A 56648-nucleotide genomic window follows, 5' to 3' on the forward strand; every position below is an offset into this window, starting at 1 on the left:
GGGCCGGGCCGTCGCGGCGGCTCAGAGGGAGGCGGCCAGTTCGGTGCCCTGCTTGATGGCCCGCTTGGCGTCCAGTTCGGCGGCCACGTCGGCGCCGCCGATCAGGTGCGCCGACAGGCCGCGCTCGCGCAGCGCCTCGTACAGGTCGCGGCGCGGCTCCTGGCCGGTGCAGAGCACCACGGTGTCGACGGGCAGCAGTCGGCGCTCGCCGTCCACGGTGATGTGCAGGCCGGCGTCGTCGATCAGGTCGTAGCTGACGCCGGGGACCATCACCACGCCACGGTGCTTGAGTTCGGTGCGGTGGATCCAGCCGGTGGTCTTGCCGAGGCCGGCGCCGACCTTGCCGGTCTTGCGCTGGAGCAGGTGGACGCTGCGCGGGGACTTCGGCCGTTCGGGGGCGCGCAGTCCGCCGCGCTCGCGGTACTCCGGGTCGATGCCCCACTTCGCCTGGAACACCGGCGGGTTGAGACTCGCCGCGTCGCCCTGGTCGGTGAGGAACCCGGCCACGTCGAAGCCGATGCCGCCCGAGCCGAGGATGGCGACCCGCTCGCCGACGGCCGCGCCGTCGCGCAGCACGTCGAGGTAGCCGAGCACACTGGGGTGGTCGATTCCCGGGATGTCGGCGGGAGTTCGCGGGGTGACGCCGGTGGCGAGGACGATCTCGTCGTGGCCCTCCTCGGCGAGCCGCTCGGCCGTGACGGTCGCGCCCAGCCGCAGCGTGACGGCCAACTCGCCCAGCCGGGTGCGGAAGTAGCGCAGCGCCTCGTCGAACTCCTCCTTGCCGGGGATGCGCCGGGCGATGTCCAGCTGCCCGCCGATCGTCTCGGCGGCGTCGTACAGGGTGACGTCGTGGCCGCGTTCGGCGGCGGAGACGGCGAAGGCGAGGCCGGCCGGGCCGGCGCCGACGACGCCGATCCGCTTGCGCGACCGGGTGGGGCCGAGGACGAGTTCGGTCTCGTGGCAGGCGCGCGGGTTGACCAGGCAGGAGGTGATCTTGAGGTTGAAGGTGTGGTCCAGGCAGGCCTGGTTGCAGCCGATGCAGGTGTTGATGGCCTCGGCGCGCCCCGCCCGGGCCTTGGCGACGAAGTCGGCGTCGGCCAGCAGTGGGCGGGCCATCGAGACCAGGTCGGCGCTGCCCTCGGCGAGCAGCCGCTCGGCGATCTCCGGGGTGTTGATGCGGTTGGTGGTGACCAGCGGGATGCCGACCTTCCCCATCACCTCCTTCGTCACCCAGGCGAAGGCGCCGCGCGGCACCGAGGTGGCGATGGTGGGGATGCGGGCCTCGTGCCAGCCGATGCCGCTGTTGATGATGGTCGCCCCGGCGGCCTCGACGGCCTGGGCGAGGCGCACCACCTCGTCCAGGGTGGAGCCGCCGGGCACCAGGTCGAGCATGGAGAGGCGGTAGACGATGACGAAGTCCTCGCCGACCCGCTCGCGGACCCGGCGGACGATCTCCACCGGGAAGCGCATCCGGCGCTCGTACGGGCCGCCCCACTCGTCCTGGCGGTGGTTGGTCGCGGCGACGATGAACTCGTTGATCAGATAGCCCTCGGAGCCCATGATCTCGACGCCGTCGTACCCGGCGCGGCGGGCGAGTTCGGCGCATCGGGCGAAGTCCTCGATGGTCCGCTCGACCTGTTCGGCGGTGAGCTCGTTGGGCACGAAGGGGCTGATCGGGGCCTGGATCGCGCTGGGGGCGACCAGGTCGCGGTGGTAGGCGTAGCGGCCGAAGTGCAGGATCTGGAGGGCGATCTTCCCTCCGGCGGCGTGCACCGCGTCGGTGACCACCCGGTGCTTGTCGGCCTCCTCCTCGGTGGTCAGCATCGCGCCGCCCTCCCAGGGGCGCCCGGCCTCGTTGGGGGCGATGCCGCCGGTGACGATCAGGCCGACGCCGCCGCGGGCCCGCTCGGCGTAGAAGGCGGCCATCCGCTCGTAGCCGCCGGGGGCCTCCTCCAGGCCGACGTGCATCGAGCCCATGATCACGCGGTTGGGCAGGGTGGTGAAGCCGAGGTCGAGCGGGCTGAGCAGGTGCGGGTAGCGGCTGCTGCCGGGGTGGGCGCTCATCGACGTCTCCTGGGGCGCGGGCTGGGGGTCGTTGTTACCGCAGAGTAGGGGACGGGCGGCGCGGTATGCAACAAGTTGCATAGGGGTCGCACCCGGACCGACGCCGGGCCCTACCGGCCCGCTCCCCCGGCCCACACCCCCGGGCCGTACCCCCTTCGGCGGCGAACCCGGGACCGGAGCCGGGCGGGCCGCGTATCGTCGTGTCCCGGACATCACGGGGGCATCGCGAGCCCGGGAGAGGGGCGACTGTGCGGGGTGGATCGGTGGCCGTGGTCGGCAGCAGCATCGCCGGGAGCGCCTTCGCCGGCGCCGCCGCGCGGCTCGGCGCGCGGCGGGTGGTGGTGCTGGAGCGCAGTCCCGGCCGACTGGAGGACCGGGGCGTGGGGCTGTGCACCCACAACGACCGCTTCGACGAACTGGTCCGCGCCGGGCACCTCGACGCGGACACCCGCCGCCACCGCCTCACCGTCCGCCGCTGGATCACCCGGGGCGGCGGCGGCCGGGGCGACGGACCGGACGGCTGCGGCCGGCCGCTCTGGGACCAGCCGTTCCCGTTCCACTCCCACCACTGGGGCGTCCTCTGGCAGGCCCTGCGCGAACGGACGCCCGAGCAGGTCGAGTTCCGGCTGGGCACCACGGTGAAGGCGGTCGGCACCGAACCGGACGGCGCCTGGGTCGAGACGGACGGCGGCCGCGAGGGCCACGACCTGGTGATCGGCGCGGACGGCTACCGCTCGGTGGTCCGCGCCGCCGTCTGCCCGAAGGCCGAGCCGGAGTTCGCCGGGTACGTGTGCTGGCGCGGCAGCTACGACTCCGCCCTGCTGGCCGACCTGCCCGGCGGCGCGGCGCCCTGGCCGCAGGAGCAGTGCGTCACCGTCTGCTACCCCGGCGGCCAGCTGGTGATCTACCGCATCCCCGGCCTGGAGCCCGGCAGCACCCAGGCGAACTGGGTGCTCTACGCCCCCACCCCCGCCTGGCTGCGACTGGACGGCCCTACCAGCATCCCGGCGGGCAGCCTCACCGACGGACAACTGGACGGACTGCGACAGCTCGCCGACCGGCACCTGCCGCCGTACTGGGCCGGCCTGGTCACGCTGACCCCGCGCGAACGGACCTTCCTGCAGCCGATCTACGACCTGGCGACCCCGCACCGCACGGCCGGCCGGCTGCTGATCGGCGGGGACGCGGCGACCGTGGTGCGCCCGCACAACACCAGCGGCGTGGTGAAGGCCCTGCAGGACGCGGACGCCTTCGAACGGGCCGGCCGGGAGGCCGGCTCCCGGGCCGCCCTGCTGGCCGCCTACGACCGCGAACGGACTTCCGCCGGGCGGGAGTTGGTGCGACTGGGCCGCGCCCTCGGCCGCGCCCAGGTGACGGCGGCACCGGACTGGTCACGGATGGACGAGCCGGCCATGACCGCCTGGTGGCAGCGCCAACTCACCGGCGACGACAAGGGGTTCGGCGGCCACGCGCTCGGCCGCACGGGCTGAGCAGGCGTCCGCCGAACCCCGGCCGGCTCGCCGCGGACCGTCAGACGTTGACGCCGTAGTCGGTCGCGATGCCGCGCAGGCCGGAGGCGTAGCCCTGGCCGATGGCGCGGAACTTCCACTCGACACCGTTGCGGTACAGCTCGCCGAAGACCATCGCGGTCTCGGTCGAGGCGTCCTCGGTCAGGTCGTAGCGCGCGATCTCCTGGCCGTTGGCCTGGTTGACGATCCGGATGAACGCGTTGCGCACCTGGCCGAAGTTCTGGAGCCGGGCGTCGGCGTCGTAGATCGACACCGGGAAGACCACCTTGGCCACGTCCACCGGGACGCGGTCCAGGTCGACCTTGATCTGCTCGTCGTCCCCGTCACCGCCACCGGTCAGGTTGTCGCCGCTGTGCTCGACCGAACCCTCGGGGCTGCGAAGGTTGTTGAAGAACACGAAGTGCTGGTCGGAGACCACCTTGCCCAGCGCGTTGCACAGCAGCGCGCTGGCGTCCAGGTCGTAGTCGGCCCCGGTGGTGGTCCGCACGTCCCAGCCGAGTCCGACGATCACGGCGCTCAGACCGGGCGCCTCCTTGCTGAGCGAGACGTTGCCGCCCTTGGCCAGCGAAACTCCCACAATGCCCTCCTCGGATCTCTCCCTGTGGACGAATCTACAACACTGTAGAGATCACGAGAATCCATCCGGAGGCGGGCCCCGCCCCGGGGATTTCTCGGGGTCCCCGGTTCCCGGTCACCGGCCGGCGTCGATCTCGATCCGCAGCGCGCCGTTCTCGGCCGGCGCCCGGCGGGCCCAGCCGAGCAGCAGCTCCAGCACCTCGCGCTCGGCGGCCGGGAGCCGGGCCCGGTCCGCCCGCTCGATCTCCCGGACCAGCGCCGCCATCGACGGCTGCCCGATCCGGCTGCTGAAGTCGAGGTCCGGCTCGTGGTGGGCCAGGGTGGGCAGGGCCCGCTCCCCCAGGCGGCGCAGCACGGCCCGCAGCGCGCCGCCGTCCACGTGGGCCGCCAGCAGTCCGGTGCGCGGGGCCGGACCGGCCGTACGCCCCGTCCTCGCCTTCACGGACACCCGGTACAGCCCGAGGACGTACTCGCCCTCCGCCACCTCGTCGTCCGGCCCGTACGGCCGCGGGCCACCACCCGTCGCGCTCCGCATACCGAGCACCCTAGCGGCCGGTCGACCTAGACTTGCGGGAGATTCCCCACCGGATCCCGCCGGACATCCCCACACGTCACAGGCCCTGTCGTCGGAGGTCCCGATGCGCCAGCGGTACAGCTTCCACCTCGACCAGGGCGGGCACTCGGTGACCGTCAACGTCCGCTCCGGCTGGATCACCGAGACCGAGCTGCTGGTCGACGGCAAGGAGTGCGCCTTCCACCGCGTCCACGGGCACGGCGTCTACCCGCTGACCCTGGCCGCCCAGGTCGCCGAGGAGCCGCCGAAGCCGGTCGCGGTGCGGCTGGACCGCACCGGCGTGGCCGAGCGCCCGCTCTCCTGCGTCCTGGAGCTGGCCGGCGCCGAACACCCGATGCCCGAGCGCACCGCGCGCTGAGGGCGGAGGACGCCGAGCGCTTCGGCCACCGCCACCACGTCCGGCTCACCTGGCTCGCCGTGCGCCGCCACGGCACCGCCGCCGCCCTCGACCTGGCCGGCGAGGGCGTCCCGCGCACCCGCCACCACCGCCCGCGGACGCTCGCGGACGCCTGCGGACGCTCGCGAGCGAGCAGGCCCGGACCGCCTGGGTGGAGCCGGATCTCGCCCCGTTGCCCCGGGCCACGGCCTGACGCCCCCCGGGCCGCGGTCTGACGCGCCGGCCCGCCCCGCTCCGGCGCTACCGCCGTTCCGCGACGATCTCCTCGACCGCCTTCCGGGCCCGCTCGGCGTCCGCCGCGACCAGCCCGATCCGGGTCCGCCGGTCCAGCACGTCGGCCGCGTCCAGCGCGCCCTCGTGGCTGACGGCGTAGGCGACCTCGGCCCGGGTGACGTCCAGGCCCTCCGCGATCGGCGCCGGCTCCCCCGCCGCCAGGACCTCGTGGGCCGCGCCGCCGTACCGGGCGAGCAGCGAGGCGGGCACCTCCCCGGCCGGGCGCGGCCGGCTGTCCCGGTGGCCGGGCGCGCCGACCAGCGGCAGCCGGGCCGTCCAGCAGGCGCGGGCGGGCAGCCCGCGCAGCCGGACGGCGGCGTCCACCGCGTCCTCGGCCATCCGGCGGTAGGTGGTGAGCTTGCCGCCGACCACGGTGACCACCCCGGACGGGGACTCCAGCACCGCGTGCTCGCGGGAGATGTCGGCGGTGCTGCCGTCCCCGGTGTCGATCAGCGGACGCAGCCCGGCGTGCGCGCCACGCACGTCCGACCTGGTCAGGGCGGTGGCGAGGGCCGCGTTGACGGTGTCGAGGAGGAAGGAGACCTCGGCCTCGGCGGGCCGCGGTTCGTCCGGGATCGGGCCCGGGGCGTCCTCGTCGGTCAGCCCGATCGCCACCCGGCCGAGTTGCTGCGGCAGCGCGAAGACGAAACGGCTGGTGGAGCCGGGCACCGGCACGGTGAGGGCGGCGGTCGGGTGGCCGAGCAGGCCGGCGTCCACCAGCAGGTGGGTGCCCCGGCTGGGCCGGAGCCTGATCGAGGCGTCCACCTCGCCCGCCCAGACGCCGGTGGCGTTGACCACCGCGCCGGCCCGGACGGTGATCTCCCGGCCGGTCAGGGTGTCGACCAGCCGGGCCGAGGTGCCGGTGACCTCCTCGGCGCGCACCCTGGTCAGCACGCTCGCCCCGTACTGCGCGGCGGTCCGGGCGAGCGCGACCACCAGCCGGGCGTCGTCGACGAGTTGGCCGTCATGGGCGACCAGGGCGCCGCGCAGACCCGCCGTCCGAACGGCCGGCACCAGCCGGCGGGTCCGCTCGGCGTCGATCCGGCGCACCCGGGGCAGCAGCGCGCCCGGGGTGCCGGCGCTCAGCCGCAGCGCGTCCCCGGCGTGGAAGCCGGTGCGGATCAGCGCGGCCTGGCCGGGGCGCAGCAAGTCCGGGAGCAGCGGCACCAGTTGGGGCAAGGCGCGGATCAGGTGCGGGGCGGTGCGGGTCATCAGCACGCCGCGCTCGACGGCGCTCTCCCGGGCCACCTTGATCCGCCCGGAGGCGAGGTAGCGCAGGCCGCCGTGCACCAGCTTGGAGCTCCAGCGGCTCGTCCCGAAGGCCAGGTCGCGGGCCTCGACCAGCACCGTGCGCAGGCCGCGCGAGGCGGCGTCCAGGGCCACGCCGGCGCCGGTGACGCCGCCGCCGATCACCAGGAGGTCGATCCGGGGGGCGTCGCCGAGCGCCTGGAGCTCCCGCGCCCTTCGGGTGGCGTCGAGTCGGGCGGTACCGGCGTACGGGCCTGCGGTGGGGGTCATGGCGCGAGGTATCCGTTCAGCGCTCTGGCCAGTTCGCGCCGCCAGGCCGCCTCGGGCAGCAGGGAGGCGACCATGCGGTGCGACTGGACGGTGGACTGGGCGATCAGCAGGACCATGGCGGCCAGTTCGAGCGGTTCGCCGGCCCGGATCGAGCCGTGCGCCTGACCCTGCTCGATGCCGGTGCGCAGCGCCTCCAGCAGTCCGCGCTGGCTGGCGCCGAGCCGCTCGACGACGTACTGGAGCAGCAGGTCGGAGTCGTCGGAGCGGAGCAGCGCGCCGATCACCGGGTGCTCGCGCAGCCGGACGGCGATCTCCACCGTCCGCTCGACGAAGGCCTCCCGGTCCGGGCCGGCCTGCGGGGCGCCCTCCAGGGTGGCCAGGATCTCCCGGGTGAGCAGCGCGCCGATCAGCGCCCGGACGTCCGGCCAGCGGCGGTAGACGGTCGGGCGGCTGACCCCGGCGCGGCGGGCGATCTCGGCCAGCTGGGTGCGGCGCACGCCGAGGTGGACGATCAGGTCGGCGGCGGCGTCCAGGATCGCGTCGTCGGTGCCGCGCTCCGCGGCGGTCCGCGCCTGGGGCCGGGGCTGGGTCCGGTTCTGGGACTGGGACTGGGGCTCGACGTTACTACTTGACATGATGTGTGAAACTGTAACGCATGGCACCTGAGACGCAAGCGGAACCGGCCGGCGCCGCGCTTCCGCTCCCCCCGATGAAGTGGGACGCCTGGGGCGACCCGGCCCTCGCCAAGGAACTGTCCGCCGACATCAAGGGACTGCTCGCCGCCGCCCTCGGCATCACCGACGACGCCGTCCCCGGGCCGGACGCCGACGAGGTCGTGCTGCGTGCCTCCCGGATCTCCGCCGCGGACCTCCAGGCGCTGGCCGGCGCCGTCGGCGAGACGCACGTCAGCGCCGCCGACGCCGACCGGCTGCCGCGCGCCGGCGGCAAGTCCACCCCCGACCTGCTGCGCCGCCGCAGCCGCGAACCCCAGGACGCGCCCGACGCGGTCGTGCTGCCCGGCACCGAGCAGGAGGTCGCCGCCGTCCTCGCGGTGTGCGCCGAACGCCGCATCGCCGTCGTCCCGTTCGGCGGCGGCACCAGCGTGGTCGGCGGCCTCGACCCCGAGCGCGGGGCCTTCGACGCCGTCGTCTCGCTCGACCTGCGCCGCTTCGACCGCCTCCACGACCTCGACGAGACCTCCGGCGAGGCCGTCCTCGGCGCGGGCCTCACCGGCCCGGCGGCGGAGGCGCTGCTCGCCGAACACGGCTGGGAGCTCGGCCACTACCCGCAGAGCTTCCGCTACGCCACCATCGGCGGCTTCGCGGCCACCCGCTCCTCCGGTCAGGACTCCGCCGGGTACGGGCGCTTCGACGAGATGGTGCGCGGACTGCGCGTCGTCACCCCCGCCGGAGTGCTCGACCTCGGCCGCGCCCCCGCCTCCGCCGCCGGCCCCGACCTGCGCCAGCTGTTCCTCGGCTCCGAGGGCACCCTGGGCGTGATCACCGCCGTCCGCCTGCGCGTTCACCGGCTGCCCGCCGTCAAGGCGTACGAGGCGTGGAGCTTCCCCGACTTCGCCACCGGCACGGCCGCGCTGCGCGCCGTCGAGCAGCAGGGCACCGGCCCGACGGTGATCCGGCTCTCCGACGAGGCCGAGACCATGGTCAACCTGGCCATGACCGAGCAGATCGGCGGCGCCCCGGCGGTCAGCGGCTGCCTGGCCGTCACCGTCTTCGAGGGCGGCGCCGCCCAGGTCGCCGCCCGGCACCAGCTCACCCGCGACGCGCTGCTCGCCGCCGGCGGCACCTCGCTCGGCGAGGGCCCCGCCCGGGCCTGGGAGCACGGCCGGTTCAGCGCCCCCTACCTGCGCGACTCGCTGCTCGGCGCGGGCGCGCTCTGCGAAACCCTGGAGACCGCCGCCGACTGGGCGCGGCTCGCCCACCTGCGCACCGCCGTCACCGAGGCGCTCACCGGGGCCCTGCCCGGCGCCCTGGTGCTCTGCCACATCTCGCACGTCTACCCGACCGGCGCCTCGCTCTACTTCACCGTCGTCGCCGCCCTCGGCGAGGACCCGCTCACCCGCTGGGCCACCGCCAAGCGCGCCGCCGGGGACGCCATCCTCCGCGCCGGCGGCACCATCACCCACCACCACGCCGTCGGCGCCGACCACCGGCCGTGGATGACCGAGGAGATCGGCGACCTGGGCGTGCGCGTCCTGCGCGCCGTCAAGGCCGAGCTCGACCCGGCGGGCATCCTCAACCCCGGCAAGCTGATCCCATGAACCGTGCCCGTGGGGGGTCGATGTGAGAACCGTCCGCAGGGTCGCCGTTCTCACCAACCCGGCGGCGGGCATCGGCCACGCCGAACCCGCCGCCCACCGGGCCACCGCCCGGCTGCGGGCCCTCGGCGTCCAGGCCGAACCGCACGCCGGGCGCTCCCCCGAGGACGCCGTGCGCCTCGCCCGCGAGGCGGCGGCGGACGGCGTGGACGCGGTGGCCGTGGTCGGCGGCGACGGCATGGTCAACCTCGCCCTCCAAGCCCTGGCCGGCAGCCCCGTCCCGCTCGGCCTGATACCGGCCGGCACCGGCAACGACCACGCCCGCGAGTACGGCCTGCCGCTCGGCGCCCCCGAGGCCGCCGCCGACGTCATCGCCGCCGGGCGCACCCGGGGCGTCGACCTCGGCCGGATCACCGGCCCGGACGGGGCGGTGCGCTGGTACGGCTCCGTCCTCGCCACCGGCTTCGACTCGCTGGTCAGCGACCGCGCCAACCGGCTGCGCTGGCCGCGCGGCCGGACGCGCTACAACCTCGCCATCCTCGCCGAGTTCGCCCACCTGCGCCCGCTGCCGTTCCGGATCACCCTGGCCGACGGCACCGTCATCGAACGCGACCTGACCCTGGCCGCCGTCGGCAACACCCGCAGCTACGGCGGCGGCATGCTGATGTGCCCCGCCGCCTTACCGGACGACGGGCTGCTGGACGTCACCCTGGTCGACGCCATGCCCCGGCTGCGCATCGCCCGCTTCTTCCCCACCCTCCTCAAGGGCACCCACACCACCCACCCGGAGGTCACCACCCTGCGCACGCAGTCGCTGCGGATCGAGTCCCCGGGCATCACCGCCTACGCCGACGGGGAGTTCATCGCCCCGCTGCCGGTGGACGTCGCGGTGGTGAAGGACGCCCTGCGGCTCCTGGTGCCGTGAGGCCGTGAGGCCATGACGCAGTGACACCGGACGCCGTGACGCCGCCCCGGTCCGACCGGCCCGGACCGCGGGGGCGGGGAGACGGCGTCCGGCGTCACACCAGGCGGCGGCGCCAGAGCAGCGGGCGTATCTCGATCGCGTGGGACGGGTCGCCGTTCCAGAGCGCCGGCAGGCCCACGGCGGCCAGGGCCGCGACGACCTCCTCGCCGACCGCGGCGGTGGTCTCCGGGGAGCCGTCGAAGCCGCCGTACAGCAGGCTCAGGCCGCGGCCGAGGGCGGCGGCCTCGGTGCACTGCTGGTGGAAGTAGACGAAGCCCCTGGCCCCGGGATCGCCGGCGTCCCAGATCTCGCCCTGGCCGCAGGAGCGGCAGCACGTGAAGTGCTCCCGCGCGGTGATGCCGGCCGCCTCCAGGGCGGTGAACGCCCGGGTGAGGCGCTCCGGCTCGGTCTCGCCGATCCAGCCGCTCTGCTCTCCGACGCGCTCCAGCCAGAGCCGGTCGGCGAGCTGCCAGGCCTGGGCGCGGGAGACCGGTCGGCGCTCGCCCGAGACCAGGTGGTCCGCGGCCTCCTCGGCGAGCCGGGACCGGTCGGTGTAGCCGCAGGCGAGGGTCAGCCGCAGCCGGTCCTCCAACTGCCGCCGCTCGTCCGCGTCCATCTCCAGCGGCGGCACCGGCTCCGGCGCCGGGCCCAGGTCGAGCGGCCGCCAGTCCAGGCCGTCGTCCCAGCCCGCCGCGCCGCGCGCCCAGCCCGTCATCGCCTCGACGACCGGCTCGGGCCCGTCCAGCTCCACCGCGAAGTGCCGCGCCGCGGAGCCGTCCCGGTACTCCAGCTCGTAGAACCCGCCCTCCTCGTGCAGCACCTGGACGAACACGTCCGGCAGGTCCGGTATCCGGGTCACGACGACGATGCGGTCGTCCGGCGCGCCGATGCGCCGGACCATCCCCGCCAGTTCGTCCGCCGTCACCCTCAGGTGCCGGGTCCGGTTCGTCTGCACCGCGATCGCCAACATGGGCGCCACCCTGGCACACCGCACTGACAGTCCCGCGGTCCGGCCCCCGCTCCGGGTCAGCGGCGGGCGTCCGCGCCGCCGGGGCGGGCGGAAAACCGGGTGCTCCCGGGGCGGGCGACCGGTAGCCTGCGACCCATGTCGAGCCCCGAGGCATCCAGGGTGGGGGCTTTCGGTCACGCGCCGTCAGCTCCCTGAACACCCGGACCACCGAGTTCCGAGCGAGCGCCGCAGCCGCGCCGCCCGGGGGCTGAGCGTGCGGTGACGAGACGTCCCTCCCTCGTTCCCACCGCCTTCCTCGGAGTTCCTCGATGCCCCTCCCCCTCTATCTGCTCGCCCTGGCCGTGTTCGCCATGGGCACCTCGGAGTTCATGCTGGCCGGGCTGCTGCCCGGCCTCGCCGCCGACCTCGGCGTCAGCGTCGGCGCGGCCGGCGGGCTCACCTCGGCCTTCGCGGTCGGGATGGCCGTCGGCGCGCCGCTGATGGCCGCGCTCGCCCGTGGCCGCAGCGGGCGCGGCAGCCTGCTCGGATTCGTCCTGGCCTTCACGGCGGCGCACGCCGTCGGGGCCGTCACCACGAGCTTCCCGGTGCTGCTCGTCACCCGGGTGGCGGCCGCGCTCGCCGACGCGGGGTTCCTCGCCGTCGCCCTGACCACCGCCGCCGCGCTGGCGCCGGCGGACCGCAAGGGGCGGGCGCTCGCCGTGCTGCTGTCCGGGACGACGATCGCCACGGTGGCCGGCGTGCCCGGCGGGGCGGTGCTGGGCGCGCTGTTCGGGTGGCGCTCGGCGTTCTGGGCCGTCGCGCTGCTCTGCCTGCCCGCCGCCGTGGGCCTCGTCAAGGGCCTTCCGCCGCAGGCCGCTTCGGCCGATCGGACCGCCGCCCCGGCCCCGGCGCTGCGCGCGGAGCTCGCCGCACTGCGCCGCCCGGGGCTGGCGCGCGCGATGGTGCTCGCCGCGCTGGTGAACGCGGCGACCTTCGGCGGCTTCACCTTCCTCGCCCCCGTGGTGACCGGCCCCGCCGGCCTGGGCGAGCCGTGGGTCCCGGTCGCGCTGGCGCTGTTCGGGGCCGGGTCGTTCGCCGGTGTCAGCGTCGCCGGGCGGCTGGCGGACCGCCGGCCCGGCCCGCTCCTCGCCGTGACCGGCCCGCTGCTGCTGCTCGGCTGGCCCGCGCTGGCCGTGTCGACGGACGAACCGGGCGCCCTGCTCCCCTTGGTGTTCCTGCTGGGCGCGCTGTCCTTCGCCATGGGCGGCACGCTGATCACCCGGGTCCTGTACGAGGCCGCCGGTGCGCCCACGATGGCCGGCGCCTACACGACCGCCGCGCTCAACGCGGGTGCCACGACGGGCCCGTTGCTCGCCGCGACCGCGCTCGGCGCCGAGGGCGGCGGACCCGGTCCGTTCTACGTCTCCGGGCTGCTGGTCGCGGCCGCCCTGCCGATCGTCGCGGTCCGTCCGCTGCGGGCGCGCGGCCGGTGACCTGCCGCGCCTCCCGCGGATGTGCCCTGACCCGCCGCGCCGGATGGCCGGATCGCCGGATCACCGGATGGCCGGCCGCGGCCGACGCTCCGGCAGGCCCTCGATCCGGCGGCCCCCGCTACCCGCCGGGCGAGGCCGGGCCCGAGGCGAAGAGCAGCAGGACCCAGCCGACGACGGAGAGAACGGCCACCGAGCGGCCGACCACGGCCGCCCGGAGGCCCCGGTGCGGGCCCTCGGCCCGCTGGAAGGCACCGACCAGCGAGGCGGTCGTCGCGACCGGCAGGGCGAGCCCGACCAGGGCCCCGCCCAGGCGCCCCGGTCCCGCTCCGGCCCAGAGGAGGAACAGCGCGGCGAACACCGCCACCGGCACCATCGCCAGCCCGGCGGCGACGGTGGCGACCCGGAAGCCACCCGGTCCGGGCCACAGGAGCGCCCCCGTGCACGGGACGAAGCAGACCGCCACGACGACGTGCACGACCGAGGCGTGGAATCCGTCCCGCACCCCGACGAGCACCAGAGGTACGGCGAACACCCCCATCGCCAGCGCGACGAGCCCCGGCGCGCTCGCAGGAACCGTCCTCACGGCTCCCCCCCTCCACGGCAGCATTTGAACACGTTCAACATAGCAGGCTCCCCCCGGTGGCGACCGCCACCACCACCCCGGGAAGGGGCGCCCTCAAGCCGCTCCCGAGGGCACCCCTTCCCGACCTGCCGCGGCCCGCTACTGCCGCACCGCGCCCAGCGCCGCCGGCCTGGTCCGCAGCAGCGCGCGGACCGGCAGCCCGGTCGCGCCGAGGCAGAGCAGCACCGCCCCGGCGGCCAGCGGCAGGGCGAGCGTCGGCGGGACGTACGGGGCGGAGTCGGCCACGCCCCGGGCGACCGGCACCAGGGTGATCCCGGCGATCGCCGCGCCGACCGCGAGTCCGGTCGCGGCCACCAGCAGCGCCTCCCAGCGCATCATGCCGCGCACCTGGCTCCGGGTGGTGCCGGCCAGCCGCAGCAGCGCGACCTCACGACGCCGGTCCAGCACGGTCATCACCAGGGTGTTGGCGGCGCTGACGGCGGCGAACCCGCCGAGCACCCCGGCCATCACGGTGTTGGCCCAGCCGCTGAGCTCCAGGTCCTTGTCGGACTGGGCGACGAACCCGGCCCGGTCGGTCACGGCGGCCCCGGCCGGCGCGCCCAGCCCGGCGGCCACCGCCGCGCGGTCGGCGCCGGGCGCGTCGGCGACCAGCACCTGGCTGTCGTACCCGGCGGTGACGTGCCCGGCCACCGCGGCCCGCGGCAGCACCGCCTGGCCGACGCCGAGCCCGCGCCCGTACACCGCGACCACGGTGGGGCGTACGGCGGTGCCGTCGCCGAGCCATAGCGGGACCCGGTCGCCGACCTTCGCGCCGAAGGCGTCGGCCATGGTGGTGCTCAGCGCGATGGTGTCGGGGGCGCGGCCGAGGTCGGCGAGCGAGCCGCTGCGCACCCCCAGATCGAGCACCTTCGGCAACCGGGCCGGGTCGCCGTCGATGCCCAGCACGGGGGCGGAGCCCAGCCGGCCCGCGTTCTCGTAGACGACTCCGGTGCGCAGCACGCCGACTGCGGTGTCCACGCCGGGCACCCCGGCGGCCCGCTCGGCGGTCCCGGCGGGCAGGCCGGGACCGGTGGTGCCGACGACGTGGTCGGCGGTGACGCCGGCCCGGACGTTCTCGCCGGTGGTGTGGCGCACGGTGCTCTGGAGGACCAGCAGGGTGCCGCAGAAGGCGGTGACCAGGACGATCGGGGTGATCGCGGAGGCCAGCCGGCGGGCGTTGGCGCGGGTGTTGTCGGCGGCCAGCGAGCCGGCCGCGCCGCCGGCCCGCAGCGGGGCGCCGAGCACCACGGCGGCGCCCCGGGCCAGCCAGGGGCCGAGCAGGGCGACGGCCAGCATGAAGCACATCACCACGCCGAGCGCGGTCTGGGCGGCCGCGGCGCCGTCCAGGGCGGTGGCGACGACGGCGGCCGCGGCGCCGCCGGCGGTGAGGAGCAGCCCGAGGGCGGTGCGCACCCGGCCCGGGCGGGGCGGTTCGACGGCGGCCTCGCCGAGCGCCTGGGCGGCGCGCATCCGGGACGGCCGGCGGGCGGCCAGGAAGCCGGCGGTCAGCGCGGCGAGGGTGCAGGCGAGGACTGCGGCGAGCATCGGCAGCGGGCCGACGGACAGCCGGACGCCCCCGGGGACGGCGCCGCGCTCGACCAGCTGGCCGAACCACCAGCGGGCGAGGGCGAGTCCGGGCAGGATGCCGAGCGCGGCGGCGAGCGGCGCGACCAGCATCGCCTCGGTGGCGATGGTGCGGCGGATCTGGCGCGGGGTGGCGCCGATCGCGCGCAGCAGGGCGAACTCGCGGGCGCGCTGGCCGGTGGCGAGGGCGACGGTGCTCATCACCACGAAGACCGCGGTCATGGTGGCGTAGCCGCCGAAGGTGCCGCCGAGGGCCATCAGCATGGTGCGGGCGCCGCCGAGGGCGGGGTGCTCGACGGCGCCCCGGCCGTCCCCGGTGAAGGTCCCGGCCGTGCCACCGACGGCCTGGCGGACCTGGGCGGCGAGCGCGGCGGTGGGCACGCCCTCGCGGGGCTGCACGGCGATGGCGTCGATCCGGCCGGGGTGGCCGGCGAGGCGGTCGGCGGTGGCGTCGGCGAACCAGGCGGTGGGGCCGGCCTGCTGGGCGGCGGCCAGGCCGGAGACCCGGTAGCTCGCGGTGCCGCCGGGCGCGGTGAGCGTGAGGCTCGCGCCGGGCGCGAGGTGGGCGGCGCGCGCCGTGTCGGCGTCCAGCACCACCTCGTTCGCGCCGGGCGCGCGGCCCTCGACCAAGGTGTCGGCCGGCCCGGCGATGCCGAGCGCGCCGAAGCCGCGGCCGGTCAGCGCCGGGGCCCGGCCGGTGGCGGGCAGCGGGAAGGCGGTGTCCGGGCGGGCCGCCGCGACCCCGGGCAGCGCGGCGATCCGGCCGACCAGCGCGGCATCGGTGCGAGCCCGCTCCGGGGTGGCCTGCTCGACGGTCTCGGTGTCCTCACCGACCTTCCGGTGGATCTTCACCGACTGCTCGGCCGCGACCACCACCGGGGCGGCCGCGTAGCGGTCGGCCGCCAGGCTCGCGGTCAGGCCGGTCTGCAACAGCGTGCCGCAGGCCACCACCACGGCGGCGCCCAGCAGCAGGGCGACCAGGGTGCCCACGAAGGACGCGGGCCGGAAGCGCACCGAGGAGCGCGCGAGTCCGTTCGTCATGCCGCCACTCCCACCGGGCGGACGGTCAGCGCGACCATCCGGTCCGCGACGGCCTGCGGGCTCGGGTGCGGCAGGTCGTCCACGAGGGCACCGCCGGCCAGGAACAGCACCCGGTCGGCGAAGGAGGCCGCCACCGGGTCGTGGGTCACCATCACCACGGTCGCGCCGAGCGAGTCCACCGCCTGCCGCAGCAGGGTCAGCACCTCGTGCGCGGTCCGGGTGTCCAGCGCGCCGGTCGGCTCGTCCGCGAACAGCACGTCCGGGCGGGTGATCAGCGCGCGGGCGATCGCCACCCGCTGCTGCTGGCCGCCGGAGAGCTGGCCGGGCCGCCTCCGGGCGTGCTCGCCGAGGCCCACCCGCTCCAGCAACTCCCGCGCCCGGGAGCGGTCCTGGCGCTCCCCGGCGAGGCGCTGCGGCAGCAGGACGTTCTGCTCGACGGACAGCGAGGGCAGCAGGTTGAAGGACTGGAAGACGAAGCCGATCCGGCTGCGGCGCAGCTCGGTGAGCCGGTTCTCGCTCAGCGCGGTGATGTCCTCGCCGCCGAGCCGGACCTGCCCCGAGTCCGGGCGGTCCAGGCCCGCCGCGCACTGGAGGAAGGTGGACTTGCCGGAGCCGGAGGGGCCCATCACCGCGGTGAAGCTGCCGTGGGCGAGCGCCAGGTCGAGCCCGCGCAGCGCCCGCACCCGCGCCTCGCCGCGCCCGTAGTCACGGCACACCCCGCGCAGTTCGATCGCGGGGGCCGTCCGCGCCGCCGATCCGTACGGCACGGACCCGTACGACGCCGATCCGTACGGGTCGGTGCCGTACGGGTCGGTGCCGTGCTGCTCGGTCCTGCGGCGGTCTTGGCGGCGTGCCATGGGTGGGCCTTCCTTCGGTGCTGCGTCGCTCGTCGTCAACGCGTTCCAACCTAGGAAGGACGGGCGGCGGCGACCATGTGGGCCACCGGCGGACCGGGGGTGGGGCTATCCCCCCACCGGTTCTGCGGGAACCCCCAGGTAGACGGCTCGCAGCTCGGCCAGCACCGGGTGGGCGGGGTCGAAGGCGGTGCCGTCCACGGCCGCCAGCGGGCGCACCCCGACGCCCGCGTTCACCGCGAAGGCCGCGGTGAAGCGGTCCAGCCCGGCGGCGGGCAGCGGCTCGCGCGACTGCGGCCCCCGGTACGCGCCGGACAGCAGCGCCTCGGTGACGCCGGGCAGGCTCGGGCCCTGCGGCCAGACCAGTTTGCCCTCGGCCAGGAAGCCCACGTTCCAGGTCGCGCCCTCGACCACCAGGCCCTCCTCGTCGACCAGCAACACGTCGTCGTAGCCGTCGAGTTGGGCCTGCCGGCGGTGATGGACCAGACCGAACAGGCCGACGTGCTTCACCTGCGGCAGCTCCCGCCGGTACGCCGTGGTGCGGACCCGCAGCGGGGCGGGCACGGCGGCGGCGGCCGGACGGGTGGTCACCAGCAGGGCGGGCGCGGCCGGGGCGGCGGGGCGCTCCAGGCCGAGCGCCGGGTCGTACACGGTGACCCGGACGGTCATCGGCGTGCCGTCGGCGGGCAGCACCGCGGCGATCCGCTCGCGCACCGCCTCCCGGTCCAACTCGGCGCCGAACAGCACCCGGCAGTCCCGGACCAGCCGGTCCAGGTGCAGCGACAGGCCGCGCACCCGGCCCGCCTCGGCGCGCAGGGTGGTGAAGTGCCCGTAGTTGAGCAGTCCCAGCGCGGCCAGTCGCGCCGGGTCGGCGGGGACGCCGTCGATCTCGATCTCAGCCATCCCCCGAGTCTGCCAGCTGCCGGGACGGCCGCGCGGGCGACTGCGAGGAGGGAAGCACCCCGGGCTCCGGCCGCGGGGAAGGGCCGGCCCCGGGCTCCGGCTGCGGGGAGGGAACCGCCCCGGACTCCGGCCGCACCACCGGGCGGTACGGGCTCACGAACGGCCGGCCCGCCTTCCCGGCGGCCCGCTCGAACTCCTCGATCCGGTGGGCCAGCCCCTCCGGCTCCCCGGCGTCCGACCAGCGCCACGCCTCCGCCCACCACTGCGGGCCGCGCACCAGCGGCCGCCCGGCCAGCGCCAGGCACAGGGCCAGCGTGGAGCGGGCGTACTCGTGCACCCAGCCGTCGCAGCCCCGGTAGTCCGCCGTCTCGTCCAGCCGCAGCCAGCGGCCCTCCTGCCCGGCGGCCAGTATCGGCACCCAGCCGCGCGACCGGTCCGCGACCAGCAGGAGCAGCCGCCCGTCCTCCTCCCGCACCCGGTGCGGCGGGAGTTGGGGCATCCGGGCGAAGGACAGCGCGTGCTTCCAGCCCACCACCCACAGGCCCCGGCGCAGGTAGTAGCGGACGGCCGGCTGCCAGGTCCAGTGCGCCTCCAGCCGGAAGCCGGGCAGGCCCTCGGCGGTGGCCGCCTCGTACACCGCGTCCAGCGCGGCGGCGGCCAGGCCCCGGCCGCGCGCGGGCGGGGTCACGTAGAGGGAGGAGACGGCGAGTTGGCTCGGACCCTTGGTCCAGTTGTCCACGGCGACGGTGCCCACGACCACGCCGGCCTCGTCCTGGATCCAGTAGCGGCGCCGGTACAGCTCCCCGCCCGGCCACTCCCGCCCGCTCTCCCCCAGGCGCTCCCGCCACCCCCGCTCCGCCTCCGGCGCGAGCTCGTCCGGGTCCACCAGCTCACCCAGCTCGCCCTCCAGCAGGGACGCCAAGTCCCAGAGCGCGAAGCGCCGTTCCTCACCCGGCCCGACCGCCCGCAGCCGCGGCCCCGCCGCCAACCGGTCCTGCGCCCGCTCCACCGCCGCACCCCACGACCTCCGCACACGGCGAGGATAGCGGGCGGTTACGGACGATCAGTAATCCATTGGCCACCGAACGTCAGTGCGGGTGGGAGGCGGCCCCAGGTCCGGCGGAACGAACCCCGGCCGCCCCCGCCGGCCTCGAAACCCCACCCGGGGCGCGCCCGGTGGTAGGGGAAACCCGACCACCGGACTCGACCTGGCCGTGATGACCCCGCCGAGCTGCGCCGATGCAATGAAGGGGTGACGAAACGGGCGTGGTGGTGGGCCGGCGGATGGCTGGTCGCGGCGGGGTGGGCGGGGGCGTTCCCGGTGCTGTCCGGGCTGGGGCCGCACCGGAGTTGGGGGGCCTGGGCGGCCGGCGGGTACCTGCTCGCGGCGCTCGCCGCGGTACTGGCGCGGCGGCGCGGACGTGAGCTGTCGGTGGGGATCGCGGCCGTCGGGGCGGTGCTGGTGCCGCTGGGCGTCCTGGTCCTGGACGGGCGGGGGCAGAGCGAGGTCGGGGTGATCGAGCGGGCCGGGTCGCTGCTGCTGCACACCGGGACGCCGTACCTGGCCGACCCGGGCTCCGTCGTGGAGTACACCCCGTACCTCCCCGGGATGGCCCTGCTGGGCCTGCCCCGGGCCCTGCTGGGCGACGCCTCCCCGGTCGGTCGGCCGCTGGGCGACGCCCGGCTGTGGTGCGCGGCGGTGTTCCTCGTCTGTGTGCTGCGGACGGTGCCCGCCGGGCGCCGCCTCGGGGTGGCCGCGCTCACCGCATCGCCGCTGGTCGCGCTGCCGCTGTGCGTCAGCGGGGTCGACCTGCCGCTCAGCGGTCTCTGCTGGCTCGCCCTGGTCCGCGCCGCCGAACGACGGCCGGTGGCGGCCGGGTTGGCCCTCGCGGCGGCCTGCTCGATGAAGTGGACGGCCTGGCCCGTGCTCGCCGTCGTGGCGGCCCTGCTGGCGGCCACCGCCGGACGGCGCGCGGCCCTGCGCGGGACGGCCCTCGCGGTGGGGGTGACGGCGTTGGCGGTGCTGCCGGTGGCGCTGCGCGCGCCGGGGCCACTGGTGGAGCAGGTGTTCGCCTTCCCGACCGGTCGCGGCCGGCTGTCCACCCCGGCCGCCAGCCCGCTGCCCGGGCGGCTGCTCGCCGACCTCGGCCCGCCCGGCTGGTACGCCGCCGTCGGTCTGCTGCTGCTCGCCGGACTCGCCGTCGGGGCCTCGCTGGTCACCCACCCGCCCCGCACCGCGACGGCCGCCGCGCACCGGCTGGCCCTGGGGCTGTCGGCGGCCTTCCTGCTCGCGCCCGCCGGGCGGTTCGGCTACCTCGCGCTGCCGCTCGTCCTCGTCCTCCTCCCCCGTTCCTCCGCCTCTCCGCTCCCCGTCTCCCGCCCTCCGCTCTCCGCTTCCTCCTCCCCGCTCTCCTCTTCCTCCTCCCCGCTCTCCGATCCGAAGGGCCTGCCATGGGCACCACCCTCGTCGTCACCAACGACTTCCCGCCCCGCCAGGGCGGCATCGAAACCTTCGTCCGGGCCATGGCCGACCGCCTCCCCGGCCACGACGTCGTGGTCTACACCTCGGCCGAGCCCGGCGCGCGGCCGCATGACGCCGCTCTCCCCTACCCGGTGATCCGCGACCGTGCCCGCACCCTGCTGCCCACGCCGCGGGTCACCCGCCGGGCCGCCGAGATCGCCCGCGCCCACGGCTGCGACCGGGTCTGGTTCGGCGCCGCCGCGCCGCTCGCCGCGATGGCTCCGGGGCTGCGGCGGCTGGCTCCCGGCATCCGCCGCACCGTCGCCACCACCCACGGCCACGAGATCTGGTGGGCCCGCACCCCGGGCGCCCGCGGCCTGCTGCGCCGGATCGGCCGCGGTACGGACGTGGTCACCTACCTCGGCGGCTACACCCGCGCCCGGATCGCCCCGGCGCTCGGGCCGGACGCCCGGCTGGCGCGACTGGTGCCCGGCGTCGACGCCTCGGTGTTCCGGCCGGCCGGCCGGCGGAGCCCGGACGGCCCGCCGGTGATCCTCTGCGTGGCCCGGCTGGTCCCGCGCAAGGGCCAGGACGCGCTGATCCGCGCCCTGCCCGCGATCCGCCGGGCCGTGCCGGGGGCCACCCTGGTGCTGGTCGGCCGGGGCCCGGACGAGGACCGGCTGCGGGGTCTGGCCCTGCGGCTCACCGAGCCGGGCGGCGTGGTGTTCACCGGCGGCCTCGACCACGCTGCGACGGCCGCCCACTACGCCTCGGCGGACGTCTTCGCGATGCCCTGCCGCACCCGTCGGCTGGGCCTGGAGGCCGAGGGCCTCGGCATCGTCTACCTGGAGGCGGCCGCGGCCGGGCTGCCGGTGGTGACCGGCCGCTCCGGCGGCGCCCCGGACACCGTCCTCGACGGCGTCACCGGCACGGTCGTCGACGGCCGCGCCCCGGCCGAGGTGGCCGCCGCGCTGACCCGGATCCTGCTCGCCCCGCCCGCCGAGCGCGCCCGGATGGGGGCGGCGGGACGGCGCTGGGCCGAGGAGCACTGGACCTGGGAGGCCTCGGCGCGGCGGCTCACCGAGCTGCTCGACCCGCGGGTGCCGCTGCCCGGTCCGGACGCGCCCCTCACTCCCGCTGCCCCCGCAGGTGCCTGACCAGCCGGGCGATCGCGGCCGGCCCGCCGTTGGCGCCGACCGCCGCCACCCAGTTCCGGGCCTGGCCCGGCAGGTCCTCGCGGCTCGGGCAGGAGAAGCTGAACAGCCAGACGTGGGCGGACAGATCGCGCTCCGGGACCGACCTCCACTCCTCGCCCCCGGCCTCCGTCAGCGTCTTCTCGCAGGTGGCCAGCGCCAGGTCCCCGTCCCCGGACCATTCCTGACGCAGCCACAGCAGGAAGTTGGTCTGGGCCGCGGTGGTGTCCTCCTTGGTCGCCTCGCCCTTGAGCATGCGGTTGACGATCGCGCTCTGCGGTTCCCGTGTCCGTGCCATGACGCCATCGTTCCGGCACCGCGGCCACCGTGACAAGTGGGTGATGTGCCGCTCAGCCGTCCCCGCGCAGGTGGGCCAGCACCGCGAGCACCCGCCGGTTGCCCTCCGTCGGGTCCAGGTCCAGCTTCATGAAGATGTTCCCGCAGTGCTTCACCACCGAGGCCTCGGTGATGCTCAACCGCCCCGCCACCGCCTGGTTGTTGAGGCCCTCCGCGATCAGCGCCAGTACCTCGCGCTCGCGCGGGGTCAGCCGGGCCAGCGGGCGGTCGGCCGACTGGCCGCGCAGCAGTACCCGGACCACCTCGGGGTCGATCACCGTCTCCCCGTCGGCGACCCGCCGCAGCGCGTCCAGGAAGTCCGCGACGTCACCGACCCGGTCCTTCAACAGGTAGCCCAGACCGGCCGGTTGGGCACCGGCGGCGGCGAGCAGCCGGGCCGCGTACGGGGTGGCCACGTACTGGGAGAGCACCAGGACGGGCAGGCCCGGGTGGCGCTCGCGCAGGTCGAGGGCCGCGCGCAGGCCCTCGTCGGTGTGGTCGGGGGGCATCCGGACATCGGTGACGACGATGTCCGGCCGGTCGGCGTCGACGGCCGCGGCCAGCGCCGCGGCGTCGCCGACCGCGGCGGCCACCGAGTGGCCGCCCAGGGCGAGGAGTTCGACCAGTCCGGCGCGCAGCAGCACCGCGTCCTCGGCGATCACCACCCTCAGCACGGGACCTCCAGCCGCAGCGTCGTCGGGCCGCCCGTCGGGCTCGTCACCATCAGCCGTCCTCTCAGCAGTGCCACCCGGTCGGCGAGTCCCGCCAGTCCGGCCCCGGCGGCCGGGTCCGCCCCGCCGCGCCCGTCGTCCGTCACCCGGACGACCAGCCGGCCGCCCGCGACCCGCCCGTGGACGGTGATCGCGCCGGCTCCGCTGTGCTTGGCGGCGTTGGTGAGCGCCTCGGTGACGGTGAAGTAGGCGGTGGCCTCGACGAGGGCGGGCAGCCGCTCCGGGAGGACGATGTCGGTGGCCACCGGGATCGGGTGACGCAGCGCGACCTCGGCGACGGCGGCGGCGAGCCCGTGGTCGGTGAGCACCTGCGGATGGATGCCGCGCACCAGGTCCCGCAGTTGCTCCAGGGCCTGCCGGGCCTCGCCGCGCGCCCGGGTGACGAGTTCGGCCGCCCGGCCCTCCTGGTCGCGCAGCTCGTACTCGGCGAGCCCGAGGGTCATGCTGAGCGCGACGAGCTGTTGCTGCGCCCCGTCGTGCAGGTCGCGCTCGATCCGGCGCCGCTCGGCCTCGAAGGCGTCGGCCAGCCGGGCCCGGGAGCGGGTGAGTTCGACCACCCGGCGGCCGAGGTCGTCCTCCCGGGGCGCGAGCAGGAAGCGGGCCAGCGCGACCTCGGCGGAGACCAGCAGCGCCCCGGCGTACGCGCAGAGCAGCAGGCCCACCAGCCCGGCGGCGCTGAACGGCAGGGCGGCGAGCGGCCCGGGGACGGCGTGCCCGGGAACCAGCATCACGGTCTCCGGGGCGAGCGCCCGGACCACCAGCGGGGAGAGCGTGTACAGGACGGAGCAGGCCAGCAGGGCGGTGAAGCCGAGCGAGGCGGCGGCCAGGACGGTCGAGGCGAGCACGGTGTGGGCGAGTTCGCGCCAGGTGGCCCGTTCGCGCAGCCGGGTGCGGATCCGGGCGCGGCGGCCCGCTCCGGGCAGGCGGCGGTGCGGGTCGGGCAGCGGGAGCGGTTCGACCAGGCGCAGCCGCCACCGGGCCAGGGCGGCGGCCGGGATGCCCAGGAGCGTCAGCGCGAGCAGCACCGGCAGCCCGACGCCGGCCACCGACAGGCCCAGGCCGAGCACCAGCAGCACCGCGACGACGACCAGCAGCAGCGGCCCGAGCAGCGCGCCGCCGAGCAGGTGCGCCCAACAGCGCGGCACCCAACGGGTGAACGGGAAACGCAGCGGAGCCGCCCGCAGTGCCTCGCGTACGGCCCCGGACCGCTGTTCCCCCTCGCTCACCCTGGCAACCCTAACCGACCGGCCGACGCTCCTTCGGGGCCCGTGCGGGAGCCGGGCGCGGCCGGGTCAGCGCGACGGCGGCGATCACCAGCGCGCCGCCGGCCAGGGCGTTCCAGCCGACCGGCTCGGCGAGGAAGGCCGCGCCGAAGGCCGTCGACCACAGCGGGATCACATAGGTGACGGCGGAGGCCACCGTCGTCCCGGCGCCACGCACCAGCCCCAGGTTGAGCAGGTAGGCCACCCCGGTGCCCAGCGCGCCGAGGGTCAGCAGGGCGACGGCCGCACCGGCGCCGGGCCAGCGCGGCAGGCCTGCGGCGAGCGGCGCGACCAGCACCAGCTCCGCCGAGGCACAGGTGATCTGGAGCACCGAGAGGGTGGTCACCGACTCCGGGCGACCGGCCAGGAAGCGGCGCAGGTAGGCGAAGCCCGCGCCGTAGCAGCAGGCCGCGGCCAGACAGGCCAGCGCTCCGGTGGCCGCCCCGGTCCCGAGGCCGTGCCAGACCCCGAGCACGACGAGCACGCCGACGAAGCCGAGGCCGAGGCCGGCCAGCCGGCGGGCGCCCGGGCGGCGCTCCTCGCGGACGGTCAGCACCGCGAACAGCAGGGTGAACAGCGGGGTGGTCGCGTTCATCACCCCGGCGAGCACCGAGCTGACCCTGGTCTCGCCGAACGAGAACAGGGTGAACGGCACGCTGTTGAGCAGCACCGCGACCACCGCCGAGTGCCCCCACAGCGCCCGGTCGCGCGGGACCGGCTCGCCGCGCACCAGCAGCACCGCCCACAGCGCGGCGGCGCCGAGCAGGCAGCGCCACAGCGCCACCCACAGCGGCGGCATCCCCGCCTCGACCGCCACCTTGATCAGGGCGAAGCTGGCGCCCCAGATCGCCGACAGTGCCACGAAACCCGGCAACCAGCGCCGCACCCCGACCACCTCCGTACTTCCGTCGCGTCTCCTGGACAGTGCCGTCCGGACAGCGCTTTCTGGACAGCGCTTTCTGGACAGAGCGTGGCGCATCGGCACAGCATGAGTCCAACAAGTGGCATCGCACCAGTGATGAGGAACCCTCATGACCTCGGACGTCAATCTGGCCCAGTTCCGCGCGCTGGTCGCGGTCGCCGACACCGGCGGCTTCGGCGCCGCCGCCGACGAACTGGGCATCAGCCAGTCGGCGGTCTCGCACGCCGTCGCCGCGCTGGAGCGCGCCCTCGGCGCGCCGGTGCTACGACGCGCCAGCCCGTGCCGCCCCACCCCGCTGGGCGAGCAGGTGCTGCCGCACGCCCGGACGGCCGTCGCCTCGGCCACCGCCGTCCGCGCCATCGCCACCCGGCACCGCGGCGGCCTGACCGGCACCGTACGGCTGGCGGCGCCGACCACCGTCTGCCAGGCGCTGCTGCCCGGGCTGCTGAGGGAGTGGCAGGCGGCCCACCCGCAGGTGACCGTCCGGGTCTTCGAGGGCGAGGACGACGAACTGCCGGCCTGGCTGGAGGCGGGCACGGTGGACGCCGCCGTCCTGGTGGACGCCGGGCCGCTGCCGCCCGGGGCGGTCGCGCTCGGCAGCGACTCGATGCACGCGCTGCTGCGCCGCGACCATCCGCTGGCAGGCCGGCCGTCCGTCCACGTGGCGGAGTTGGAGGACGACGACTTCCTCCTCTCGGAGGGCGGCTGCGAGCGCCACGTCCGCGAGGCCTACCGGCGGGCCGGCGCCCGGTTCACGCCCCGGCACCGCATCCGCGACCTGAACACCCTGATCGGCATGGTGCACGCGGGCGTCGGGGTCACGATGATGCCGGCGCTGGCGCTGACCATGCTGCCGGCCGACTGCGTCCTGGTCCCGATCCGGCCCGCCGTCCACCGGACGCTGTCGCTGACCGGCCCGACCGGCCGTCCGTGGTCCCCGGCGGTCAGCGGACTGCTGGTGGGGGTCGGGGCGGGCGTCACCGCGGGAGCCGCGGTGCGCACGGAGCCGTCGGAGCCGCGCGGCTGAGCTCGGAGCCACACGGCCGGGCCCGGGGCCGAGCGAGGGGCGGGCCGGGTCTTGACCCGCGCTCGACGACAGGTCTATACCAGTGAGAGCCTGCGGCAACCACCCACCGCCCCAGGGCAGTTCGGCCTGCCGCCGCGCCACCCCCACCTCCGGCGCGAACGGGCACTTCCCCCACCGCCGTTTCCTGGAAAGGCCTCCGATGGAACGCGCACGTCCACCGCACCCCACTTCGCCGCAACCACGCCGACACCGCCCCCGCCGCGCCGCGCTCGCCGTGACGGCCGTGCTCGGCCTGGTGGCCGGCGGCGGCGCCGCCCTGGCCGGCACCGGCTCCGCCGCCGCCGACACCGCCGACAGGACCGCCGCCGGAGGGCTCGGCAGCAACTGGTACGCCTCGGCGCCGTACCTGATGCCCGAGGACAACAGCCCGCCGGACGCCGCCGCCGTCATGGACGCCACCGGCCAGAAGGCCTTCCAGCTGGCGTTCATCCTGGCCCAGGGCAACAGCTGTTCGCCCGCCTGGGGCGGCACCTCCTCGATCGACACCGACACCACCATGCCGGGCGTCATCCAGACCATCCGCGGCAAGGGCGGGGACGTCTCGGTGTCGGTCGGCGGGTACAACGGCACCAAGCTGGGCCAGGTCTGCGGAACCCCCGAGGCGACCGCCGCCGGCTACCAGAAGGTGATCACCAAGTACGGCCTCAAGGCGGTCGACTTCGACCTGGAGGAGCCCGAGTACGAGAACACCGCCGCCATCCACAACGAGATCGGCGCGGCGAAGATCCTCCAGCAGAACAACCCCGGCCTGTACGTCTCGGTCACCACCGCCGGCACCAACGCCGGAACCGGCTGGTTCGGCACCCAGATGCTGAACGAGGCCAAGTCCCAGGGCTTCACCCCGGACAACTTCTCGATCATGCCGTTCGACGGCGGCTTCAACGGCGCGGCGGCGCAGACCGACGCGCTGACGAAGTTCAACCAGATCCTGCAGACCACCTTCGGCTGGAACGAGGCCACCGCGTACGCCCACGAGGGCATCTCGATGATGAACGGCCGCACCGACGCCGCCGAGTACTTCCACCAGGCGGACTTCCAGACGGTGCTGGACTTCGCCACCGCGCACGGCCTGGCCCGGTACACCTACTGGTCGGTCAACCGGGACCGCCAGTGCGTGGGCAACGTCGACCCGGGGCTGTCCGGCTCCTGCTCCAGCGTGGCGCAGAACGACTGGGACTTCACCAAGTACACGGTGCGGTTCGCCGGGGCGACCCCGCCCAGCACCCCGCCGCCCAGCACCCCGCCGCCGACCTCTCCCGCTCCGACCACCACGAACGGCTGCCTCGGCCTGCCCTGGAGCGCGAGCACCACGTACAACGCGGGCGCCAAGGTCTCGTACAACCTGCGCAACTACCACGCCAAGTGGTGGACGCTGAACGAGGTGCCGAGCGCCGGCGGCCAGTGGGGTGTCTGGGCCGACGACGGCCCCTGCTGACGGCCCGACCGTACCGACCGGCCCGACCGGCCCGGAAGGGGCTCGGGGTCGCGTGGCCCCGGGCCCCTTCCGGCACCCGCGTCACTCGCCGCCGAACCGCTCCCGCAGCTCCGCCAGCGCCTCCGCCGCCTCCGGCAGCCCGACCGCCTCGCAGCGCGCGATGCCGGCCGTCAGCCGGGCCACCGCCGCCTCGGCGCGGCCGAGGTCGCTGCCCTCGATCAGCGCGGCCAGCCGGACGCACTCCGCCCGCGGCGACTCGGCCCGCTCGCCGCCCGCCTCGTACTCCGGGATCGCCCGCTCGACCTCGGCCAGCGCCTCCTCGTACCGCTCGGCGACGGCCAGCGAGCGCGCCCGCTCGTAGCGCGAACCACCCCGCAGGTACCAGGAGTCGTACTCCTCGCCGCGCTGCTCGGCGGCCTCGCCGACCGCGTCCGCCTCGGCCAGCAGGGCCAGCGCGGCGGCCAGTCCCTCGGCGCCCCGCTCCCGCATCGTCAGCCTGGCGAACTCCCGTAGGGTGGCGGCCAGTTGATTGACCTGCGGGGCCCGGCCGTGCGCCTCGCGGGCCCGGGCCAGCGCCGCCTCGGCGGCGTCCCAGCGGTCCGCCTGGGCCAGCGCCAGGGCTGCCTCGCAGGCGACCATGGTGTGGGTCTCCTGATCCTCCCAGCCGGCCACCAGGTCGGCCAGCCGCAGGTACTCCTCGGCGGCGTCCCGGTACTCCTCCAGCTCGCCCAGGCCCCGGGCCAGGTCCAGCCGGGTCTGGGCGAGCATCCGGACGTCCAGCCGGGCCGCCGACGCGTCCCCCAGCACCGACTCAAGCACGGCCACCGCGTCCGCCGCCCGGCCGGTGTCGCGCAGCACGTCGGCCAGTTGCAGACGCACCTGGGCGGCCTCCTCGACCGCCTCGGCACCCTTGCGGTCGTAGCGCGCGGCCGCCTCCGACAGTGCCCGGACCGCCCCGCCGAGGTCTCCCGACCGCAGGCAGGAGTGGCCGAGCATCATGTACGTCGGCGCGTACGGGTAGGAGTCGTCGCCCCAGCGCACGGCCTCGGCCAGCGCCCGGTGGAACACCTCCACCGCCTCGCCCGGCTCGTCGCCCTGCAACAGCACCTGGCCGAGCAGGCCGAGCACCCGCGGGGTGTGCCAGGGCAGCTCGGCGGCGTCCAGCTGGGCCAGCACCTCGCGCAGCTCGGTCTCCGCCTCGGCCAGCCGGCCCTGCCGGGCGGCGACGTCGGCGGTGTACTGCCGGGACGTCGCGGCGCGGCGCTCGGAACCGAGCCGCACGGCGGCCCGCCGATAGGCCCCGACCACCGCCTCGAAGCGCCCGGACACCTCGTCGGCGGGCTCGGGCAGCGCCTCGGACAGGTCGTGGTGGGCGGCGTAGGAGCGGGTCTGGAGCACGATCAGGTAGTCGTCGTCGGCCAGTTCGCCGGCGGCGCGCAGTTCCTCGGCCCGGGCCAGCGCCGCGTCGAGCGCCGCCCAGTCGGCCCGCCGGGCGCCGCCCTCGCCGCCCTCGCCGCCCTCGCCGCTGTCGCTCCCCGGGGGCCCGTCGTGCTCGTCCAGGTCCGCGATCAGCGCCCGGGTGCGGACCATCAGCGCCGGCCCGGCCAGCCCCGCCTCCTCGAACAACTCGGCGGCTGCCAGCAGCCCGGCCTTGCCCTCGGCGTACGCGTCACGCTGCAGCGCCTCGTGGGCGCGCTGCTCGGCGAGTTCGGCCCTCAGCCGCTCGGGGCCGCCCAGCTCGGCGCTCCGCGGGTGGACGAAGCCGGCCGTCCCCACGCGCTCGGCGACCCGCTTCCACAGCCGGTCGGAGTCCGGGTGGCCGAGCAGCTCCAGCTCGCGGGCCCGGAGCACCAGGGCGGTGAAGTCCTCCGGCTCCGGCTCGACCGCCCGGCGCGGCGCGGGCGCGGCGGCCGGGGCGGCGGACAGCCCGGGCGCGGCGGCGGCCCGCACCCCCAGCGCCAGCGGCTCGGCCAGCGGCGGCTCGACGGCCAGCCGGGCGCGCCGGGCGGCGCCGACCGCCGCGGTGCCGTTGCGGGCGTCGAACCGGGCGGCCAGCGCGTCGGCCTCGGTGCGCAGATGGGCGAGCAGGGTGTCCACCGTCCAGGTGCCGCCGGCCGGGCCGCTGACCGCGAGCGCGCCGTGGCCGCCCCGGGCGAGCCGGCCGGCCAGCACCTCGACGCCGGTCAGGAAGTCCAGCCGGGCGGCGGGCTCGCCGGTGACCGCGAACAGGTCGCGGTTCTCGGCGAGCAGCTCCAGGCCGCGCGGCTCGTTGCCGGAGAGCGCGCAGAACTCGATGTGCAGGCCGACGGCGTGCAGCATCGAGGCCTTGCCCCGGGCGTAGCGGTAGCCGGCGAGGTGGCCGGAGCGGGCCTCGTCCAGCCGGCCCTGGCGCAGCTGCGCGAGCAGCGCGGTGGCCTGGCTGAGGTAGGGCTCCTGCTCGCAGCCGCTGCGGCCGTCCAGCACCGGGGCGAGCGTCTCCAGCGCCCGGGCGTCGTCCCCGGCGGCGAGGAAGTGCCGGGCGCGGGCGCGGGTCTCGCAGGCGTGGCAGTCGCTCAGCTCGGAGCGCGGGCGGGCCGCCCACAGCTCGTAGGCGTCCTGCGCGTCGAGGCCGGTGTGCGCGGCCAGGTGGTAGCGCTGGGCGTAGTACGGCTGGAGGTCGTGGCCGGCCGCGCGGTAGCGGTCGCGCAGCTCGGTGTGCCAGCGCCGGATCGCCGCGAGCGGGACGTCCGGGGTGTCCTTGAGCGCGTCGGCGACCCACTTGAAGCGCCAGAGCACCTGCTGCCGGGCCCAGTCGCCGAAGCCGTCCGGGTCGGTGTCCCAGAGCTTGAGGACGCGGGCGAAGACGACCGGGCTCTTGCCGCGCTCGCCGTCGTACTCGTAGGCCTCCATCAGCTCCAGCAGGGCCATCGAGCGGACCCCGGTGTCATCGAACTGTTCGGCGGCGTCGACGAGTTCCTCGGCGGTGACGGTCCTGGTCCGGCCGTACAGGCGGGCGTCGTTGTCGCGCAGCGCGGCCATCACCGCGTCGGGGGTGTCCAGCATCACGCCTCCTTCCCGCCGGTGCCGTCGCCCTCGGCGGAGCCGGTCCCGGTGCCGCCCGGGGAACCGGTGCCGGTGCCGCCGGGGGAACCGGTGCCGCCGGCCGTCTCGTGACCGAGCATGGCGTGGTCGAGCAGGCTGATGAAGGAGCGGTTGAGCAGGACGGACTCGCTGGCCTTGAGCGGGCGGCGGGTCATCAGCACGGCCTGCCCGTACAGCGCCTCGACGGCGGTGACGGCCAGCTCGCGGCTGGCGACGGTGGCGGCGCGGCGCACCAGCGGGTTGAGGTGGTTGAGCACCAGCTGGGCGCGGGGCACCTCGGCGCGCAGCGAGCCAAGGATGTCCGCCCACAGCCCGTCGGCCTCGTCGGCGAGCTGGGCCCGGGTGCGCTCGTGCCGGGCCTCCCGGTTGTCGAGCAGCAGGGCGGGCGCGCTGGTCGGGTGGAAGCTGCGCAGCGCGACGTCGCAGTCGAACCGGCCGACCACCTCGCGGGCGATCGCCAGGAAGGCGTTGGCGGCCAGCTCGGCGGCCGGGTCGACGGAGTCCAGGTGCGCGGTGACGGTGCCCGGGTCGAGGTCGGAGACCGAGACGCCGGGGCGGATCTCGGGCAGCCGGTGCACCAGGTCGCGGTCGTAGGTGTAGCCGCCGTTGACCACGCCCAGCCCGGCCGCGCCGGCGATCGGGGCGACCTGCCGGAACTCCTCGACGGTACGGGCCACCAGCACCACCGGGTGGCTGCGGGCGAACTCGTCCAGGGTGACGTTGCCGTCGGTGGTCTCGAACGGCAGCCAGGGCAGCATCATCCGCAGCAACTCGTCGTCGTAGCGGGCGAGTTCCTTGACGGCAAGGTGGTGGACGGACAGGAAGCGGTGCAGCAGCGCCGGGTCGCTCGCGGACAGGCCGGTCAGCCAGTCGCGAATCCGGGCGCCGAGCGCGTCCCGGACAGCGGCCAGCGTCTCGTCGGCGTACAGGCCCTCGCGGGAGGCGGTGGGACGCAGCCCGTCGGTGTCGACGACGCAGCGGACGAAGAACGCCCAGTCCGGCAGCAGTTCGTGGGCCTGGTCGGAGAGCAGCATGCCCTTGAGGTGCACCCGGTGGCCGTTGCGGCGCGAGGGCGGCGCGGCGTCGGGCAGGACGTACGCGACGCCGCGCAGGCCGACCAGCGGCAGGTCCAGCTCGATGGTGTCGAGCGGGGCGAAGTCGAAGGCGGCGCGGCAGTACTCGGTGAGGGCGTCGCGCCTGGCGAGCGGGGAGGCGTGCCGCTCGGCCCACGGCGGGGTGCGGTTGACCCGGTGCTCGGTGCCGTTCGCGTCGACCACGGTCACGTCGTGGCGCAGCAGGCTGCCGAAGTCCCGGGCGAGGGTGAGGACCCGGCCGGGGCGGGTCCACTCGGCGGCGTCGGCGCGCGGGGTGAGGGTGACGGTGGTGCCCGGCTCCGGCTTGGCCGAGGCGGGCAGGGTGCGGATGGTGTAGCTGCCGTCGGAGCTGCCGCGCCACTCGATCGCCGGGGCGTCCGGGGTGGCGGCGGAGCGGGTGAGCACGGCGATCTCGTCGGCGACCACGAAGCAGGCGAGCAGGCCGATGCCGAACTGGCCGATGAAGTCGCCGCGGGCGCGGGCCAGCCCGGCGCCGTCGAGCCGGCCGTCGGCGTCGCGCTTGGAGCTGCGGCCGATGGTGGCGAGGAAGGTGTGGACGTCCTGCTCGGTGAGGCCGATGCCGGTGTCGGTGACGGACAGCTCGTCGTCGGCGCGCACGGTGATCGCGGCCGGCGCCCCGGGGTCGAGGGCGCGGCGGGCGGAGATCGCGTCCACCGCGTTCTGCAGCAGCTCGCGCAGGTAGACCCGGGGGCTGGAGTAGAGGTGGTGGGAGAGCAGGTCCACCAGGCCGCGCAGGTCCACCTGGAAGGTGTGCGCACTCGTCGGGTTGTCGGTAGGGGACACCGGAGGCTCTTTCGATCGCGGGGTGGGTGACGGTGGTGGTGGGGTGGGTGACGGTGGTGGGCGGAATCGACGGATGCCGGCTCAGCGCCAGGGCGAGGCGCAGCGGTCGCGGTGGGCGCGGAAGGCCTTGACCGGATCGCCCGCCAGGTAGTGCCAAGGCGCCCTGGTCACGAAGCCGTCCAGCGCGTCGAACAGCAGACGCGCGGTCTTGGGCTGGTCGGCGAGGGAGAAGGCCATCGCGAAGGTGTTGAAGGCGTCCTGCCAACCGCGCACCGGCTCGAAGGCCGGGTGCAGGACGGACCGGAAGGCCGCCTCCTGGAGCCCGGACACCACGGCGGGGCTGGTCAGGTAGGCGTGGTCCTCGCCGTCCGGGAGGGCCAGCCAGTGCTCCAGGTGCGCGACCGCGACCAGGACGCCGAGGCGGCTGCCCTCGGGGGCGGCGAGCATCGTGGCGCGGGCGAACGCGTGCATCTCCTCGTGCGAGCCGCCCCACTTGGCGCTCAGCTGCTGGAGCTGGACCCAGTGCGTGCCGGTGTTCCCGGGCGCCCGGCGCACCGCGGCCTCGAAGCGGGCGGTGGCGACGTCCCGGCCGAGCGAGGCCCCGAGGGCGCTGGTCTGCAGGAACCGCCAGGGGGCGTGCCAGGAGGGCTCGCGCTCGGCGACCTCCAGCAGCTGCTCCTCGGCGATCTCCAGCCGCCGGTGGAACAGCTTCCACCGCTCCTCGGTGACGTCCTTGGCCCGGGCGCCCGTCCGGGCCTCCCAGCCCCAGTCGACGTGCCGGGCACCGGAGAGCAACAGCAGCAGCGTGTCGTCCGGGGTGTCGGCCAGCGCCCTGGCCGTCCACTGCTCGACCCGGGGCACCTCGGCCACCGCGCCGACGAGGACGGTCAGGTCCTCGGCGGCGGCCAGGGCGGGGCGCAGCGCGGCCCAGTCCCCGTGGGCGGCCTGGCGAAGCGCCAGGCGCACCGACTCGTCCCCGTACGACGGGTCGAGCCGCGGCTGACCGCCACCGGACGGCGCGGCCGGCGCGGCGCCCCGCCGGCCGAGGCCGAACCCGAGGCCGCGCCACCCGGAGCGGTCCTGCGCGCCCTCCTCGCCGGAGCGGCGTCGGAACAGCGGCATGTGTGGCCCCCTCGAACGTCATCGGCATCTGTCGCATGACCGAACGTCGGCCACGAGATAGGTACATATCACGGCCGACTGACATCCGTTTGCCCAGCCCAGCGCCGTTCCCACGCGGGAAGGGGAGCGCTCAGCCCACGCCGAGCCCGGCGTCCGGCGTCGTCCCGGACTGCGCCTGTTCGATGCGCTTCACCAGCATCACCGCGAACCTCCGTGTGGCGGCGATGTCCACCGGACCGCCCTCGCTGGTCACGCTCGCCACCACGGTGCCCGAGCGCACCACGATGCCGACGCCCTCCCCCTCGGCCAGCATCCCCTGGAAGGCCTGGCTCTCGCTGCCCAGCGCCGGGGTGTCGACCTTCCGGAACGGCCCGGCGGCGTAGGAGGCGTAGTTCTCCTTCAGCCGCTGCGCGGCCGCGTCCCGGCTGGGCAGGGTGTCCACCAGGAAGCGCACGACCACGTCGCCCGAGGAGAAGCGCACCGACCCGCTCAGCGGCTTGCCGGCGCAGGAGGCGGCGGCGGCTCCGGCGCACGTGACGGTGTGGTCGGCGGTGTCGACCTTGCGCTTCTCCTCCTCCCACCCGGCCATCGCCTTGGCGTCCGGCAGCACCTGGCCGACCACCTTGTCGTCCAGCAGCGCCGCCTCCAGGTCCCCGTGCGGCGCCTCCACCGCTGCGGGCGGGGCCGGCGCGGGAGCTCCGGTGCCCGTCGCGGCCGGCGCGGTGGGCGCGGACGCCCCCGCCGTGGCCGCGGCACCCGTACCCTCGGCACCCGTCGTCGCCCCACCCGTCGTCGCCACCGAGCCCGACGCCGACGGAGCCGACGCGACCGTCCCGCCCGCGCTCGTCGACCCGCCGGAGGAGCACCCCGCCAGCACGCCCGTCAGCACCCCGGCCGCCGCCACCGCGGCGAACACCCGCCGACCACCCATCCCCATCGCCTTTCCTTGGCCTGTCCGGCACTTCACCATCGCGTGACTCTCTCTGGTCGATCAACTCACAAGCTATTGTCGGATCTTCCCACTATTCTCTCGGCATGAGCCTTGCCGATCCGACTCGCCCAGGAACACACCCGGCTGCCCAACCCGGCTTCCTCGACCCGACTGTCGAGAACACGGTCCATGCTTCCGAGAGGCCTCAGCTGATCCTCCAACCTCGAGGCACCAGAGATGGAGGGCCACAGAATTTCGCCAAGTCCATGCGAGCGGGTGTCCGAGTCTCTTATCTACAGAACTCGGTCGGTTCCGAGGCCGAGGTGCTCACCGGCCTGTACCCGGGCGGGGTCGCCCGTCTGTGGGGTTCGACGCCGACCTCACAATCCAACAACGAGAAGGTCCGGGCCCTGCGCGACCGCCGGGTTGGTGACCATGTCCTCTTCTACACGGGAAACTGCTTCATCGCCCGTGCGAAGGTCATTCACCTCGTCACCAGCCCGGCCATAGCCAGTGCCGTCTGGGGAAGCCATGAGGGCGGCAAGACCTGGTCCCACATCATGGCACTCGACGAATTCGTGGAATTCGCCCGACCGGTCCCGGCCCTGGATGTCCTGGCCGATCTCCGGGTTCCTCGCCCCTTGCGGGGGCTCACTCTCCGATCGGCAGATGACTATGCACGCGTCGCCCACAAACTTCCAGCCGATCGGCACCCGCAGCCGCCTCGCCGGGACGCGCCGCTTTCATCGCCCCGCACTGCTCGGATGACCCGGGTGGAGTTGCTTGCCCGACTCGCAAAGCTCGGGACCGATCGCGATACCACCGTCGGGGAGCCGAGCCGACACCAACCGCTCACCCTGCTCTGGGCCATCGCCCGTATCGCGGCAGGTGCGTCACGGCTGGCGCCCTGGTCCGTGTTCCAACCTGAGGTCGGGCCACTGCTGTCCGAGTACGGACTGCCCGGTTCCAAGGTCACGCCCGAGTACCCGTTCTGGCACCTACAGGGCAGCGGCCTCTGGGAAGTACGCGGACTCGACGAGGACGTGACCTCCATGCCTCCGGTCAGGATACTCACCGACACCCAGCCGAAGGCTGGACTGTCCCCGGAGGTCGCCGGGCTCCTGCGGGAGCCCGGCACCCGACTCGAGGCGATGCTGCTCCTTCGGAACCACTATCTCCAGGACATCGACCTGCAGTCGCTGTTCGACCGTCTGGGAATGGCCGGGTACAGCACGGCGGACGGTCTCACGGACTCCTCGGAGGACGAGCGCGCGATGAGGACCGCTCCTCCTGAGCGGGCGGCCGGCGCCACCCAACGGCGGAAGACCACCTCCTCCCGCCCCGTCCGGGACTCCGCCATCGTGAGCCGTGTGAAGGAGATCTACGGCTTCAGGTGCCAGGTCTGCGACACCGTGTTGCAGTACAAGCGGAAACCGTACAGCGAGGCAGCCCACATCCACGGTCTCGGGAAGCCCCACTTCGGCCCCGACGAACTGCACAACCTGCTGTGCCTGTGCGCGAACCACCACGTGCTTTTCGACGGTCTGGAGATCTACATAGACGCCGAGGGTGTGGTGCGGGAGACTCACGACGATCGGCCCCTGGGCCCACTTCGCCGACACCCCGACCACCCGATCGACGACAAGTACATCGACTACCACCGGGCCCTGTGCATGCTCAACCGCTGAACACCTGAGCCAAAGTCGGGCGTACGCCGACGGGGCGGCGACCTGTCGGTCACCGCCCCGCGGGCGTGGCGCTACCGGCGGATCAGACCGCCGGGGCCGGGAAGGTCGGGTACTCGACGCCCGAGACGTACTGGACGACCCGGATGACCTGGCACGAGTAGCCGAACTCGTTGTCGTACCACAGGTAGAGGATCGCGTTGTCGCCCTCGACCTTGGTCGCGCCGGCGTCCACGATCGAGGCGTGGCGCGAGCCGATGAAGTCGCTGGAGACGGCGTCCGGCGAGTCGGTGAAGTCGATCTGGCGCTTCAGCGGCGAGGTCAGCGAGACGTTCCGCAGGTACTCCAGGACGTCCTCGCGGTTGGTCTCCCGCTTCAGCTGGAGGTTGAGGATCGCGATGGAGACGTCCGGCACGGGGACGCGGATCGAGCTGCCGGTGATCTTCGCCTGGAGGTCCGGCAGGGCCTTGGCGACGGCCGAGGCGGCACCGGTCTCGGTGATCACCATGTTCAGCGGTGCCGAGCGGCCGCGGCGGTCGGCCTTGTGGTAGTTGTCCAGCAGGTTCTGGTCGTTGGTGAACGAGTGGACGGTCTCCACGTGGCCGCGGACCACGCCGTACTCGTCCTCCATCGCCTTCAGCGGCGGGACGATGGCGTTGGTGGTGCAGGAGGCGCAGGACAGGATCTGCTCGTCCGGCTTGATCGTGTCGTGGTTGACGCCGTGCACGATGTTCGGGACGTCGCCCTTGCCCGGGGCGGTCAGCACGACCTTGGCGATGCCGGGGCGCAGGTGCTTCGACAGGCCCTCGCGGTCGCGCCAGCGGCCGGTGTTGTCGATCAGGATCGCGTCCTTGATCCCGTACTCCGTGTAGTCGACCTTGGTCGGGTCGTCGGAGTAGATCACCGTGATCTCGTTGCCGTTGGCGATGATCTTGTTGTTCGCCTCGTCGACGGTGATCGTGCCCTGGAACTGGCCGTGGATCGAGTCGCGCCGCAGCAGCGAGGCGCGCTTCACCAGGTCGTCGCCACCGCTGTTGCGCACGACGATGGCCTTCAGCCGCAGGCCGTTGCCCGAGGCCTTCTCGACCAGCAGCCGGGCGACCAGCCGCCCGATGCGGCCGAACCCGTACAGCACGACGTCCTGCCCGGACCGGCGCTCCAGCTTGTTCTCACCGGTGGCACCGGAGACGGCCTGGGCGGTGAACTCCGCCACCGACAGCCCCCGGTCGTCCGCCTTGTACGTCGCGGCGAGCATGCCGAGGTCGATCTGCGAGGGGCCGAGGTCCAGGGTGGTGAGCGCCTCCAGGAACGGCATCGTCTCGGTGACCGAGAGCTCCTCGCCGGCTATCTGCCGGGCGAAGCGGTGCGTCTTGAGGATGCTGACCACCGACTTGTTCACCAGGGACCTGCTGTGGAGCAGAACGGTGACGTCCCGCTCCCGGTGCAGCCGCCCGATGATCGGGATCATCGACTCCGCGATCTCCTCGCGGTTCTTCCAGTCCGTGAACACGTCGTCGTTGACAGTCACAAGTCCATCTTTCGAGCTGAGGGTGTTGCCCACATGGTAGCTTCGCCCGCCCGCGCCCCGACCGCCGGTCCCTCCCCCAGCCGTCCCGCCCGAGCCCCCGACCTGCGCTTTCACCCCCGCCCCGCCCTCGAAGGTGATCACCGCCACCCCCGCACCGGTGTTCCACAATGCCCTCCCGGCCTCCGTGACGTCTGCCGGTAGACTCGCCCGGATCGATTCGGTTCACGGAGCCTCCAGGAGCCACGGTGCGAAACCGCCTGCGGATCGCCCTCATGTCCTACGGAGCGGAGGGGCTCGCGGAGCTCCACGCCCCGTGCGCAGCCGCCGGCCATGAACTCGTCGCCTACGTGTGTGCGCCATCAGCGGCGGAAGCGGCGCCCGACGGCGCCCTGGGGCAACTGCCACCGGGCCCGGATCTGCTGATCCCGCACAGCGCCACCGACCTCGCCGGGGCACTGGCCCGTCATCGGCCGGACCTGGTGGTCTGCAACGGATTCCCGTGGAAGCTGTCGGCCGAGGCGCTGCGCGTTCCGCGCCTCGGCGTGCTGAACATCCACCCCTCCCTGCTGCCACGCCATCGTGGTCCGATGCCGATCCACTGGGCGATCCGGCAGGGCGATCCCGAGACCGGCGTGACGATCCACTGGATGGACGAGTCCTTCGACACCGGGCGGATCCTCGTCCAGCGCGGTGGGGTCGAGCTTCCGGACGACCTGGACGGCGACAGCGTGTTCGCGGAGATCCAGATCCTTTCCAGCGAACTGCTGTCGGAAGCACTGGAGTTGGCGGCGGCCGGCCATGCAGGCAGCGAGCAGGGCCAGGAAGGGGCCAGCTACGAGGGCACGATGGGACCGCAGAACGCGGTCATCGACTGGTCGGCGAGCCGTCGCGAGGTCCACGACCTCGTCCGCACCTTCCGCTTCGGGCTGTTCCCCGTTCCCGGCCCACTGGCCGTTGTCGGCGGTCGGTGGGTGGCCGTCCTCAAGTCGTCCACCGAGATGTCGTAGACGGTGTCCGCTCCCAAGGTGATGAGTTCGGGTAGCGGCCCGTCCGGTTCGTGCGGGGAGATCAGCTCGGGGCCGACCACCCGGATCAACTCCCCGCACTCCGCGCGCACCCGCAGGAGTCGCAGCTCCCACTCCAGGTAGGGGGTCAGCGGGAACTCGACGACACGCACTCTCAGCAGCCGGCAAGCATGGTCATGGGCCAGACGGGAAAGCTGGAGCAGGTCATCACGCCTGGCCTCGATCAGCGCCCACGCCTTGGCACTGTCTCCCCCCAGGAAGGCACGCCAGCTGGCGTCCTCGGGCTCCTGGAACTCCTGCCGCCGCTCCAGCTTCCACGAGTCGTAGCCGTCGACCGCGAAGTCCCGCCGACGGAAGTCGGCCTTGTACTCGGCGAGGGGCAGGCGGTCGCCCGGAACATCGCCGAGAAGGTCACGCATCCGGCAGGTCTTCCTTCGCGGAGAGGAACGTGATCCGGGGGATGATCACGAGGCGCTCGCCGTCCCCGACCGTCGCGTCCTGGGGAAGCCCCGCGCGGTAGGCTTCGGTCCGGTCACGTCCGATGACCGCGATGTCACCGTTGTCGAGCTCCCAGATGTCAGGGCAGCCGTCCCGGCCTCCGGTGGTGCCCAGTTCGGCCGGCGACCTGCCCAGGCGCCGGGCCAACACGGCATCGGGATCCGCGTCCCAGGGCTGACTCATCCCGCCTCCAGAAGGCCGCGTGAGCTGTTGGCTACACACCGTACAAACCGGCCCGGCTCCGCGTCAATGCACGCCCGACCGGTCCAGCGGTCGCACGACTCCCGTTCGCTGTCCGCCGGTGCCGGGCCCGCAGCTCCGCACGCGACCGGCCGAAGGGGAAGCACGCGGGCGCGGGAGATCGCGTTCCTCGACGGGGCGGCCGGCGCTCCCGGGCCCGGCGCTTCCCGATCGCTCTGCGGATCGCCGAACGGGCCCCGGTGCCGCGAAGCGCACGGCGGCCGTCCGTACGTGCCAGGAGTGATCATCGGGGCCAGTACAGTGAAGCGCACGGCCCGGTCGGACGGACGGGCACGGGCGCGCGAGGGGGCCGGGGTGGCGACGCTGGGCATGCACCGGGACTTCCTGATGGAGTTCGCGGCGCTGGAGAAGCCGGTGCAACGCCGGGTCTTCGAGACCTTCGAGAAGTTCACCGAGGCCACCCACACCGGCGTGCACCTGGAGAAGCTCACCAACCAGCGGGACCCCCGGATCCGGACCATCAGGATCACCGACTTCTGGCGCGGGGTCGTCCTCAAGGCCGACCAGGGTGACGGCTACCTCCTGCTGAAGGTCCTTCCGCACGACAAGGCCAACGACTGGGCCGTCAAGCACCGGGCCTCGGTCAACGCCGCCACCCAGGGCGTCGAGATCCGCAACGACGTCGCGCTGGAGCGGGCCTCCCGGTCGCTGAAGGCCCTGGCCGCCGACGAACCCCGGCGGCTGTTCGCCGACCGCTCCGACAAGGTGCTGCGCAGCCTGGGCGTCGACGAGGAGATCCTGCCGATCATCCGGCTGCTCCCCGACGAGGCCCATCTGGAAGCGCTCCACCGGGTGTTGCCGGAGCAGCAGTTCGACGTCCTGATCGGCCTGGCGAGCGGGATGGAACCGGCCGAGATCGACCGGGAGATCGTCCGGGCGTACGCCAGGGCGGCCGCCCCCGTGAGCGTCGAGGAGCCCGCGGACGGCCTGGTCTCGGCGATGGCCCGGGCGCGCGGCCGGGTCGCCCTGGTGTCCGGCCCCGACGAGCTGCTGGAGATCCTGGAGCGCCCCTTCGACGCCTGGCGGATCTTCCTGCACCCGGCCCAGTACCGGGTCGCCTACCGGGAGTCCTACAGCGGACCGGCCCGGGTCACCGGTGGTCCGGGGACGGGGAAGACGGTGGTGGCCCTGCACCGGGCCTATCACCTGGCTCGCCGGCTGCCCGCCGCCGCACCTGACGGATCGATTCTGCTGACCACCTTCTCCGGCGACCTCGCCGCGGAGCTGGAACGCTGCCTCGCCCTGCTCGTCACGGACCGGCGGATCCGGGCGAAGGTCCGGGTGGTGACCGTCGACGCGCTGGCCGACGAGGTCCTCCGGCGTTCCCGCGCCGGAGCGCCGTCGAAGGTCCTCTTCCAGCAGCGCGCCGTCCTCGCCCGCTGGGGACGAGTCGCCCGCCGGCTCGGCACCGGGTTCACCGACCTGTTCCTCGACCAGGAGTGGCGACAGGTCGTCCTGGCCCAGGCGATCGAGAGCCCGGAGCAGTACCTGAAGGCACCGCGGTCCGGCCGGGGCAAGGCCCTCGGCACCCAGGAGCGGGCCGAACTGTGGCGCGTGGTGGCCGAGTTCGAGGAGGAACTGCGCCAGGCCGGGGAGCTGACCTCCCTCCAGGTCTGCGCGAGGGCCGCACGGGCGCTCGACGACGCCGCCGAACGTCCGTTCCGGCACGTGGTGATCGACGAGGCCCAGGACCTGCACCCCGTCCAGTGGCGCTTCCTGCGCGCCCTGGTGGCCACCGGGCCGGACGACCTCTTCCTCGCCGGCGACCCGCACCAGCGGATATACGGGAACAAGGTCTCACTGCGCTCGCTCGGCATCCAGGTGGTCGGCCGCTCCTTCCGGCTGCGCGTCAACTACCGGACGACGCAGGAGATCCTCAGCTGGTCCGCGTCCCTGCTGACCGGCGAGCGCCCGGACGACATGGACGGCGGGGAGGAGTCGCTGGCCGGCTACCACTCCACCCTGCACGGCGCCCATCCCGAGGTCCGCGGCCACCTCGACCAGGCCGAGGAGATCCGGGCCCTCGTCACCCGCGTCCAGGAGTGGACCGCCTCCGGCGTCAGCTCCGAGGACATCGGGGTCGCCGTGCGGACCGCCAGGTTCGGCCGCGACATCGCCGAGGCCCTGGCGCGGAGCGGGACACCGGCCCACGTGCTCGGCGGCGCCCCCTCCCCCGGCGTGCGGATCGGCACCATGCACCGGATGAAGGGACTGGAGTTCCGCTGCGTCGCCGTGGCGGGCGTCAGCGCCGGGCTGCTGCCCAATCCCAGCGCGATCACCCCGGAGGACACCGACCCGCTGCAGCACCGCGAGGACCTGGACGGCGAGCTGAGCCTGCTCTTCGTGGCCTGCACCCGGGCCCGCGAAGCCCTCGCCGTCTCCTGGCACGGCACGCCCAGCGTCTTCCTCGAACCGGTCGTCCCGGAGCGGTCGCCCGCCCGCTAGCCCGCGGCCCACCGGGCCGGGCGGGGCGGGGCCGGGCCGGGCCGGGCCGGGCCGGAAGTTGCCGCCGCCCCGGTGCGGTGGGGTAATGGGAGGCGGCCGGTGTTCGAGTGTGCGACCAGCAGCCCCGGGAGCTTGGGATGAGCCAGCTTGGGATGAGCGGTGGGCCGGAACCGATCAGTGCCGAGGGCCTGCGGGCGGTGCGCGAGGAGTTGGCGCGGTTGCGGGCGGATCGGGAGAAGGTGACCGCGACGTTGCGGGGGGTGGATCCGGTCGGGGACCGCGCGGACGCGGCGGACGAGTTGCAGCGGGCGTCGGAGGTGACGCGGCTGGACCGGCGGATCGCCGAATTGGAGGGGCGGCTGCGCGAGGCCGAGGCCGCGGGGGAGCCGTCGACGCGTGTGGTGGGGGTCGGCTCGACGGTGACCGTGCGGTTCGACGACGGGGCGGAGGAGACCGTCGAGATCTCGGAGGAGGCGGAGGAACGGGACCTCACCCTGGTGACCTTCGACAGTCCGCTCGGGAAGGCACTGCTCGGACGGCACCCCGGGGAGACGGTGAACTACGACACCCCGGCCGGGGCGGCCAGCGCGCTGGTGCTGTCGGTGGGGCCCCGGGGGTAGGCCACGGAGGGCGGGCCCGCTCCTTCGGACCTTGGACCGCCCCCTCGGACGGGCGAGGATTGACCCGTGGAGTCCGTACGGGCGCGCGAACGTGCGAACGTAAGGACGACCGGACCGCCCCCCACCGAGGAGCCGACGACCATGGGCCGAGTGACCGTTCCCCGCAGAGTGCTGCGCCTGCGGCAGGGCACGCCCTCGTACCGCCCCGACACCCTGGCGGCCGAGGAACCGATGGAGATCCGGGTCGGCGGCCGCCCGTTGACGGTGACCATGCGCACCCCCGGCAGCGACTTCGACCTGGCGGCCGGCTTCCTGGTCAGCGAGGGCGTGGTGCACGCCGCCGAGCAGGTGGCCGGCATCCGCTACTGCGCCGGCGCCACCGCCGACGGCGGCAACACCTACAACGTGGTGGACGTCCTGCTCGCCCCCGGCGTGCCCGCCCCCGACGCCTCGCTGGAGCGCAACTTCTACACCACCTCCTCCTGCGGCCTGTGCGGCAAGGCCAGCCTGGACGCGGTGCGCACCACCGCGCCGTGGAGCGTCGCCGGGGACGGGCTGCGCGTCACCCCCGCCCTGCTCTCCGCGCTGCCCGAGCGGCTGCGCGCCGCCCAGAAGGTCTTCGAGAGCACCGGCGGCCTGCACGCGGCCGGGCTGTTCGACGCCGACGGGCGGCTGCTGTGCCTGCGCGAGGACGTGGGCCGGCACAACGCCGTGGACAAGGTGGTCGGCCACGCGCTGCGCGAGGGCCTGCTGCCGGCCCGCGGCACCGTGCTGATGGTCAGCGGCCGGGCCTCCTTCGAGCTGGTGCAGAAGGCCGTGATGGCGGGCGTCCCGGTGCTCGCGGCGGTCTCCGCGCCGTCCTCGCTGGCCGTGGAGCTGGCCGAGGAGACCGGGCTGACCCTGGTCGGCTTCCTGCGCGGCGACTCGATGAACGTCTACACCCGCACCGACCGTGTCGACACCGACCGGACCGAGACCGCCGCGGACGCCGCCGGGGCCGGGTCCGGGGCCGAGGCCTGGTAGCGGACGCCCCCGCCGCCCCCGCCGCCCCGCCCGCTCGACGCGCGAGCCACGACCGCCCGACGTAGCCTCGACCCCGACGCCGGGTGTCCGACCCCGTGCGCCCTCCCGCGCGACGGAAGGCGACTGCCGTGAGCACCTCCGACGACGAAGCGACCGCCACCCCGCAGGAGCGGCGGCCGGAGGCGAAGGCCGCCCCCTCCCCCTCCGGCCCGCCCGGCGTCCGGCCGTACCACCACCCGGCCGCCGGCTGGGGCGCCGCCAAGAGCGTCACCCGTTTCCTGGTGCGCGAGGGCGCGTACCTGGACGGGCCGCGCGCGGTCATGCGGATGAACCACGAGGACGGCGGCTTCGACTGCCCCGGCTGCGCCTGGCCCGACGACACCAAGGGCCTGCACCTGGACATCTGCGAGAACGGCATCAAGCACGTCACCTGGGAGATGACCCGCAAGCGGGTCGGCCGGGAGTTCTTCGCCGCCCACTCGGTGACCGAGCTGTCCGGATGGAGCGACTTCGCCCTGGAGGACCAGGGCCGGCTCACCGAGCCGATGGTCTACGACCCGGCCACCGACCACTACGTCCCGATCAGCTGGAAGGACGCCTTCACGCTGGTCGGCGAAGCCCTGCGCGAGCTGGACGACCCGGACCGGGCCGCCTTCTACACCTCGGGCCGGCTCGGCAACGAGGCGACCTTCCTCTACCAGCTGCTGGCCCGCGAGCTGGGCACCAACAACCTGCCCGACTGCTCCAACATGTGCCACGAGGCGAGCGGCCGGGCCCTTCGGGCCGCGCTCGGCACCGGGAAGGGGACGGTCGACCTCAAGGACTGGGAGGTCACCGACGCGCTGTTCATCCTGGGTGTCAACGCGGCCTCCAACGCGCCCCGGATGCTCACCTCGCTCGCCGAGGCGTACAAGCGCGGCGCGCGGATCGTGCACGTCAACCCGCTGGTCGAGGCGGCGGCGACCCGGACGATCATCCCGCACGACTTCACCGACATGGCGCTGAACCGGGCCACCCGCACCAGCACCCTGAACCTCCAGCCGCGGATCGGCGGCGACATGGCGCTGCTGCGCGGCATGGCCAAGGCGATCCTGGAGCAGTCCGCGACCGACGAACGGGCGCTGGACCGGCTGTTCATCGACCGCCACACCGCCGGCTTCGAGGCCTACCGGGACCTCTGCGCGGCCACGCCCTGGGCGGAGATCGAGCGCCAGAGCGGGCTGGACCGGGCCGACGTCCTGAAGGCGGCGCGGGTCTACCGGGAGGCCGACCGCTCGATCTTCAGCTGGTGCCTGGGCGTCACCCAGCACGAGCACGGGGTCGACACCGTCCGGGAGATCGTCAACCTCCTGCTGCTGCGCGGCAACCTGGGCCGCGAGGGGGCCGGGCCCTCCCCGGTGCGCGGGCACAGCAACGTCCAGGGCAACCGCACCTGCGGCATCGACCACCGGCCGGCCGCCGCGTTCCTGGACCGGCTCGCCGAGGTGTGCGGGATCGAGCCGCCGAGGGAGCACGGGCTGGACACCGTCGGCACGATCGAGGCGATGCGGCGCGGCGACATCACGGTGTTCGTCGGCATGGGCGGCAACTTCGCGCTCGCCGCGCCGGACACCCCGTACACCCACCAGGCCCTGGAATCCTGCGAGTTGACCGTCCAGGTGAGCACCAAGCTGAACCGCAGCCACCTGGTGCACGGGCGGCGGGCGCTGATCCTGCCGTGCCTGGGGCGGACCGAGAAGGACCACCAGCGGGCCGGGGTGCAGTCCACCTCGGTCGAGGACTCGATGAGCATGGTGCACCTGTCGGTCGGCATGAAGCGGCCCGCCTCGCCGCACCTGCTCTCCGAGCCGGCGATCGTCGCCGGGATCGCCCGCGCGGCGCTGCCGGACAGCCCCACCCCGTGGGAGTGGTACATCGAGGACTACGACCGGATCCGCGACACCATGGCCCGGGTGCTGGACGGCTTCGAGGACTTCAACCGCCGGGTGCGGCTGCCGCTGGGCTTCCGGATCAGGCAGCCGGCCCGCGAGCTGGTCTTCGCCACTCCTTCCGGCCGGGCCGAGTTCTCCACGGCCGCCCTGCCCGACGTCGTCCCCGCGCCCGGCACCCTGGCGCTGGGCACGATGCGCTCGCACGACCAGTGGAACACCACCATCTATTCGGACGACGACCGCTACCGGGGCGTGCGGAACCTGCGGACCCTGGTGTTCATGAACCGGGACGACATGCGCGAGCGCGGCCTGGCCGAGTTCGACCGGGTGGACGTGACCAGCACCGCCCGGGACGGCAGCACCCGCTCGGTGCACGGCTACCTCGCCGTCCCGTACGACATCCCGCGCGGCTGCGCGGCCGGGTACATGCCGGAGCTGAACGTGCTGTGCGCGATCGGCGACTACAGCACCCAGAGCGACCAGCCGATCATGAAGCACCTGAAGGTGACCGTCACCAGGGCTTCCTAGACGACCCCGGGCCGGTGTCCACGAAAGGCCCTCCAGAAGGTAAAGGTTCTACCAAGTACGCAAGTATGGGCCTCCGACGGGGATAAGCTCTGACGAGTTGGGGTGAGCCGGCGGTCGCGTTGCGCGGGCCGGTGCACTCCTTGCCGCGTCGATGACACGCACCACGGGGTGCGCCGGCCGGGAGGAGGCGAGAGACATGGATTGCAGTAGTCCGGGCCACAGTTGCCCCTACCCCCGCATGCCCTCGTACACCTCCGGCACGCGGTAACACACCTCCCTGCGCGATCTCCTGACGATCCGTCACGACATGTGGCGACACGTCAGGCCCAACACGCCACGTCCGCACGCGACTTCACCGTGCCCGCACGCCTTCGTCCGGGCCGCACCGCCGCGCGCCGATGCGCCGTGCCCGCACCCACGCAGGGAACGCCGCCGCCTGCCTCCGACCCGCCCCGCCTGTCCGGGGCCAGGGAGGGAACGTCATGACCACTCACGCCACTCTCGACTCCACGATGCCCGAGCCGCGTTCGGCCGTCCTCGACGACGCGCACGTCGGCGACATCAAGGGCGCGCTCGGCACCATCCGGCTCGACGACACCACTCCTCGCCACGGCCTGTCGGCGAGACTGAAGACCCTGCTCGCGATCGTCGGCCCCGGCCTGATCGTGATGGTCGGCGACAACGACGCCGGCGCCTTCTCCACCTACGGGCAGGCCGGGCAGAACTACGGCACCCAGCTGCTGTGGACGCTGCTGATGCTCGTCCCGGTGCTCTACGTCAACCAGGAGATGGTGCTGCGCCTGGGCGCCGTCACCGGGGTCGGGCACGCCCGGCTGATCCTGGAGCGGTTCGGCAGGTTCTGGGGCGCGTTCAGCGTGATCGACCTGTTCCTGCTGAACGCGCTGACGCTGGTCACCGAGTTCATCGGGGTCACGCTGGCGGCCGGGTACCTGGGCCTGCCGAAGGTCGCCTCGGTGGTGCTGGCGGCCGGAATCATCATCGCCTCGGCCTTCACCGGCTCCTTCCAGCGCTTCGAGCGCGTCGCCGTCACCCTGTGCATAGGCTCGCTGCTGCTGGTCCCGATCTACTTCATGGTCCACCCGAAGACCTCGCAGATGGCCCACGACTTCACCGTCCCGAGCATGCCGGGCGGTTCCGGGCAGCTCGCCGCCGTGATGCTGGTGATCATCTCCATCGTCGGCACCACCGTCGCCCCCTGGCAGCTGTTCTTCCAGCAGTCCTACGTCATCGACAAGCGGATCACCCCGCGCTTCATGACGTACGAGAAGGTCGACCTCTGGATCGGCATCGTCGTGGTGATCGTCGGCGCCGCCGCCATGATGGGCTTCACCGCCGCCGCCTTCGCCGGCACCGACGGCTTCGGCCAGTTCTCCGACGCCGCCGCAGTCGCCCGGGGCATCGAGGACAAGGCCGGCCACCTGGCCGGTGTGCTGTTCGCCATCGCGCTGCTGGACGCATCCATCATCGGCGCCTTCGCGGTGTCCCTGTCCACCGCTTACGCGATCGGTGACGTGTTCGGCATCAAGCACTCGCTGCACCGGGGCGTGAAGGGCGCGAAGGGCTTCTACGGGATCTACGCGGGCCTGGTGGTCGCGGCGGCGGCGATCACGCTGCTCTCCACCGACTACACCCAGGGCCTGATGACCCAGTTCGTCCAGGTGCTGGCCGGGGTGCTGCTGCCCTCCGCGACCGTCTTCCTGCTGCTGCTCTGCAACGACAAGGCCGTCCTCGGCCCCTGGGTCAACGGCCCCAAGACCAACGCCTTCACCTCAGCCGTGGTCGGCGCCCTGGTCATGCTCTCGCTGATCCTCACCGCCGCCGTGGTCTGGCCGGACATCAGCTCCGAGGCGATCCTGTGGATCATGGCCGGCTGCGGCATCGCGGGGGTGCTCGTCGCCGGGTACTTCTTCACCTTCGGGCGCCGGGGCACCAAGGAGGACCCCATCGACCGCACCGGCCGGGAGAACTGGCGGATGCCCCCGCTGGAGACCCTCGACAAGCCGGTGCTCTCCACCGCCCGCAAGATCGGCATGGGCGCGCTGCGCGCCTACCTGCTGATCGCGATGGTCATGGTCATCGTCAAGATCGTCCAGACCGCGCTGAACCACTGATCCCGCCCGGGTGCCCTCGGGCCACCCCGGCCCGCCCGGGCACCCCCTGGGCCCCTCCCGGCCCACCGCGCGCATCCCTGTCCGCCGTCCTGTCACGGAGGTGACCTGCCATGACCATCGTCGCCGCTTTCCAGCCCACCCGTCCGACCACCGACCGGGGCCGACTTCGCTCCACCCTCGCCGCCGTCGGCCGGCGCCTGGCGGCGAGCCCGCTGGACAACACCGTTCTCCGGGCCGTCCCGGCGCCGTCCGCGGGCCCGGCGGACGGGACGGCGAACGGGACGGCGGGCCGGGGCACCGGCGGGCTGCGGGCCCGCTGGCGGACCGTCACCGCGCCGGACGGGACCGCCCGGCTGGAAGCCACCTGGCACCCCGGCCGCTGAGCGGTCCGGCCACCGCACCACCCGGCCACCGCACCGAACCGCCGGCACGCCCGTCCGGCCGCGTTCCCGTCCGACCAGACCCCGAAGGAGTCCTTCCGCCATGGCCCTGCGCTACCCCAGGCTCGACGCCCTCTTCTCGGACCACCCCGCGCCCGCCCCGGCCCGCCGCCCGGCCCCGCGGCCGGCCCCCGCGCCCGGCCTGGTGGTGGACACCGACCAGCGCACCGTCACCGTCGAGGGCCGTCAGGTCACCATGCCGTACCTGGAGTTCGAGCTGCTCGCCCACCTGGTCGGCAACCCGCTGCGGGTGCACTCCCGGCGCCAGCTGATGGAGAACGTCTGGGGCCGCCCGGACACCGGCGACTCCCGCACCATCGCCACCCACATCGCCCGCATCCGGCGCAAGCTCGGCCCCGGGCACCGGGAGGCGATCGCCACCGTCCGCCAGATCGGCTACAAGTACGACCCCCGGCTGGTCCGGGCCTCCTGACCGCTGCCTCACCACTCCCGGAAAGCCCCCGGAAGAACCCCCGGAAAACCTCCCGGAAGACCCCCCGGAAAGCACGACGACCATCGAAGGAGGACCCCGCGATGACCCGAACCGCCCTGTTCCCCAGGACCGGCAGAGGGACCGCGCTGTGCGGCGTCCTACTGCTGATCACCATCGAGGGCCTCGCCATCGGCCTCGCGCCCGACCCACTGCGGCTCTTCCTGTCCGGCACGTTCATCGGCGCCTCGGTCGCCGGGCTGCTGCTCGCCCTGTTGCTGGCCACCAGCCGACGGCGGGCGGGCGCGGCCGCGGCACCGGCCGGCGCCGGGCGGCTGGGCGGGGACGCCCAGTGGTTCAGCGCCCGCTCACTGGACGGCTTCCCGATGGAACAGGTCCGACCGCTGCTGCTCTCCCCCGGCGCGCCCGGCCTGAACCGGCTGTACACCGCCTGGGTGTTCGCCACCCACGGGCACGACCCGCAGTGGATCGCCCGGCAGCTGGACCTGCCCACCCGAACCGCCCGGCTGCTGGTCACCGCGGCCCGGCGGCACCACCCGGCCGGACCGTCCGCCCGGACCGACCCGTCCACACCGACCGGCCCGGCGGGGTGACACCCCTGGCGGTACCCTGTCGGCACCCCCGTCAATACCACCGTCAGTACCCCGGCCGGTATCCCCGGCGGGACGGGTTTGCGTACGGACGTACCGAGGGAGCAGACTGCCCGGGTTTGCGCCGGAGGTACCGCCATGACCCTGCCGAAGTCCGCCCCGGCCCTGTCCCGGGGCCCGCTGCCCGCCCGGGCGGCGAGCCGTCTGGGCGGCCGGGTGTGGGTGGACCTGGTCGTCGCGGCCGCCGTCCTGGTGCTGCTCTACCTCGCGCTGCGCCTCGGCCAGGGCGGCACCCTGCGCTTCTCCACGGCCCGGGACGCGGCCGTCGACACCGACCCCGCCCGGCTGCCGTACGACGCGGTGCGCTCGCTGCTGCGGATGTTCGCCGCGCTCGCCGTCTCGGTCGTCTTCACCTTCTGCTACGCCTACGCCGCCGCCCGCAGCCGCCGGCTGGAGCGGGTGCTGATCCCGGCGCTGGACATCCTCCAGTCGGTGCCGGTGCTCGCCTTCCTGAGCGTCGCCGTCTCCGGCTTCCTCGCCCTGTTCCCCGGCTCGATGCTCGGTCTGGAGTGCGCGGCCGTGTTCGCGATCTTCACCTCCCAGGCCTGGAACATGACCTTCGCCTTCTACCAGGCGCTGGTCTCGCTGCCCCCCGAACTCGACGAGCTGTCGCGCTCGTTCGGGTTCAGCCGGTGGACGCGGTTCTGGAAGGTCGAACTGCCCTCGGGCATGATCGGCCTGGTCTGGAACGGCATGCTCGGCTTCGGCGGCGGCTGGTTCTTCCTGGTCGCGTCCGAGGCGATCACCGTGGACGACCAGCGGTACGCGCTGCCCGGGGTCGGCTCGTACGCGGGTGCCGCCATCGCCGCCGGGGACCTCGGCCGGGTCGGCTGGGCGATCGCCACCATGGTGGTGCTGGTGATCGGCGTCAACTTCCTGTTCTGGCGGCCGCTCACCGCCTGGGCCGAACGGTTCAAGAACGAGCAGTCCGAGGCCACCGAGGTCCAGCGCTCGGTCGTACTGGACCTGCTGCGCCGCTCCCACCTGCCCGCCGCGCTCGGCCGGGCGCTGCGCCCCGCCGGACGGGCCCTGAACCGGGCCGGGCGGGTGTTCGGCACCGCCGGCCGGGTGTTCGGCACCGCCGACCGCCGCCCGGCCGCCCACCCCGCCCGGCGGCGGGCCGGGGACGTGGCCTTCGCGCTCGTCTCCGGCGGCATCGTGCTCTGGGGCCTCGTCGACCTCGGCCGCTACCTCTCCGACCGCACCGGCCTCGGCGTCTTCGGCGAGCCGCTGCTGCTCGGCCTCGCCACCGCCGCCCGGGTGGTGGTGCTGGTCGCGGTGGCCACCGTGGTCTGGGTGCCGATCGGCGTGAAGATCGGCTTCTCTCCCCGGCTGACCAGGATCGCCCAGCCCGTCGTCCAGGTGCTGGCCGGCTTCCCGGCCAACTTCCTCTTCCCGCTCGCCGTCTGGCTGCTGCTGCGCACCGGGGTGTCGATCGACCTCGGCGGCATTCTGCTGATGGCGCTCGGCTCCCAGTGGTACATCCTGTTCAACGCCATCGCCGGTGCCATGGCCGTCCCCGCCGACCTGCGCGAGGCGATGGACGACCTCGGCGTGCGCGGCCGGCAGCGCTGGCGGCGGCTGATCGTCCCCGGCATCTTCCCCGCGTACGTCACCGGCGGCATCACCGCCTCCGGCGGCGCCTGGAACGCCTCCATCGTCGCCGAGGTGGTCACCTTCGGCGGCACCACGCTGACCGCGACCGGCCTCGGCGCGTACATCGCCCGGGCCGCCGAGCACGGCGACCACCCGCGCCTGCTCGCCGGGGTCGCGGTGATGAGCCTGTACGTCGTCGCCCTCAACCGTCTGCTCTGGCGCCGGCTGTACCGGCTGGCCGAGCGCCGCTACTCGCTGTAGTCCGGAGTCCGCCGATGCGCTTCCCCTTCCGCTCCCGCGCCGCCCGGCCCGGCCCCGCACCCGGGACCGCCCCGGACCCCGTCGTCGCGGGCGGCGACGAGGTGCTGATGGAGACCATCGGCCTGACCAAGGCGTACGCCGGGGCCGCCGGCGAGCTGCCGGTGCTCTCCGGCATCGACCTCACCGTGCGGTCCGGCGAGGTCGTCGCGCTGCTCGGGCGCTCCGGCTCCGGCAAGTCCACCCTGCTGCGCTGCCTGGCCGGCCTCATCCCGCCCACCTCCGGCACCGTCCGCTACCGCGGCACCCCGCTCGCCGGCGCCAACCCCGGCACCGCGCTGGTCTTCCAGACCTTCGCGCTGCTGCCCTGGCTGACCGTCCGGCAGAACGTCGAGCTCGGCCTGGAGGCCCGCGGGGTGCCGCCCCGCGAACGCGCCCTGGCCGCCTCCCAGGCCATCGACCTGATCGGCCTGGCCGGCTTCGAGTCCGCCTACCCCAAGGAGCTCTCCGGCGGCATGCGCCAGCGGGTCGGCTTCGCCCGGGCCCTGGTCGTCGAACCGGACGTGCTGATGATGGACGAGCCGTTCTCCGCGCTCGACGTGCTCACCGCCGAGAACCTGCGCGGCGAGCTGATGGAGCTGTGGGAGTCCGGCCAGTTCCCCACCCGGGCCGTCGTCCTGGTCACCCACAACATCGAGGAGGCCGTACTGATGGCCGACCGCATCGTGGTCCTCGGCGCCCGCCCGTACGGGATCATCCAGGAGACCGTCGAGGTCGGCCTGGAACGGCCGCGCGACCGCGACTGCGCCGCCTTCGACGAGCTGGTGGACCGGGTGTACCGGATCATGACGGGCCGCCCCAAGGACACCCGGGGCCCCGGCCGCGCCGACCCCGATCCCGGCCCCGAACGCCGTACCGTCGCCAGCGCCCCGCTGCCCACCGCCGGTGTCGACGGACTCACCGGCCTCGCCGAGACGGTCGCCCACCGGGGCGGGCGCTGCGACCTGGCCGGGCTCGCCGACGAACTCGGCCTGGACATCGACGACCTGCTCCCCCAGATCGACGCCCTCGACCTGCTCGGCTTCGCCGAGGTCCACGGGGACGACCTGCTGCTCACCGAGGCCGGCGCCGCCTACACCGGGGCCGACGGGCAGGACGCCCGGGCCGTCTTCGCCGCGGCGGCCCTGGAGGTCCCGCTGGTCAAACTGATCGCCAACAGCCTCGGCGGCCGGCCCGGCGCCACCGTGCGCACCGGCTTCCTGCGCGACCTGCTCGGCCGTCACTACACCGTCGAGCAGACCGACCGGCAGCTGGAGACCGCGACCGACTGGGGGCGCTACGCCGGGCTGTTCGCGTACGACGCCGACCGGCAGGAGTACCGGCTGGAGCACTGACCGGAGCACCGGAGCGGAGGCACCGGGGCGGTGACGGCTCGGCCGGATTCAGCCCGGCTCGGCCCGCGTCAGCCCGCGGCGGCCGGGATCAGCCCGTCGCCGGGCGCCGCCGCACCGCCCGGACCGCGCGGGCGAAGGGCTGTGTCGCGGTCGCGCCGGCCGGCGCCGCGCCGTCGTCGTCACCGCCGTCGCGGCGGGCCGGCAGGTCGTGGGCGATCAGCGCGGCCTCGGTGAGCAGCCCGCGCACCTCGGTGGCCCGGTAGAAGATCCGCGTCCCCTCCCGGCGCGCCACCACCAGTCCGGCCGCCCGCAGCTTCGCCAGGTGCTGCGAGGTCGCCGCCACGTGCGCCCCCAGCAGCTCGGCCAGCTCGCTCACCGGCAGCTCCCGCCGGGTCAGCGCCCACAGCAGCCGGTACCGCGAGGGGTCCGCCACCGCCTTGAGCACCGCCACGGCCCGCTCCGCCGCCTCCGAGTCCCAGGCCTGTTCCTCCGCACCACCCATGCCCCCGATCGTACCGACGCCGGTCGGGCCCACCCCGCCCCCGGCGGCGGTTCCGGCCGGACGGAGACACCCACGACCGGCGTCCGGGGCGGCGCCGGACGGCTCCCGGCGGCCCTGGAACGTCCCTGAAGGCCGTTCCAGGCGGGTGCGAAACCACAGGTCAGAGGAGGTGGAACCGTTCCAGCGTCCCGCCTTGGCCGACAGGCCTGGCGGACCGGCCAACCGACGGACCAGAGTGCTGCCCAGCGGTCGGCGCCGACGGCCCGCCGCCCGGTCCAGTCCTTCACCCACATCCATGACGGGGGAACCTCCATGTCCGCTCTCCGCTCCGTGACCGCCCGCCGCGCCCTGTTCGCCCCGGCCGCCCTCGCCCTGGGCGCCGCCCTCACCCTGACGGCTTGCGGGCCCGACAGCGGGGAGGCGGCCCAGCCCGCGAAGCCCGCCCAGACCACCGCACCCGCCGCCGGGGCCCCCGCCGCGTCCGGCACCGCCGCACCCGCGGCAGCCGCGGCCCAGCCGTCCGCCGGCGCCCCGGCCACCAAGACGCCCGCCGGTGCCGCGCCCGCCGCCACCGGCTCCGCCCGCCCCAAGAACCCCGTCGCCCCGGCCACGGGCGGCGGGGGCGCGGCCGGGGGCGATGAGGCGTACGCCTACACCCACTCCTGCAAGGGCGACGTCGTGACGGTCAAGGTGAGCACCCGGGCCGGGGCGCCCGACCAGCGGGTGATCGAGGTGCACAACCCGGGCAGCACCTACTGCGGCCTGAGCTACTACCCGCTCGTCGTCATCGGCAAGGCGGACGCCGCCGATCGGGGCGACAACGTCGCGCCGCTGGTCCCGGGCGGGCTGGGCGGCCCGCCGTCCTACGCCCTGGCGCCCGGCAAGAGCGCCTACGCGGTGATCGACCTCAACCCCGGCAGCGGCGTCCCGCGCGACTGGGACGAGCTGAACGTCCTGGCCGACGACCAGATGCCCAACGCCTACACCCACGACTTCCCGCTCGGCGCCGGCGCGAAGGTGGGCAAGCAGCCCAAGCTCGGCCTGTACCGGGAGACCGTCGAGGGCGCCGCCTCGTCGATGGAGCAGGCCGGCAAGAGCTGACCCGCCCTCCCTCGCCCCCTCGTCCCTCCCGCTCCACGCTCCCCCTGCTCCGGGCCCCTCCCGGGTCTGCCGGTACGGTGATCCGCACATCGACGGCATCCCGGGCCAGGCCGGGGTGGGGGAAGGCCAGCACATGAGCGTGGAGACCGAGGAGTTCGCGGCGGCGCTGCGCGAACTGAAGGAGCGTTCCGGGCGCAGTTACGGCGCCCTGGCCACCCGGCTGCACGTCAGCACCTCGACCCTGCACCGCTACTGCAACGGCGCCGCCGTGCCGGCCGAGTACGCTCCGGTGGAGCGGCTGGCGCGGGTCTGCGGGGCGAGCGACGAGGAACTGGTCAGCCTGCACCGCCGCTGGATCCTGGCCGACGCGGCCCGCCGCCGGGAGACCGCCCCGGCGAACACCCCGGCCGCCCCGGGCGTCGCCGAGTCGGCGCCCGTGCCCGAGCCGGCACCCGTGCCCGCCCCGCTGTCCGCCGGCCCCGCACCGGAAGAGGAGGTGACGACCGTGCACTCCGCTCCCCCGCCCGCCACACCGCGCCGCCGCACCCGGGTGCTGCTGAGCGCGGCCGCCGTGGCCGCGCTGGCCACCGTGGTCTCGGTCTTCGCCCTGCGCGACGCCGGCGGCGCCGCGAACCCCGGCGCGATGCCCTCCGCCACCCCCCTGAACGCGGCCCCCGCCCCCGCCGCCGGCACCACGTCCGTCGGCACCCCGACTCCGCCCGCCCCGGCGGACCCCGCCACCGCTCCCACCACCACGGCTCCCACCAGCACCGCTCCCACCACCGCCGACACCCCGTCCGCGACCGCCTCGGCGAGCCCCGAAGAGGTCCCCGCCCCCTTCCACGTCACCGTCCTCAACAACAACTGGGGCAGCCCCTGCGACCAGTGGTTCCTGTCCGCCCGCGCCCCCTCGCAGGTCACCCTGCCCCCGCCGCCCTCCAGCCGGGTCGACGGCTGGGCCGCCTCCCAGCGGATGGTCCCGGCCGGGCACCTGCGGATCGAACTGACCGCCCAGGGCGCGAGCGCCGACACCGTCGTGCTGAACGCCATGTACGTGCAGGTGGTCAGCACCCGGCCCGCCCCCAAGTGGAACGCCTACACACCCGGCACCGGCTGCGGCGGCGGCCTCACCCCGGCCTCCTTCGCGGTCGACCTCGACTCACCCGCCCCGCGCGCCGTCCCCGTCCCGGGCAAGGAGGGCGAACGCCGGACCGGCACCACGAACTTCCCCTACAAGATCACCAACAGCGACCCGCAGGTGATCGACGTGGACGCCACCACCCGTTCCCAGGACGTCAGCTGGTTCCTCGAACTGGTCTGGTCCGACGGCACCCAGAAGGGCACCCTGCGCGTCGACGCCGGCGACCACCAGCCCTTCCGCACCGTCGGCCGCCACGGCGCCCCCGCCTACTCCCACAACGGCACCACCTGGGCCCCGGACGGCGACACGGGCTGAGCCGCCGGGCCCGGCCCGCGGGAGGTGTCAGAGGTCGTCGAGGGGTTCGTCGAGGATGCCCTGGCGGGCGATGATGTAGCCGAGGTGGCCGCGGCTGCGGCTGCCGAGGAGCTCGCTGGCCTTCTGGATGTGGCTGGAGACGGTGCGGGTGCTCATGCCGAGGCGGGTGGCGATGGCCTCGTCGGTGTAGCCGTTGACCATCAGGCGCAGGACGTTCTGGCGGGTGCGGGCGGTCAGCAGGCGGGGCCGGTGGTGGCCGGGCTGGTAGGTGACGGGCTCGGCGCGCTCCCACATCAGCTCGAAGATCTTGAGCAGGTACTCGACCAGGGGCGGGAGTTGGATGAGCATCGCCGCGGCCTCGCGGTCGGCGCCGGCCGGGATGAAGGCGGTGGAGCGGTCGCAGATGATCACCCGGTCGAAGACCTCGTTCAGGGTGCGCACCTGGGCGCCCTGGGCGGTGACCTGTTCGATGTAGGCCAGCGTCGGACCGTGCGAGCGCACGGTGTGCTGGTAGAGGGTGCGCTGACGTACGCCGCGGCCGGCCAGGGCGAGGTCGCGCGGGAGCGCGTCGGCCAGTTGGTCGGGGGCGCGGCCGCCGCCGGGCTGGGCGGTGAGCAGTTCCTCGGTGCAGGCGGCGACGGCCTTCTCCAGCGCGGGACTGATCTCGTCGTGGGCCAGCACCCGGATCGGCAGCTTGGCCCGCCGCATGACGTCCCGGTAGGCGTGATCGGCGGCGTGGAAGGAGCTCTGCAGCGCGGCGAGCCGCTCCTGGTGGGCCAGGACGGCGAGTTCGAGCGGCCGGGTCAGACCGGCGGCGGCGATGTCGGGCGGGACGGGGGCCAGCCGGTCGCCGGAGCCGGGCAGCGGTCGCAGCAGGCCCATCGCCAGCAGGCACTCGGGGGCCTCTCCCCGCGCTTCGCCCTCGGCCAGCGCCGTCCGGTAGAAGTCGATGCCCCGGTCGCAGAGCTGCGGGCCTCCCGTTTCGCCACTGTTGTCCTGGCTTGGGCACATCTGGGCATCCTTCCGGCTTCGGCATTGCGGCTTCACGA

General features: G+C 74.7%; 48 protein-coding genes and 1 pseudogene. 24 read left to right on the forward strand and 25 right to left on the reverse strand.

Annotation, left to right across the window (positions count from 1 at the left end; genetic code table 11):
- Positions 1-21 precede the first annotated feature (21 nt).
- Entirely contained in the window at positions 22-2064 is a 2043-nt protein-coding gene (locus ACFRMQ_RS02515) for an FAD-dependent oxidoreductase (protein WP_380726063.1), read from the reverse strand.
- A 269-nt stretch (positions 2065-2333) separates the two neighbouring features.
- Between ACFRMQ_RS02515 and ACFRMQ_RS02520 the strand changes: the two genes are divergently transcribed.
- Positions 2334-3554 carry a monooxygenase gene (locus ACFRMQ_RS02520; RefSeq protein ID WP_380726065.1) on the forward strand — a complete coding sequence of 407 codons (1221 nt, stop codon included), beginning with the start codon at positions 2334-2336 and terminating at the stop codon, positions 3552-3554.
- Positions 3555-3594: 40 nt separating this feature from the next.
- Here ACFRMQ_RS02520 and ACFRMQ_RS02525 read toward each other — a convergent pair whose 3' ends face one another.
- Together ACFRMQ_RS02525 and ACFRMQ_RS02530 are read right to left on the reverse strand one after the other, a co-directional pair.
- A complete protein-coding gene (locus tag ACFRMQ_RS02525; protein WP_380726067.1) occupies positions 3595-4170 on the reverse strand; it encodes a TerD family protein in 576 nt (191 codons plus the stop codon).
- Between the two features lie 114 nt (positions 4171-4284).
- Complete coding sequence (locus tag ACFRMQ_RS02530) at positions 4285-4704, reverse strand: hypothetical protein (RefSeq protein WP_380726069.1); 420 nt, start codon at positions 4702-4704, stop codon at positions 4285-4287.
- Positions 4705-4807: 103 nt separating this feature from the next.
- On the opposite strand from ACFRMQ_RS02530, the gene ACFRMQ_RS02535 reads away from it, so the two are divergent.
- Complete coding sequence (locus ACFRMQ_RS02535) at positions 4808-5101, forward strand: hypothetical protein (protein ID WP_380726071.1); 294 nt, start codon at positions 4808-4810, stop codon at positions 5099-5101.
- Between the two features lie 279 nt (positions 5102-5380).
- On the opposite strand, the gene ACFRMQ_RS02540 is transcribed toward ACFRMQ_RS02535, so the two are convergent.
- Both ACFRMQ_RS02540 and ACFRMQ_RS02545 read right to left on the reverse strand, forming a co-directional pair.
- The gene (locus ACFRMQ_RS02540; protein WP_380726073.1) at positions 5381-6931 is read right to left on the reverse strand and encodes a glycerol-3-phosphate dehydrogenase/oxidase; all 1551 of its coding nucleotides are present in this window, start codon (positions 6929-6931) and stop codon (positions 5381-5383) included.
- A complete protein-coding gene (locus tag ACFRMQ_RS02545) occupies positions 6928-7566 on the reverse strand; it encodes a TetR/AcrR family transcriptional regulator (protein WP_380726075.1) in 639 nt (212 codons plus the stop codon). The genes ACFRMQ_RS02540 and ACFRMQ_RS02545 overlap by 4 nt, the downstream gene beginning before the upstream one ends.
- Before the next feature lie 20 nt (positions 7567-7586).
- Between ACFRMQ_RS02545 and ACFRMQ_RS02550 the strand changes: the two genes are divergently transcribed.
- On the forward strand, positions 7587-9209 hold the full coding sequence (locus tag ACFRMQ_RS02550) for an FAD-binding oxidoreductase (RefSeq protein WP_380726077.1): 1623 nt from the start codon (positions 7587-7589) through the stop codon (positions 9207-9209).
- Positions 9210-9231: 22 nt separating this feature from the next.
- The gene (locus tag ACFRMQ_RS02555; protein ID WP_380726079.1) at positions 9232-10131 is read left to right on the forward strand and encodes a diacylglycerol kinase; all 900 of its coding nucleotides are present in this window, start codon (positions 9232-9234) and stop codon (positions 10129-10131) included.
- A gap of 94 nt (positions 10132-10225) precedes the next feature.
- Here ACFRMQ_RS02555 and ACFRMQ_RS02560 read toward each other — a convergent pair whose 3' ends face one another.
- On the reverse strand, positions 10226-11140 hold the full coding sequence (locus ACFRMQ_RS02560) for a DUF6891 domain-containing protein (protein ID WP_380726081.1): 915 nt from the start codon (positions 11138-11140) through the stop codon (positions 10226-10228).
- Between the two features lie 308 nt (positions 11141-11448).
- Here ACFRMQ_RS02560 and ACFRMQ_RS02565 point away from each other — a divergent pair, with 308 nt between their 5' ends.
- Positions 11449-12612, forward strand: a complete 1164-nt coding sequence (locus ACFRMQ_RS02565) for a Cmx/CmrA family chloramphenicol efflux MFS transporter (protein WP_380726083.1) — start codon at positions 11449-11451, stop codon at positions 12610-12612.
- A 118-nt stretch (positions 12613-12730) separates the two neighbouring features.
- Here the strand turns inward: ACFRMQ_RS02565 and ACFRMQ_RS02570 are convergent, their stop codons facing one another.
- The 5 genes from ACFRMQ_RS02570 to ACFRMQ_RS02590 form a co-directional block, all read right to left on the reverse strand.
- Entirely contained in the window at positions 12731-13195 is a 465-nt protein-coding gene (locus ACFRMQ_RS02570) for a hypothetical protein (RefSeq protein WP_380726085.1), read from the reverse strand.
- A 138-nt stretch (positions 13196-13333) separates the two neighbouring features.
- A complete protein-coding gene (locus tag ACFRMQ_RS02575) occupies positions 13334-15859 on the reverse strand; it encodes an ABC transporter permease (protein WP_380726087.1) in 2526 nt (841 codons plus the stop codon).
- A complete protein-coding gene (locus tag ACFRMQ_RS02580) occupies positions 15856-16716 on the reverse strand; it encodes an ABC transporter ATP-binding protein (RefSeq protein WP_380726089.1) in 861 nt (286 codons plus the stop codon). Before ACFRMQ_RS02580 ends, ACFRMQ_RS02575 begins: the two co-directional genes overlap by 4 nt.
- Before the next feature lie 105 nt (positions 16717-16821).
- On the reverse strand, positions 16822-17616 hold the full coding sequence (locus ACFRMQ_RS02585) for an aminotransferase class IV (RefSeq protein WP_380726091.1): 795 nt from the start codon (positions 17614-17616) through the stop codon (positions 16822-16824).
- Entirely contained in the window at positions 17609-18649 is a 1041-nt protein-coding gene (locus ACFRMQ_RS02590) for a GNAT family N-acetyltransferase (protein ID WP_380726093.1), read from the reverse strand. Before ACFRMQ_RS02590 ends, ACFRMQ_RS02585 begins: the two co-directional genes overlap by 8 nt.
- A gap of 219 nt (positions 18650-18868) precedes the next feature.
- Between ACFRMQ_RS02590 and ACFRMQ_RS02595 the strand changes: the two genes are divergently transcribed.
- Entirely contained in the window at positions 18869-20233 is a 1365-nt protein-coding gene (locus tag ACFRMQ_RS02595) for a hypothetical protein (RefSeq protein ID WP_380726095.1), read from the forward strand.
- The gene (locus tag ACFRMQ_RS02600; RefSeq protein ID WP_380726097.1) at positions 20140-21234 is read left to right on the forward strand and encodes a glycosyltransferase family 4 protein; all 1095 of its coding nucleotides are present in this window, start codon (positions 20140-20142) and stop codon (positions 21232-21234) included. The genes ACFRMQ_RS02595 and ACFRMQ_RS02600 overlap by 94 nt, the downstream gene beginning before the upstream one ends.
- Here ACFRMQ_RS02600 and ACFRMQ_RS02605 read toward each other — a convergent pair.
- The 4 genes from ACFRMQ_RS02605 to ACFRMQ_RS02620 are packed head-to-tail and all read right to left on the reverse strand — an operon-like array spanning position 21206 to position 24485.
- Positions 21206-21568, reverse strand: coding sequence for a hypothetical protein (locus ACFRMQ_RS02605; RefSeq protein ID WP_380726099.1), 363 nt, complete (start codon positions 21566-21568; stop codon positions 21206-21208). The genes ACFRMQ_RS02600 and ACFRMQ_RS02605 overlap by 29 nt on opposite strands.
- A 52-nt stretch (positions 21569-21620) precedes the next feature.
- Positions 21621-22280: a response regulator gene (locus tag ACFRMQ_RS02610; RefSeq protein ID WP_380726101.1), complete on the reverse strand. Its 660-nt coding sequence runs from the start codon at positions 22278-22280 to the stop codon at positions 21621-21623.
- Positions 22274-23563, reverse strand: coding sequence for a sensor histidine kinase (locus ACFRMQ_RS02615; protein WP_380726103.1), 1290 nt, complete (start codon positions 23561-23563; stop codon positions 22274-22276). The genes ACFRMQ_RS02610 and ACFRMQ_RS02615 overlap by 7 nt, the downstream gene beginning before the upstream one ends.
- 10 nt (positions 23564-23573) lie before the next feature.
- The gene (locus tag ACFRMQ_RS02620; protein WP_380726105.1) at positions 23574-24485 is read right to left on the reverse strand and encodes a DMT family transporter; all 912 of its coding nucleotides are present in this window, start codon (positions 24483-24485) and stop codon (positions 23574-23576) included.
- Positions 24486-24630: 145 nt separating this feature from the next.
- Between ACFRMQ_RS02620 and ACFRMQ_RS02625 the strand changes: the two genes are divergently transcribed.
- Positions 24631-25548 carry a LysR family transcriptional regulator gene (locus ACFRMQ_RS02625; RefSeq protein WP_380726107.1) on the forward strand — a complete coding sequence of 306 codons (918 nt, stop codon included), beginning with the start codon at positions 24631-24633 and terminating at the stop codon, positions 25546-25548.
- 199 nt (positions 25549-25747) lie between these two features.
- Positions 25748-27043: a chitinase gene (locus ACFRMQ_RS02630; RefSeq protein WP_380726109.1), complete on the forward strand. Its 1296-nt coding sequence runs from the start codon at positions 25748-25750 to the stop codon at positions 27041-27043.
- 81 nt (positions 27044-27124) lie between these two features.
- Here ACFRMQ_RS02630 and ACFRMQ_RS02635 read toward each other — a convergent pair whose 3' ends face one another.
- From ACFRMQ_RS02635 to ACFRMQ_RS02650, 4 genes are all read right to left on the reverse strand, one after another.
- Positions 27125-30085: a hypothetical protein gene (locus tag ACFRMQ_RS02635; RefSeq protein ID WP_380726111.1), complete on the reverse strand. Its 2961-nt coding sequence runs from the start codon at positions 30083-30085 to the stop codon at positions 27125-27127.
- The gene (locus ACFRMQ_RS02640; RefSeq protein WP_380726113.1) at positions 30085-32022 is read right to left on the reverse strand and encodes an HSP90 family protein; all 1938 of its coding nucleotides are present in this window, start codon (positions 32020-32022) and stop codon (positions 30085-30087) included. Before ACFRMQ_RS02640 ends, ACFRMQ_RS02635 begins: the two co-directional genes overlap by 1 nt.
- A gap of 81 nt (positions 32023-32103) precedes the next feature.
- Positions 32104-33144, reverse strand: a complete 1041-nt coding sequence (locus tag ACFRMQ_RS02645) for a hypothetical protein (protein ID WP_380726115.1) — start codon at positions 33142-33144, stop codon at positions 32104-32106.
- A 130-nt stretch (positions 33145-33274) separates the two neighbouring features.
- Positions 33275-33814 carry a hypothetical protein gene (locus ACFRMQ_RS02650; RefSeq protein ID WP_380726117.1) on the reverse strand — a complete coding sequence of 180 codons (540 nt, stop codon included), beginning with the start codon at positions 33812-33814 and terminating at the stop codon, positions 33275-33277.
- A 31-nt stretch (positions 33815-33845) separates the two neighbouring features.
- Here ACFRMQ_RS02650 and ACFRMQ_RS02655 point away from each other — a divergent pair, with 31 nt between their 5' ends.
- Positions 33846-34121: a hypothetical protein gene (locus ACFRMQ_RS02655; protein WP_380726119.1), complete on the forward strand. Its 276-nt coding sequence runs from the start codon at positions 33846-33848 to the stop codon at positions 34119-34121.
- Between the two features lie 334 nt (positions 34122-34455).
- Here the strand turns inward: ACFRMQ_RS02655 and ACFRMQ_RS02660 are convergent, their stop codons facing one another.
- A complete protein-coding gene (locus ACFRMQ_RS02660) occupies positions 34456-34788 on the reverse strand; it encodes a hypothetical protein (RefSeq protein WP_380726121.1) in 333 nt (110 codons plus the stop codon).
- 60 nt (positions 34789-34848) lie between these two features.
- Here ACFRMQ_RS02660 and ACFRMQ_RS02665 point away from each other — a divergent pair, with 60 nt between their 5' ends.
- Positions 34849-35763 (forward strand): HNH endonuclease, encoded by a 915-nt coding sequence (locus ACFRMQ_RS02665; RefSeq protein ID WP_380726123.1) that lies wholly within the window; start codon positions 34849-34851, stop codon positions 35761-35763.
- 82 nt (positions 35764-35845) lie between these two features.
- Here the strand turns inward: ACFRMQ_RS02665 and ACFRMQ_RS02670 are convergent, their stop codons facing one another.
- The gene (locus ACFRMQ_RS02670) at positions 35846-37288 is read right to left on the reverse strand and encodes a glyceraldehyde-3-phosphate dehydrogenase (protein ID WP_380726125.1); all 1443 of its coding nucleotides are present in this window, start codon (positions 37286-37288) and stop codon (positions 35846-35848) included.
- Positions 37289-37533: 245 nt separating this feature from the next.
- Between ACFRMQ_RS02670 and ACFRMQ_RS02675 the strand changes: the two genes are divergently transcribed.
- The gene (locus ACFRMQ_RS02675; protein WP_380726127.1) at positions 37534-38295 is read left to right on the forward strand and encodes a methionyl-tRNA formyltransferase; all 762 of its coding nucleotides are present in this window, start codon (positions 37534-37536) and stop codon (positions 38293-38295) included.
- A 20-nt stretch (positions 38296-38315) separates the two neighbouring features.
- On the opposite strand, the pseudogene ACFRMQ_RS02680 reads toward ACFRMQ_RS02675, so the two are convergent.
- Both ACFRMQ_RS02680 and ACFRMQ_RS02685 read right to left on the reverse strand, forming a co-directional pair.
- A pseudogene (locus ACFRMQ_RS02680) lies at positions 38316-38732 on the reverse strand (DUF6879 family protein); the annotation flags it as partial.
- Entirely contained in the window at positions 38725-38994 is a 270-nt protein-coding gene (locus tag ACFRMQ_RS02685; RefSeq protein WP_380726129.1) for a hypothetical protein, read from the reverse strand. The gene ACFRMQ_RS02685 and the pseudogene ACFRMQ_RS02680, both read right to left, overlap by 8 nt.
- 372 nt (positions 38995-39366) lie before the next feature.
- Between ACFRMQ_RS02685 and ACFRMQ_RS02690 the strand changes: the two genes are divergently transcribed.
- From ACFRMQ_RS02690 to ACFRMQ_RS02735, 10 genes are all read left to right on the forward strand, one after another.
- Complete coding sequence (locus ACFRMQ_RS02690; RefSeq protein WP_380726131.1) at positions 39367-41517, forward strand: UvrD-helicase domain-containing protein; 2151 nt, start codon at positions 39367-39369, stop codon at positions 41515-41517.
- A gap of 137 nt (positions 41518-41654) precedes the next feature.
- Positions 41655-42137, forward strand: a complete 483-nt coding sequence (locus tag ACFRMQ_RS02695; protein ID WP_380726133.1) for a GreA/GreB family elongation factor — start codon at positions 41655-41657, stop codon at positions 42135-42137.
- 141 nt (positions 42138-42278) lie between these two features.
- Entirely contained in the window at positions 42279-43160 is an 882-nt protein-coding gene (gene fdhD, locus ACFRMQ_RS02700; protein ID WP_380726135.1) for a formate dehydrogenase accessory sulfurtransferase FdhD, read from the forward strand.
- A 128-nt stretch (positions 43161-43288) separates the two neighbouring features.
- Positions 43289-45619 (forward strand): FdhF/YdeP family oxidoreductase, encoded by a 2331-nt coding sequence (locus ACFRMQ_RS02705; protein WP_380726137.1) that lies wholly within the window; start codon positions 43289-43291, stop codon positions 45617-45619.
- 482 nt (positions 45620-46101) lie between these two features.
- Positions 46102-47751 carry an NRAMP family divalent metal transporter gene (locus ACFRMQ_RS02710; protein ID WP_380726139.1) on the forward strand — a complete coding sequence of 550 codons (1650 nt, stop codon included), beginning with the start codon at positions 46102-46104 and terminating at the stop codon, positions 47749-47751.
- 110 nt (positions 47752-47861) lie between these two features.
- Entirely contained in the window at positions 47862-48134 is a 273-nt protein-coding gene (locus ACFRMQ_RS02715) for a hypothetical protein (RefSeq protein ID WP_380726141.1), read from the forward strand.
- 100 nt (positions 48135-48234) lie between these two features.
- The gene (locus tag ACFRMQ_RS02720; RefSeq protein WP_380726143.1) at positions 48235-48624 is read left to right on the forward strand and encodes a winged helix-turn-helix domain-containing protein; all 390 of its coding nucleotides are present in this window, start codon (positions 48235-48237) and stop codon (positions 48622-48624) included.
- Between the two features lie 101 nt (positions 48625-48725).
- Entirely contained in the window at positions 48726-49235 is a 510-nt protein-coding gene (locus ACFRMQ_RS02725) for a hypothetical protein (RefSeq protein WP_380726145.1), read from the forward strand.
- Between the two features lie 135 nt (positions 49236-49370).
- A complete protein-coding gene (locus ACFRMQ_RS02730; protein ID WP_380726147.1) occupies positions 49371-51149 on the forward strand; it encodes an ABC transporter permease in 1779 nt (592 codons plus the stop codon).
- Between the two features lie 14 nt (positions 51150-51163).
- Positions 51164-52540 carry a nitrate/sulfonate/bicarbonate ABC transporter ATP-binding protein gene (locus ACFRMQ_RS02735; RefSeq protein ID WP_380726149.1) on the forward strand — a complete coding sequence of 459 codons (1377 nt, stop codon included), beginning with the start codon at positions 51164-51166 and terminating at the stop codon, positions 52538-52540.
- An 88-nt stretch (positions 52541-52628) separates the two neighbouring features.
- On the opposite strand, the gene ACFRMQ_RS02740 is transcribed toward ACFRMQ_RS02735, so the two are convergent.
- On the reverse strand, positions 52629-53042 hold the full coding sequence (locus tag ACFRMQ_RS02740; protein WP_380726151.1) for an ArsR/SmtB family transcription factor: 414 nt from the start codon (positions 53040-53042) through the stop codon (positions 52629-52631).
- A gap of 312 nt (positions 53043-53354) precedes the next feature.
- On the opposite strand from ACFRMQ_RS02740, the gene ACFRMQ_RS02745 reads away from it, so the two are divergent.
- Positions 53355-54143 carry a hypothetical protein gene (locus ACFRMQ_RS02745; protein WP_380726153.1) on the forward strand — a complete coding sequence of 263 codons (789 nt, stop codon included), beginning with the start codon at positions 53355-53357 and terminating at the stop codon, positions 54141-54143.
- Between the two features lie 133 nt (positions 54144-54276).
- Positions 54277-55599, forward strand: a complete 1323-nt coding sequence (locus tag ACFRMQ_RS02750) for a helix-turn-helix domain-containing protein (protein ID WP_380726155.1) — start codon at positions 54277-54279, stop codon at positions 55597-55599.
- Positions 55600-55626: 27 nt separating this feature from the next.
- Here ACFRMQ_RS02750 and ACFRMQ_RS02755 read toward each other — a convergent pair whose 3' ends face one another.
- The gene (locus ACFRMQ_RS02755; RefSeq protein ID WP_380726157.1) at positions 55627-56610 is read right to left on the reverse strand and encodes a LuxR C-terminal-related transcriptional regulator; all 984 of its coding nucleotides are present in this window, start codon (positions 56608-56610) and stop codon (positions 55627-55629) included.
- Positions 56611-56648 lie beyond the last annotated feature (38 nt).

Origin of the sequence: Kitasatospora sp. NPDC056783, assembly GCF_042789895.1 — a bacterium.
Lineage (GTDB): Bacteria > Actinomycetota > Actinomycetes > Streptomycetales > Streptomycetaceae > Kitasatospora.

Bases quoted from the DNA above. Each gene is read 5' to 3' on its own strand.
- ACFRMQ_RS02710 (WP_380726139.1), top strand. From the start codon at position 46,102: ATGACCACTCACGCCACTCTCGACTCCACGATGCCCGAGCCGCGTTCG.
- ACFRMQ_RS02560 (WP_380726081.1), bottom strand. From the start codon at position 11,140: ATGTTGGCGATCGCGGTGCAGACGAACCGGACCCGGCACCTGAGGGTG.
- ACFRMQ_RS02630 (WP_380726109.1), top strand. From the start codon at position 25,748: ATGGAACGCGCACGTCCACCGCACCCCACTTCGCCGCAACCACGCCGA.
- ACFRMQ_RS02750 (WP_380726155.1), top strand. From the start codon at position 54,277: ATGAGCGTGGAGACCGAGGAGTTCGCGGCGGCGCTGCGCGAACTGAAG.
- ACFRMQ_RS02695 (WP_380726133.1), top strand. From the start codon at position 41,655: ATGAGCCAGCTTGGGATGAGCGGTGGGCCGGAACCGATCAGTGCCGAG.
- ACFRMQ_RS02600 (WP_380726097.1), top strand. From the start codon at position 20,140: ATGGCCGACCGCCTCCCCGGCCACGACGTCGTGGTCTACACCTCGGCC.
- ACFRMQ_RS02605 (WP_380726099.1), bottom strand. From the start codon at position 21,568: ATGGCACGGACACGGGAACCGCAGAGCGCGATCGTCAACCGCATGCTC.
- ACFRMQ_RS02755 (WP_380726157.1), bottom strand. From the start codon at position 56,610: ATGTGCCCAAGCCAGGACAACAGTGGCGAAACGGGAGGCCCGCAGCTC.
- ACFRMQ_RS02725 (WP_380726145.1), top strand. From the start codon at position 48,726: ATGACCCGAACCGCCCTGTTCCCCAGGACCGGCAGAGGGACCGCGCTG.
- ACFRMQ_RS02565 (WP_380726083.1), top strand. From the start codon at position 11,449: ATGCCCCTCCCCCTCTATCTGCTCGCCCTGGCCGTGTTCGCCATGGGC.
- ACFRMQ_RS02625 (WP_380726107.1), top strand. From the start codon at position 24,631: ATGACCTCGGACGTCAATCTGGCCCAGTTCCGCGCGCTGGTCGCGGTC.
- ACFRMQ_RS02585 (WP_380726091.1), bottom strand. From the start codon at position 17,616: ATGGCTGAGATCGAGATCGACGGCGTCCCCGCCGACCCGGCGCGACTG.
- ACFRMQ_RS02685 (WP_380726129.1), bottom strand. From the start codon at position 38,994: ATGAGTCAGCCCTGGGACGCGGATCCCGATGCCGTGTTGGCCCGGCGC.
- ACFRMQ_RS02740 (WP_380726151.1), bottom strand. From the start codon at position 53,042: ATGGGTGGTGCGGAGGAACAGGCCTGGGACTCGGAGGCGGCGGAGCGG.
- ACFRMQ_RS02580 (WP_380726089.1), bottom strand. From the start codon at position 16,716: ATGGCACGCCGCCAAGACCGCCGCAGGACCGAGCAGCACGGCACCGAC.
- ACFRMQ_RS02730 (WP_380726147.1), top strand. From the start codon at position 49,371: ATGACCCTGCCGAAGTCCGCCCCGGCCCTGTCCCGGGGCCCGCTGCCC.
- ACFRMQ_RS02575 (WP_380726087.1), bottom strand. From the start codon at position 15,859: ATGACGAACGGACTCGCGCGCTCCTCGGTGCGCTTCCGGCCCGCGTCC.
- ACFRMQ_RS02645 (WP_380726115.1), bottom strand. From the start codon at position 33,144: ATGCCGCTGTTCCGACGCCGCTCCGGCGAGGAGGGCGCGCAGGACCGC.
- ACFRMQ_RS02540 (WP_380726073.1), bottom strand. From the start codon at position 6,931: ATGACCCCCACCGCAGGCCCGTACGCCGGTACCGCCCGACTCGACGCC.
- ACFRMQ_RS02715 (WP_380726141.1), top strand. From the start codon at position 47,862: ATGACCATCGTCGCCGCTTTCCAGCCCACCCGTCCGACCACCGACCGG.
- ACFRMQ_RS02530 (WP_380726069.1), bottom strand. From the start codon at position 4,704: ATGCGGAGCGCGACGGGTGGTGGCCCGCGGCCGTACGGGCCGGACGAC.
- fdhD (WP_380726135.1), top strand. From the start codon at position 42,279: ATGGGCCGAGTGACCGTTCCCCGCAGAGTGCTGCGCCTGCGGCAGGGC.
- ACFRMQ_RS02550 (WP_380726077.1), top strand. From the start codon at position 7,587: ATGGCACCTGAGACGCAAGCGGAACCGGCCGGCGCCGCGCTTCCGCTC.
- ACFRMQ_RS02635 (WP_380726111.1), bottom strand. From the start codon at position 30,085: ATGCTGGACACCCCCGACGCGGTGATGGCCGCGCTGCGCGACAACGAC.
- ACFRMQ_RS02535 (WP_380726071.1), top strand. From the start codon at position 4,808: ATGCGCCAGCGGTACAGCTTCCACCTCGACCAGGGCGGGCACTCGGTG.
- ACFRMQ_RS02745 (WP_380726153.1), top strand. From the start codon at position 53,355: ATGTCCGCTCTCCGCTCCGTGACCGCCCGCCGCGCCCTGTTCGCCCCG.
- ACFRMQ_RS02545 (WP_380726075.1), bottom strand. From the start codon at position 7,566: ATGTCAAGTAGTAACGTCGAGCCCCAGTCCCAGTCCCAGAACCGGACC.
- ACFRMQ_RS02735 (WP_380726149.1), top strand. From the start codon at position 51,164: ATGCGCTTCCCCTTCCGCTCCCGCGCCGCCCGGCCCGGCCCCGCACCC.
- ACFRMQ_RS02515 (WP_380726063.1), bottom strand. From the start codon at position 2,064: ATGAGCGCCCACCCCGGCAGCAGCCGCTACCCGCACCTGCTCAGCCCG.
- ACFRMQ_RS02720 (WP_380726143.1), top strand. From the start codon at position 48,235: ATGGCCCTGCGCTACCCCAGGCTCGACGCCCTCTTCTCGGACCACCCC.